Source organism: Anaerostipes faecis, assembly GCF_910574135.1.
GTDB lineage: Bacteria > Bacillota > Clostridia > Lachnospirales > Lachnospiraceae > Anaerostipes > Anaerostipes hominis.
In genome coordinates this window covers 1-57,671 of the sequence record NZ_CAJSYK010000016.1, presented here as the reverse complement: position 1 = coordinate 57,671, position 57,671 = coordinate 1, and the positions used below count along the sequence as shown (strand labels likewise).

Below are 57,671 nucleotides of genomic sequence, written 5' to 3'. Positions count from 1 at the left end.
GTATTCCTGCAGCCCCAAAATCCATGATTTTGCAGGAGAAAACGTATGCATCCATGTGATGACTCCGGCACAGTTCTCATCTGAGTTTGCTTCATTAAAAGTTCTTCTTATGGATGCATTATCAATCAGAGTAGGCTTCCACACAATTTCATAGGGAAGGATACCTGACTTATTCAGTGCTTCCACGATTATTTTTGAGTGTTGTGCTACATGAAAAAGACATTCTTCTCCATATAAATCCTGTGATCCTGTTGCAAACCAAAATTGATATTTTTTTGTGTTCATCTTTTTTCCTCCATCCTGCGTCTGTCTTTACACGAGTTCCTGACGATGAGTTCAGGCTCGATCACTCTTGTTACTTTTGATTTTTCATTTGGTATTCCCTGAATCTGTTCCAGCAGAAGCTGTCCGGCCATCTCCCCGAGCTTTTTCTGCGGATGGGCAATTGTGGTCAGTTTAATGACTCCCAGCCTTGCCAAAGCCGAATTATCATATCCAGTGACAGATATATCATCCGGTATGCTGATCCCCAAAGCCTCCAGCTCGTAAATAATCTCCAGCGCGATCTGGTCGTTATAACAGACTACCGCGTCCATCGGGAATCCCTCTTTTGTCATTCTGTGAATTTCTCCCCTGGGCTTTGATGCCCTGTCTTCTGTGTGGAACCATATGACCGCATCAGGATTATACGGGATACCCGCCTCATTCAGAGCCATGACATAGCCCCTGTGGCGTTCTTTTCCCTGATAATCGTCCGCCTTAAAAATTCCTGCGATAAATCTGTGCCCTGTTTCAATCAAATGTTTTGTCAGAAGATATCCTCCCTTACAGTCATCCATTACGATATAAGGTTTATCTGTCATCTCAGAGTAAACACCCTGAATAAAAACATAGGGAATCTCATATTGATCCAGCGTCTGATAAAGATTCGGATGTTTACAAAACAGTTCACTCTTACTCGGTTCTATGATTAGACCGTCAACATCTTTCGTCAGAATATCCTCCAGACATTTTGTCTCATTGACACGGCTGTTTCCTGTTGTCTTAAACATCAGACTGTAACCGTTTTCCGTGAGAACCTGGTTAATCCCGTTTAGCACCTGCGGAAAAATATAATCTGATATATAAGTTGTGATAACGGCAATATTTCTGGACTGCTTTTTATGGATTGCCCGCTCCGTACAAAAAGTGCCCTTTCCGTGATATGCAACGATATACCCTTCGTCTTCCAGAATTGAGAGTGCTTTTCTCACTGTATGCCGGCTGATAGACAGCTCCCGCGCCAGCTGATTTTCTGAAGGCATTTTGTCTCCGGGCTTGTAAATTCCGGATAAAATATCATTTTTCAGATCTTCTTTCAGCTTAAAATATTTCATTGAACCCGCTTTATTAGCCATATGTTTCCTCCCTGCAAAATTTATTTTAAAACTTGTACGGTGGTACGCACAAGTTGTTTATATTGCATGATATTTTGTTAATGCGTCATATATTTTAGCTAAATTTACAAATTATATTACATAAAATCCTTCTTTTTGTTTTCCATTTTTGTATAAGATTGCGCCAATGTTTATGCTATAATAGAATTCTAAGAAGGAGTAACATAAGAATGGAGGAGACATTTATGAAACTACTTTGTATCACAAAATGCCCGACCGGAATGGTCCAAACCTATGTTGCTGCTGAACAGCTTGAATCGGCTGCTGAAGCCCTTGGTTATGAAATCAGGACAGAGACACACGGCGCACAGGGAATCGGTGGAGAATTTACTCCGGAGCAGATTGATGAGGCTGATTATGTAATCATCGCATCCAACACAGAAGTTGAAAAGACGACAAGGTTTGGGAACAAAAAGCTTCTTGTTGTTCCCCTGGAGGATGCCACAAATAACGCTGAGTCTGTGCTCGGACGTGTACTCGAGGAATCTGAAACATATGAACAATCAAAGAAACAGTTTCCCAAAATCCTGAAATAATCAAAAGGGGATTTCCTCAGTTGCTCAATTATTGAACAAAGACAGTCTCAATGAGTCTATACTGATTGAGGCTGCCTTTTTCTATCATCGGAAATTCTGTGTTTTCTGATATACAGCTATTGTATCTCCTTTTAATCCGCAAAAGGCACCTTCCACGCCTGCTTCTCTATTTGCAAACAGTGTTCGGTCTTTTCTGTCTCCTGTCTGAATTTCCAAAGGTTCATTCGTGTGCCTAACATTCACTGAAATCACTTTGAATCCATAGCTGTTGATATTACACGGAGTACAATGAAGTACTTCCGGATTGATCTTTAACGCAGTTCCCTTAGGAATAAAGAAGCCTTCCATATATTTTGTGTTATACACCTGATTAAACTCCATATTTTTCTTTTCTCCAAAAAACATGACACAATCGGAAGCCGTTATAAACAGCTGACAGGTTTTATGGTACTCCACCATATTGATTTTATGGTTATGTCCCAGACACCATCCCACTTGTATTTCCTTTCCGTTAAATAACTTTTCCTGCACTCAAGTTCTCTTGCAGATTCTGTCTGTTTGATGCCTTTATCAACTTGTACGCCTTTCATTAACTCCACAACACCGGTGAAATCAAACTGGTTTACTACTTCACCATACCTGCTGAATTTTTCATCAAATACATAGTTCATTTTTTACAACTCCTAATTTATCCCTTGTGTTTCCTGTTACTTTGTATTCTACAAGGTTCATGAATTTTTTCGACCTAATATCCTATGAACTTGTTTAAAATTTTTACGAATTTCATGTATATGTTTTCCATAAGTTGTTTAATTTTAGATTATAGTTTGTTTGTTTTTGAAAAAACACAAGACAAACCTGCGACAAGTAGACAACCTGGATAGCTTCATCAACCTATCGCTTTAAAGACTTTATACAAATTACATAAAACTCTTACAATTATTATATGTATTTTTTACAAATTAAACGTTTAACATAAAATTATTATACCACGAAAGGATGTTAAAATGATACATAATAATACCTTCAAAGCAGATTTTTCAGACAAAGGGCAGCTCATCCGTCTGGAATTCAACAAAAATGCTTCATGCATGAACTGGGTAGTGGATCCCTCTTATCTATCTGAGGCAGGATATAAGGAAGCGGATAAACTTTTTGGTTCTTTTGATCTGTCCATAGGTGATCAGACTTACCAGACTCAGGATGTCTCCCCGTCTATTAATCTTTCTTCCCATAATAAAGCTGTGATCTCCTATGATTTTGACCGTTTCAAACTTAACTTTATCTATGACCTTAGTTCTGACCCTAACACTTTTGATTTCCATATCCCCCTTCTAAATAAAGAACAGGAACCTCTCGTAATCCGGGATTTCGGTGTTTGGACATCCTTTGCCTACATCATGTTCCGGGATAAGGATATCCTTAAAAACATCCGGCAGTCAGCCGCTTTCCGTCTGTCTCTCCCGACTATACGAAGATTGCCCTCCACAGGAGAAACAATCAGGGTCCCCATCTCGGAGTTTATCAGACGGCCGGAGAAACCTTTTCCGTAGGTACTTACTGTGCCTATGAAAATCTTTTCTTTGAAAATGTTTCCCCTTCTTTGGACGGGATTTTGTTTCACAAATTAATCCTGGCAGGAGGTTATGCCGAAGATGAGGGACCTTTAAAAGATTGGATTTACAAAAGAGAGCCGACTGAACTTCCAGCCGGTTCAGAAAAAACCTGGACATACCGCATGGCTCCTTATAATACAGAAAAACAATTTTATGAAAAGGGGTATTCTTTCGGACATCCTATTATTCATTACTCACCGATGACCTTATGCGGAGATTCTTTTATGATGAACGTAAAACTCCCTGAAAACCGCAGCATCAGCAGGGCCGACATGACTTTTGAAAAAGACCATGCGACCACGACCATGTGTCAGCTGAACAAGTGGGGAAGCTGCATCTACATACAGCGTAGCCGGGCCTCATATCAACCGCCCGGACCTTTCCAGAAACCGGTTCGGACAGTCCACTTTTGCCAAAGACGGAGGTATTTTTGCCCGACTCTTTACCGACAGCACCAGTACCCCTGACTGGGATATGGGAGAAGAAATAAATACGGAAAAAATTACGACACCGAACCTGACCGGCTCCGCAAAGATTGCCTGGGCAGTCATCACCTATATCACCGCAGGAGTGCTGTACTCCGGCATTTCAACGCCGATTACTTCTATCCTGCCCAACTTAAGCAGTGATGCAGACGAGAGAATCGTGCTGAACTCCTACCGTATGACAGGCGGAAATGTAGGATACTTTCTGGCCGTTACCTTCATTCTCCCAATGGTCGGTATTCTCGGAAGAGGAAACGACCGTGCGGGCTTCACCCGTGCCGTTGCCATCTTTGCCGTCATCGGAGTCATTTTGTTTTTGTTTGCATTTACCTGTCTGAGAGAGGAAAACGCCCAGGCGGAGAAATCTATTTCCATCAAAAAAAGTATCGGCGCAATCAAGGGAAACTGGCCGTGGGTCATCATCGTTGGAGCCAACCTTTTTTACTGGCTTGCCAACACGGTTCGTACATCCTCCCTTGTCTATTATTTTCAGTATAATCTGGACCGAAAAGATTTGGTTCCCGTGATCAACGGTCTTTCCCTGATCCAGGTATTGGGCGTGGTTTTGATTCCTTTTATTACGAAAAAATTCAACAAATGTACTACCATGATCTTTGGCCTGGCTCTGACCAGTACCGGACATGTGATCATGGGCATTGCAGGCCCTGCGATTCCTCTGCTGGTAGCCGGATGGCTCATCGCCTGTGTCGGCACCGGTATCGCGGCTTCCTCCCTGATGGCAATTAAGTTCAACTTCATCTGGCTTCCGATCCTTATGTTTTTGGGCGGAGCAGTCGTCATGTTTTTCTACCACAGACATGAGGCCAATGAAATGACCATCAAAATGGAACTTGCCCAAAGAAGATAATCCACGTATAATGGGACTGTACAAGCAGTCCCATTTTTTATTCCATAGGAAGTTCGTCCTATGGAATAAAAAAGCCCTGCGGGCAGGATGCACAGCTTCGCGCGCGGAACAAAAGCTGTGCATAGAAAAAACTGATTTGCGAGGTGTGTAAAGTACACTTTTGTTCTATCTTCCATGAAAAGGATCCTATGATATGACTACTATCCGTGAAATCGCAGCTGCCTGCAATGTCTCCACCGCAACCGTCTCAAACATTCTGAATGGAAAGGCCAAAGCCAGCAAAGAGACCATTGAACTTGTGAGAAAGACAGCCCAGCGGCTGAACTATACACCGAATTATATTGCAAAAAATTTAAAATTAAAGACCTCCAACACGATTGGGGTAATCGCAGAGGATATGACTGTATTTAACTCCCCTGATATCATTGACGGTATTACAGAATACTGTGAAGAGCACAAATATCAGATCCTTTTAACAAACTTACGGCTGTTCCAGAAATTCGGAGATTTTTATTACACAAAAAACAATCTTGGGCAGCTCATAAATTATGAAATTAACGAGCTGAGATCCAGACAGGCCAGAGCCATCATCTATGTAGCTCCCCATGTACGTGACATTAAAACCGTGTCTTCCGGCCTGAATCTGCCGATTGTCATGGCCTACTGTACCAGCCCCGACCCGGGGGTCCCTTCTGTGCTGGCAGACGATGAGGACGGTTTCTACCGTATCACTAAATCAGTCCTAAAAAAAGGGTTCCGACATCCCGGACTGATTGCCGGAAAACCGGGAAGCTACCACACTGCGGAACGCCTGAAAGGCTTCCGGCGTGCTCTTCTGGAATTTCATTTCCCCTTTTCCGAAAAGTTTGTTTATTACGGCGAATGGAACCGCCGGACAGGCTGTGAGGGAGCTGCTGCCTTGATGGGGAAATCTGTGGATTCTATCTTATGTATGAGTGATATCATCGCGGGAGGAGTTTATGACTGGTGCCATGATCAGAACATCACACCCGGTAAGGACATTCCTGTCACCGGATTCGACAACCGGGAACTCTCCGCTTATTTATATCCTCCTTTAACGACTGTAAATCTTCCTTTGAAGCAAATAGGAAGAAAATCCTGTGAAGTCGCCGACCACATGATAGCGGATGGAGAAAATCATCGTTTGGAAAAGCAGTACCTAAAGATAAAGTGTAAGGTCGTTAACAGAACATCATTATAATATAAAAAGAAGCCATGCAGATGATGTGCAGTGGCTTCTTTTTATGAAATAATTAATTTTTTTCCTCAACTAAAAAGTACTTAGAGAAAGAATTAAGTTGATTGTATTTAGTTTAACCTAGTCCGTATAAAACTTCAATTGAATATTTTACGGACTTGTTTGAAAAATTTACGAAATCTATTTTTTTCTAATATTTTACAATTCAGCAATGTTATTGTAAAATTATAGGTGATATTAAAATTTTTGTCCATTCATGATAAAATAAAGGAGAACACAAAAAATGATTATGCTTTTACACAAGTAATGAAAAACCCTAAGATACTAAAAGGATTTCCTGGCAGTATTCTTGGCTTTAATCAATTTCCAGATACTGACTATTTTTATTCCTCCTTTCATATGCGGGAGGATAACAGACAGTCTTTGTACAGTGACCAATGGGAGATCCATGTCATTGAATTAAACAAACTTGGGGCTTCCCATGTACAGCCAAAGCATACAAAACTTTATCAATGGGCGCGTTTTATATCTGCTGAAGGAGATGAGGAACGTAAAATGCTAGAAAAAGATTGTTATATTGAAGAAGCTATCAAAGAACTTAAGCAGCTGGAACGGGACCCTGAACGTATGGATGAATATCTGTTTCGTCAGAAAAATTTATCAGATTATGCAATGCAGATGAAAGTCAGCAGAGAAGAAGGAAAAGAGGAAGGAATGAAAGAAGGGAGAAAAGAGGGAACAAAGACCGGACAGTATCTCAAATTAATTGAACAGACAGAGAAAAAATTGAGAAAAGGAAAATCGGTCGAAGAAATAGCAGATGCCCTGGAAGAATCTCCTGAAATCATTTCCACTATATGTCGCCTGATCGAAGCTCATCCCGCTTTTCGAAAGGAAGATATCCTGAAGTCTCTTTTGGATGAATCATTATTCTTAAACCAGCCTTAATATACCTTTATAAATTTTTAAAAGCAAAAAATCCTGAAAATGATAAATCACTTTCAGGATTTTTTATTGTTTTTATTTCAGTTTTAATGTTTTAGAAGAAGAATAACTTCCGTAAATATTCTTATCTGCCTTCTTGTATGCCCGGATCTTGAATGTATACTTCCTGCCTTTCTTAAGTTTTGTCTTCGTATACTTGGCTGTGGAGCCTTTTGTGATTGTCTTGACTCTCTTATATTTTCCATTTCCGGTCTTCATGTAGATTGCATAGCCGGAAGCACCTTTTACTTTCTTCCAGCTTAATCTTATCTTTGTTTTAGATGCTTTTTTTGCTTTTAATCCGGAGACTTTGCCCGGTGCTGTAGCTGTTTTTAATTTAGTATAAACACCGTAATAGGAAATTCCTCCGTCAATCTTTTTCACACGGATCTGATAAGTATAGATGGTTCCTGACTTTAATTTTTTATCGGTATAAGATGATGCTGATGAACTCAGTGTCTTGATCTTATCATATTTTTTCTTACTGCTGTTATAGCGGTACAGTTCATAGGAAGATATACCTGAAGCCTTGTTCCAGTTTAATTTTAGTGACGAAGTCTTATTGGAAGAAGATTTAAGTCCAGTGACTCTAGATACCTGTACTGCCTTTAATCCATCCATCGCTTTTTGGATTGCCCCTATATGGACAGCAGCCTGACTTTTTGTAAGAGAAGGATTCTTAGCAGCTTCCCCTGCCGCTTTTAATGCCTTCTGAAGCTGGTCAAAGCTTGCCTTCGTATACCCCTGCTGTTTGATCTTTTCTGCTGCCTGGATGACAATCTTTAATCCGTTGGTATTGGAAGTATCACCTTTTACTTCAAGCCCGGCCAGCGCATCATAGAATGCTTCTTCCGCTGCTTTTTGTTCTGCTTCTGTCGGATAAGTCAACGATTCCAGTTTCTGGGCCGCCTTTTTCAAGGCCGCAAAGCTTTCTTCTGTATACTTCGTTCCATTCAGCTTTTTGACTCCATTTATCATCTCTTTTAATGTTGCAAGCTGTGACTCGTTCTCTACAGCTTTTTGACTGAAAGCTCTGTTGTAAACTTTGATATTATCAAAGGAACCGTTGAAATATTTATCTCCGCTATAAAAAGATTTTCCCAAATATGCGGATAAATTCTTTCCCAATTCGGAAATGGACATTTTCGTATTTTCATTTGTTCCTGTCAGTACATTATTTACATATACCTGCATCTTCGGTCCGTCAAAGACAACTTTTACATTCTGCCACTTTCCTTTTGTACTTTCTTCGAGATTCTGATCAACACCGTTCTCTCCATTCCAGGAATTACTTGTGATCACACTTTTCACTTGTTTTCCGGCAAGTTTTAAGAACATATACTTCTTATCTGATTTTCCTAAACCAAAAGTAAAATAAGCTCCGGAATCCATCTCCGGTTTTACGTCCATAGAAATGGTCATCTTATTTCTTCCTTCAAATAGACTGGATGGAAGCTGTGCAAAGGTGCCGTCTGTACCGTCAAGTTTCAGTACATTAGATTTAGAATCGGAATCTTTCTCTATTTTTGCATTTGCCTTTAACTCGATGTCTTTTTCCCCGTCCTCAAAATTATATTCTGCAATTGGGGCCTGTTTAGATTCTTCCACCTTTTCCTCGGCGACATCTCCCCATTTTTTCATGACGGCATTATATTCTTCATTGGTTACCTGGATTGGGGTGCCGTGCCGCGCTCTGGACGGCATTTTATATGCGCTTTCAGGCTTTGTAAATACTCCGCTTGAGAGATCTTCTGTCACAACAGGATAGTATCCGCCCCCACCGAAATTATCAAGAAGCAGACACCACTTATTCTGTCCGATAAATTTAAACATAGTAGGCCCTTCCACCCACTGGTTTGCATTTAAAGAGTCTGATGAAATATGCTCCCAATCTCCATTTAAAAGAGTTTTGCTTCTCTCTATAAATATTGTTTTAGTCTTAGCATTCAGTTCATTATTAGAACTTCCCTCATTTTTTGTATAACGATAATAATATCCATCAGCTTCATTGTATGATATTGTTGTATCTATACTTGACTGATTTTTTTCAATAAACACCTTTGGTTCTGTAAATGTATAAAAATCTCTTGTCTTAGAGTAGTATAGTTTTTGTTTTCCATAGTTATCATCAGAGGTTTTGGAAGCCCAATAAACAATATATTCCCCTGTCTTTTCATCATAAGTAGCTTCCGGTGCCCAGGTACATCCGGCTTTATCTGAATTTACTTTAACCATCCTCTGCTCAGACCAGTTCACAAGATCTTTGGACTCCCATACCATAAGACATTTGCTTCCTTTTGTTTGAGCATCACCCCATTTGTCTCCGCTTTTACCATTGATCTTCAGGTCCGTAGCGATCATATAAAATTTATCGCCTTCATGGGAACGGATAATATATGGATCACGCACTCCCTTATCACCAAGATTAGAAGTAAGTACCGGATTATTTTCATTCAGATCGTTCCAGTTTAGTCCGTCACGGCTTGACGCAAAATAGATCTGCTCGCCATCATCATAACCCTCTCCTGCAAAGTAAGTAAAGAAATATCCTTTCATATCAGCTTCCGTCAGTTTCTTTGCAGCTTTTTTTACAGTCAGTTCATATGTCTTATCTGTACTTTTTCCGTCTCTCGTAAACGTAGCTGTCAGAGTAACTTTTTTATCTGCGTCAGAAGGACGGTTTACAATTCCTGCCGGAACGGCATCATAATTTTCATTTGCTGTTTCCTTTGTAGAAATAACAGATTCATCAGAAGATTTCCATGAAATTTTTGTTCCGCTGGATGTTACTTTCTTTAGAGTTACATTGCCCCTGATATCATCTCTATCAGGAATCGCTGCCTCCTGAACATCACTCTGCTCAATTTTTTCAGAAACACGGTCAGCTGTCTCTTTTTTTGCATCCTTTTCACTTGTTGCAGTATCTTTAACAGCAATATGATCATAGACACCGTTTAAAAGAAAATTTGTATTATAGGATCGTGCAATCTTTCCTGTTATTCCGTCCATTTCACTTAACTTAAAACCTATTTCAGTCTGGTCTGATACTTTTTCTCCATTCATATAGACAGTGACCAGCCCGCTTGTCTCATTCTCGGTGTAAACCAAAGCTACAGAACACCATTTTCCTGTTTCTGCTTTGTTATTCAGATCCACCGTGTGTTCAGAAGTACCGCCTTCACATGCCCCGTATCCAAGCTTTCCTGACTGTGGCAGAATACGAATATTTCTACTGTCAGTTCCGATAACGAAAGCAGCTATTTTATCTTTTGTGTCATCACCAAATTCTGAAACTTTTATGTCAGACAGCAGAGTAAAATCAGTTTTTTTGAACAAAGTTTCCGGATTCTTAAATTCTGCGTGTCCCTTATTTTGATTATTATAGCCCGCTGTGATCTCCAGCATTTTTCCGGAATTATCATCATCAATCAATTTTGCACCCTCAGTAAGGGTTAACCCATCCTTATCTTCCAACGCATCACTTTGGGTTACTGTCTGACTTGCTTTTGCCACACTTTTCACTGCCGCCTGTCTGGCCGATTCGTTTGCAAACACCCCTTGTGCAGGTATGGAACCGGTAAAAACCATGGCGAACATCATAACTGCTAAAACTTGACTCTTTTTCATCAAACTATAATGCTCCTTTCCTCTTGACTGTCCTTTTTGTTTCTTTGTCCTATTATCCTACCTTGTCTTGTATTGCTGTTCAATTCTGTTTCTTACGAACTTTTATTGATAATTTACGAATTTATACACATAAAATACAAAACTTATTATTTATTTTGAATTTGTTCTATTTTTTTATGGGTACTAAAATAATTGCGACAGACAAATGATGAATGAGAATTTATGTAAAAAATTGACATTATAGTGATTATATTGTAAAATAATAGATATTATTGAAATAATTGTTCTTTCATGATAAACTATAGGAGATAAAACAAAAGATGAGAAAAAATATTTTTGTATCTTTAAAAAACGACTATGCTTTCACTCAAGTTATGAAACAACCTAAAGTCTTAAAAGGCTTTTTGAGCAGTATCCTTCACATTCAACCAGAAAAAATCGGAAATATTCATGTAAAAGACCGGCATTTGCCTAAGGATATTCCGGAAGACAAATTATCTATTCTGGATCTATACACAATTGTTGAAGACATAGGGAAGATTAATATCGAAATGCAGGTATTACCCTATGCATATTGGGACAGAAGGGTATTTTCCTATTTGTCAAAAGTTTATACACAAGATTTAAAATCAGGGCATACTTATGATTCATGTTCTAAATCAATACATATCAGTATTCTTGGATTCAATCAGTTTACGGATACCAATTATTTTTACTCTTCCTTTCATATGAGGGAAGATCAACGATATACTCTATATAGTGACCAATGGGAAATCCATGTAATTGAATTAAAAAAGCTGAACAAATCTGAAGTAAAAGATAATCATAAAACCCTATATAAGTGGGCATGCCTTATCAGTGCAGACAGAGAGGAGGAACGTATGATAATTGAGAAAGATCCCTATATCGAGGAAGCCGTCAAGGAACTGGAAAAACTAGAACGTGATCCGAATCGCATGGATGAATATCTCTTCTGTCAGAAAAATCTATCCGATTACGCTACACAGATGAAGTTCAGCAAAGAGCTGGGAAAAACTGAAGGAAGGGCTGAAGGTGAGTATATGTTTGCATCTCTGATGCAGAGATTATTTCTGGATGGAAGAATTGAAGATGCCCGGCTTGCTGCCGGAGATGAGAATATGAGAATAAAACTTTATAAGGAATATCATTTAATAAAATAATATGCATATAAAAAGGTAAGACAACTACAGAAATATTAGTGTCTTACCTTTTTATCTATTTTAAGCTTTCTTTTCTCTCCTGGCTTTCAAATCCTTCTGTACAGTCGGATAAATTTTATCAATTCCCAGGAACAGGTACCAGATGACGAGTACCGCCACAGTGATAATCAGAGGCATATACAGAAACAGCGACTTGATCGCAAAGATTGCGGAAGCACTCTGAACTGCTGCAGTCCCATCGTAGCTTCCTGCTGCCAGAATCCATCCCAATGCCGCATGTCCGATTCCCTGGAAAACCAGCCCTGCATAGAGAAACGGAAGTGAAGTCGGCATCAGAATTTCCAGTATTAATCCGGCTCCGTAAAAGGTAAATCCTGCAATCAAAGCCTTGATCTTACCAAACTTCTTTGTAAATACAGGGATTAAGAGTATCGTCAATATAGTAGGTATGTAGTTAAACAGAGTCATTGTACTGTTCAGATATTCATTTCCAAGGACATACTTTGCATAATAGATTCTTGATCCGGATGTCAGTCCCAGAGACACATAAATAACTGCAAATGCCAGAGTAATTAAAATAAAATATTTATTTCTGCATAATACTTTGATCGTCTTTAACGGATAAGATTTCTGTTTTGTGTCTTTTCTCCGTTTTCATCAAACAGTTCTTCCGGACGATAGCTTAATAACCATTCTTTCAGCTGATCCATATGTTCCGGCTATTCCATCGTCATCGGCATCGGATCGCTGCCCTCTACGAAGTATGGCTTCCATCCGCATCCCTCGAAGAATTTTTCCAGTTCTTCATGAGAAATTCTTGAGAAGACTGTCGGGTTGCTGATCTTATATCCGTTTAAGTGAAGGATCGGAAGTACGGCTCCGAAAGAATGTGCCAGTGAATAACCGAGTTCTCCTCCTTCATGGATAGATCCCGGTGTCTCTGGTGCAACGTGGCTTGAAATTCCTCCCGGGAAAGAAAACTGTTTGAACAGTTTTTTCATTCCTTCGATATCACGGCTGACATTTGGGTAAACTTCGCTGTAAGTTCCTTCTAAGTAAGCATTGGCAACCATAAAGTTTCCGCCGTGACCAGGTCCTGAGCTATAAATCATGTCCAGGTCATACTCTTTAATCAAACGGTTTAAGTGGGTATAGATAAAGTTCTGTCCCGGCACGGTTCCCCAGTGTCCTACGATTTTTTTCTTAATCTGTTCTTCCGTCAATGGTTCACGAAGCAGAGGATTATCCAATAAATACAGCTGTCCGGCAGACAAGTAGTTTGCAGCACGCCAATACGCATCCATCTTCTGAAGCAATTCATCGGATATATTCTGATTGTCTTGCATGATTTCTCCTTTCGATTTTAAGAGCTCTAAAAATAAACAACAAGTGTTAAAAAGGGAATTTGTTAATAATTTCAAAGAACGTCCGAGCATGACGTTTTTGTTTATTATTTAACGAAGAAAACAATAATACTTGTTGCTTGTGTGCGCAACTTGTTTCTCTTAAAATCCAGATAAATCGTCAAATTCTAAAAAAACATAAAAGAATCAAAAAAAACAGCACCAAATTAAATTTGATGCCGTTACTGGTCCTGACTTCTATTATACTGCTTCTGTATCACCCTTGAGCCCGTAAAACGCCCCTTCAATATCGGAATCTTTATGAGCAATCAGCCACTTGTTCCTTGCAAACAGAATCTTATCCTTTTCCGTCCTTACTTTCATACAAAATGGTTCACTTGTATGTTTTGGTGCAATACAGATAAGCTTAAACCCATATCCGTTTACATTGCATGGAGCACAGTGAAGTACGCCGCAGTTTAACTCCACGGCTGTGCCCTTCGGGACAAAAAACGCTTCCATTCTGGATGTATGATACTCGTGGGTTGGTTCGATATCCTGGCTCAGACCCAAGTACATAACACAGTCTGTCGCTGCAATATGTATGACTTTCGATTTGTGATACTCTACTCCATGGATTCTGTGATTATGTCCGCTCATATAACCAATCTGTACCGGAAGCTCATGAAACAGTTCGCACTGAATCTTATGACACACCGGCATTTTCTCCATCTCTTCGACGGACAGCTGTTCTTCCAGATATTTTGAAGCCGTTATACGGTCCATATACTGTTTCAGCTGGCTAAAATCAAAATCTTCTATTATTCTCCCATATTTTTTAAATTCGGGGTCAAAAATATACCTTAACATATTATCTGCTCCTTCTTGTCTTTCATTTTTTAAGTATTTGTGAAGTACAAGTATAGTGTTGACAATATTTTAAAGATTATTCCAAAAATTTTGCTTTATAATCTTCAACTGCCGTTTCATACAAATTATTCCCAAGGCTGTCGATCACAACGATTACCGGAAGATTCTCAACTTCAAGCTTCCGAATTGCCTCTGTTCCCAAGTCTTCATATGCAACAACTTCAGATTTTTTAATGCACTTTGACAAAAGTGCTCCTGCGCCCCCTACTGCTGCAAAATAGACTGCGCCATTTTCTTTCATGGACTCGATCACATCCATAGACCTCTTGCCTTTTCCTATCATACCCTTTAGTCCAAGAGAAAGCATACACGGGGTATATTTATCCATGCGGCTGCTGGTCGTAGGTCCTGCCGAACCGATCACCTGGCCTTCCCTTGCCGGTGTGGGTCCGAGATAATAGACAATCTGATTTTTTAAGTCTACCGGCATCTCCTTTTTCTCCTCTGCCGTTTCATACAGTCTTTTATGAGCCGCATCTCTTGCAGTATAAATCATCCCAGTCAAATAAACATAATCTCCTGCCCGCAGATTTTTCAGTTCACCGGCTCCGGCAGGCACTGTTACATATTTATTCATCTCTCTAACTCCTTATAAAACCCGATGTACATGGCGGTTGACATGACAGCATATATTTACGGCAAGAGGCATTCCTGCTATATGTGTCGGATAAGTCTCAATATTTACTCCGAGGGCAGTGGTGCTGCCTCCGAGTCCGCCCGGCCCGATTCCGAGCTGATTGATCTCCTGTAAGAGTTCTTCTTCCAAGGTACGAATATGTTCTTTTTCAGATCTCTGATCAAGGTTTCTGGTCAGAGCTTTTTTTGCCAGAAAAGCTGCTTTTTCAAAGCTTCCCCCAAGACCGACTCCGACGACCATCGGCGGACACGCATTTGGTCCTGCATCCTTCACGGCTTCCAAAACAGATTTCCTGACACCTTCCGCTCCGTCTGCCGGTTTCAGCATAAATACCCGGCTCATATTTTCGCTTCCAAATCCCTTGGGAGCCACTAAAATTTCAAGTTTATCCCCGGAAACGATGTCGATATGCACAATCGCCGGTGTATTATCTTTCGTATTTTCCCTGATCAGAGGATCTTTTACGACAGATTTTCTCAGATATCCGTCTTTATATCCCTGTCTGACACCCTCATTGACCGCATCGTGGAGATCCATACCTTCAATGTGCAGATCCTGGCCGATATTCAAAAATACAACAGCCATCCCCGTATCCTGACAGATCGGGATCTGTTCTTCTTCGGCAATTTTCATATTTTCATTGAGCTGGCAGAGGATCTGCTTTCCCAGCGGAGTCTTTTCTGCCTCTTTTGCACTTTTCAGCCTGCACTTCATGTCTTTCGACAAGGTCAGGTTGGCTTCAATACACATGTCCCTGATACTACGGATAATCTTATCTGTATGGATCGTTCTCATATTTCCTCCAAAAAATTATTCTCATCCACTCTTTATCTGTGATACGCGAAGTCAGAACACAGACTCCTGACGCCATGTTCTGACTTTTGATCTTTATTCTGTTTTTTCTTCTGAAATTTCGCTTTCTTCTTCCACTTCTTCATCCCGTACTTTTGCCAGGCTTGCTACAATCACATTGTCGTCTACATTCATGAGTTTGACTCCCGATGTATTCCGTCCAAGCATAGAGATTCCCTCTACTCCCATCCGGATCACGACACCTTCCGTAGTGATCATCATAACTTCATTTTCTTCATCCACAGCCTTCACTCCGACCACATCTCCTGTTTTCTCTGTGATCTTGTAGCAGCGGATACCCTTTCCGCCTCTATGCTGAGAAGTAAATTCGGTCATGGCAGTCCGTTTGCCCATTCCATTTTCAGATACAAACAGCAATGCCTCTCCCTGGGAATTCAGCTGCATGCCGATGACTTCATCGTCTCCGTCTAAGTTGATTCCCCTGACACCCATCGCCGTACGTCCGATAGATCTGACATCTGTCTCATGGAACCTGATACACTGTCCGTTCTTTGTCACAAGAAATACATCCTGGTCATTGTCCGTAAACTTCACTTCGATCAATTCATCATTTTCTTTCAGCGTAATCGCCAAAAGTCCTGTCTTTCTTATATTTGCATACTCCATGATCGGTGATTTTTTCACGATTCCGCTCTTAGTAGCCATAAACAGATAATGATCCTCTTTATACTCATTGATCGGAATCACCGCTGTTATCTTCTCCTCCGGCTGCAGCTGAATCAGATTCACAATCGCCGTTCCTCTGGCCGTCCGGCTGCTCTCCGGTATCTCATAGGCTTTCAGCCGGTACACCCTTCCCATATTTGTAAAGAACATAATATAGTGATGGGACGTTGTCATAAACAATTCCTCGATATAGTCCTCATCGATGGTCTGCATTCCCTTAATACCTTTTCCGCCTCTGTTCTGGCTCTTGAAGGTGTCTACTGTCATACGCTTGATATATCCAAGTTTTGTCATAGTAATGATCGTATTTTCCCTTGGAATCAGATCCTCCATGGAAATATCATCTACATCAAATCCAATAGAGGTTCTTCTCTCATCCCCATATTTATCACGGATCAAAACCAGCTCATCTTTGATCACTCCCAAAAGTAGTTTCTCATCTGCCAGAATTGCCTTTAATTCTGTGATTTTTGCCATGAGCTCATTATATTCTTTTTCAAGCTTGGCGCGCTCCAAACCGTTCAAAGCCCGCAGTCTCATATCCACGATTGCCTGTGCCTGTGCGTCGGTCAGGGCAAAACGCTCCATGAGCTGTGTCTTCGCCTCTGTGATATTGGCAGCTGCCCGAATGATCTTGATGACTTCGTCAATATTGTCCTGAGCAATGAGCAGACCTTCTAAAATATGTGCCCGTTCTTCCGCCTTATTCAGCTCATATTTTGTCCTTCTGGTCACAACGTCCTTCTGATGTTCCAGATAATAATTTAGCATATCAAACAGATTCAGGATCTTAGGTTCATTGTTTACCAACGAAAGCATGATAACTCCAAAAGTATCCTGCATCTGGGTATGTTTAAACAGACGGTTAAGGACGACATTCGCATTGGCATCCCTGCGCAGCTCAATACAGATTCTCATACCGGTACGGTCAGATTCATCCCGTATTTCTGTAATACCGTCTACTTTTTTATCTTTTACAAGCTCTGCAATCTTCTGAATGAGTCTCGCTTTATTGACCATGTACGGAAGCTCGGTAACCACAATTCTTTGTTTTCCGTTGGCCATCGGCTCGATATCCGTAACGGCACGGACTTTAATCTTTCCGCGTCCCGTCCGGTATGCCTGGCTGATGCCCGCTTTTCCTAAAATCGTCGCTCCAGTCGGAAAATCCGGTCCTTTTACGATATTTAATAACTCTTCTATATCTGTAACCTGGTTTCTCTCCACCTGATCATCGATGATTTTTACAACCGCATTGATCACCTCTGTGAGATTATGAGGCGGAATGTTTGTTGCCATTCCGACCGCAATTCCCTGTGTACCGTTGACTAAAAGATTCGGAAACCTTGACGGCAGCACCTGGGGCTCTTTTTCCGTCTCATCGAAGTTCGGAATAAAGTTGACCGTATCTTTTCCGATATCGGCCAGAAGTTCCATGGAAATCTTGCTGAGCCTTGCCTCCGTATAACGCATGGCAGCGGCGCCGTCTCCGTCTACAGAACCAAAGTTTCCGTGGCCGTCTACCAGAGGATACCGGGTAGACCACTCCTGAGCCATATTGACCAATGCCCCGTAGATAGAACTGTCACCGTGAGGATGATATTTACCCATGGCATCCCCGACGATACGTGCACACTTACGGTGCGGTTTATCCGGTCCGTTGTTCAGTTCGATCATCGCATAAAGGATTCTCCTCTGAACCGGCTTCAGCCCGTCCCTTACATCAGGAAGGGCCCTTGCAGCAATAACGCTCATGGCATAATCAATGTAGGAATTCTCCATTGTCTGCTTCAGATCAACGTCATGAACTTTATCAAAAATTGTATTCTGGTCCATATATTATATTCCTTCCTATACGTCCAGATTCTGGACATATTTTGCATTGGCTTCAATAAACTCACGCCTTGGTTCCACCTGATCACCCATCAGTGTCGTAAAGGTCAGGTCGATCTCAGATGCGGAATCCTCGTCGATGGTTACCCGAAGCAGTACTCTCTTATCCGGGTCCATGGTAGTATCCCAGAGCTGTTCCGCATCCATCTCGCCCAGACCTTTATAGCGCTGGATCTTGTTGTTATTGTCTCTGCCTATCTCATTGACAATATTGTTCAGTTCCTGATCAGAGTAAGCATACCAGAACTTTTTATTTCTCTCCACCCGGTAAAGTGGCGGCTGAGCCATGTATACATATCCCTCCTTGATCAGATCCGGCATGAACCGGTAAAGGAACGTAAGGAGAAGCGTTGCAATATGGGCTCCGTCCACATCGGCATCCGTCATGATGATGATCTTATGATACCGTAATTTCTCAATATCAAAATCGTCGTGTATGCCTGTGCCGAAGGCTGTGATCATTGCCTGGATTTCTTTATTCATCAGAATTTTATCGAGTCTGGATTTCTCTACGTTAAGGATTTTTCCCCTCAGAGGAAGGATAGCCTGGGTTGCACGGGATCTGGCCGTCTTTGCAGAACCTCCCGCAGAATCACCCTCGACGATATAAATCTCACAGTTTTCTGGGTTTTTGTCGGAACAGTCCGCTAATTTTCCAGGCAGGCTGAATCCGTCCAAAGCCGTCTTTCTTCTGGTAAGATCTCTGGCTTTTCTGGCAGCATCTCTGGCCCTCTGTGCCAAAACCGCTTTCTCACATATAATCTTTGCAACTGCAGGATTTTGTTCCAGAAAATAAGTGAGCTGCTCATTGACAATGCTGTTGACTGCGCCTCTGGCTTCGCTGTTTCCAAGCTTTTGTTTTGTCTGTCCCTCAAACTGAGGCTCGCCAAGCTTAATGCTGATGACGGATGTAAGCCCCTCACGGATATCTTCTCCGGAAAGATTACTCTCGTTTTCCTTTAGCAGTTTATTCTTTCTTGCATAATCATTAAATGTTGTTGTCAGCGCATTTTTAAAACCGGACAGATGGGTTCCCCCTTCCGGCGTAATAATATTATTTACAAAGCTTAAAGAGTTTTCATTATAGGAATCATTATGCTGCATGGCAACTTCTACATAAACACCGTCTTTTTCTCCTTCGCAATAAATAACCTGGTCATACAGTGCTTCTTTTCCTCTGTTTAAATAAGTGACAAACTCTTTGATCCCGCCCTCATAGTGGAAAATCTCCTGTACAGGTTCTTCCTGACGGTCATCTGTGAGAATAATCTTCAGATTTTTTGTCAGGAATGCTGTCTCACGCAGACGCTGTCTCAAAACTTTATATTCAAACAATGTTTCTTCAAAAATTGTATCATCGGGCAGAAAGCTTACCTCGGTTCCGTTTAATTCAGTCTCTCCCACAACCTTCAAAGGATAGCACACTTTTCCCTTTTCGTAGCGCTGATTATATATTTTTCCATCCGTATGGACATTGACTTCCAGCCAGTTAGACAGCGCATTTACTACGGATGATCCTACGCCGTGAAGTCCTCCGGAAACCTTATATCCTCCGCCTCCGAATTTTCCTCCCGCGTGAAGAATCGTAAATACGACTTCCACACTGGATACGCCCTTTTTCTTATTGATCCCTACCGGAATACCCCTTCCGTTATCACGCACTGTAACAGAATTATCTTTGTTCAGTGTCACATAAATCGTATCACAGTAACCTGCCAGTGATTCATCGACCGCATTGTCCACAATTTCATATACCAAATGATGAAGCCCTTTGGCGGATGTACTTCCAATGTACATTCCGGGCCTTTTCCGTACAGCTTCCAGTCCCTCCAGGATCTGAATCTGATCCGCACCATATTCTCCTTTTTTCTCAGTGCCCATACGTTCCTCCTAATTTTCTCTGACAATTTTACCTGATTTGACCTGAAACATTTTGTCAATCTGCAGATGACTGTTAATAAATTCTTCCAGTCCCGTGCATGTGATCAAAGTCTGAATGTCTTTAATACTGTCCAAAAGATAATTCTTCCGGCTGCTGTCCAGTTCTGACAGCACATCATCCAAGAGCAGAATCGGTGTCTCTCCGGTCTGCCTTTTTACTAACTCAATCTGAGCAAGTTTCAATGAAAGGGCCGCTGTCCTCTGCTGCCCCTGTGACCCAAATCTGCGGATATCAATTCCGTTTACCAGAAATTCAATATCATCGCGGTGAGGTCCTGCCCCTGTGGAAGCATATTTTAAATCAATCTCTCTCTTTCTCTGTAAAACGGTCAGAAATTCATCATAGTTTACACTATAATCATATTTCAAAACAATTTTTTCTTTTTTTCCCGTCAGATTCTTGTGGATCTCCCTGATGATCTCGTTGAGATCCTCTATAAATTTCCGGCGGTATCGGATAACCTCCGATCCATATTTGACAAGCTGGAGATCCCAACTGTCTAATGTATCCAAAAGTTCACGCTGGTAAACCAGCTGCTTTAACAGGTTATTCCTTTGTGCCATCACCTTGTTATAGCTGGAAAGCTGATGAAGATACATTTTTTCAAGCTGTGAAAGCTCGATATCTAAAAACTTTCTCCGCTCAGAAGGCCCGTTTTTTATAATACTCAGATCTTCCGGCGAAAAAAATATGACAGGGACAAAGCCAAGAAGATCACTGGATCTCTTGATGGGTATCTGGTCAATAGCCGCACCCTTTGTCCTGCTCTTTTTCAGATGCATGTCAATCTGGTGTCCGATGTCCTGTTTCATCAGATGAATCCTTATATGGGATTCATTTTCTCCGAAACGGATAATCTCCTTATCCTTACTTCCGCGGTGGGACTTGGTCGTTGCCCCCAGATAAACTGCCTCAAGGATATTCGTCTTTCCCTGTGCATTATCACCGTACAAAATATTGGTGCCGCTGGAGAACTCAATGATCAGACGGTCATAATTCCGATAGTTTTTTAACTCTAAAGACTGAATATACATAAGTCACCCGACTATTTCACGATTTTTACAGCCTGTCCGTCAAATTCGATGACTTCTCCGCCGTACAGTTTTTTTCCCCTTCTCGTGTCAATCTCTCCGTTGACACTGACCAGTCCGTCTTGAATGACGATCTTTGCCTCCACCCCGGAACTTACAAGACCGGCAGCCTTTAATGCCTGGCCGAGTTTTATATACTCTTCATTCAATTTAATCTGCTCCATCAAGATTTCCTTTCTAGTGATTGAAATTTACCGGAAGTATTAAGTAAATATAGGATTCGGAATCATCCTTGATAAAGCAAGGCGCTTTCGGATTAACAAGGTAAATGTTGATTTCCTCGTCGTCAATGACACGCAGTACATCCATCAAAAATTTCGGATTAAATCCGATCAGAATATCCCTTCCCTCTTTCTGAATCAGTATATTTTCCTCCATAGATCCAAAGAAAGATGAAATACTCAGTTCCAGGGAATTATCTGTAATATTGATAACAATAGGTTTCTTGTCAGATTCTCTGATCAAAAGACTGGCACGGTCAATACAGTCCAAAAATTCCTTTTTGTTAATCGTGATTTTAGTCTCATAATCACTGGACAGCATCTGACTTATCTTATAGTATTCCCCTTCCAAAAGTCTTGAGACAACTCTGGTCTGATCAAATTCAAATAAGATATGCTTATTCGTTACATAAATTATAACATCTTTTTCTGCATCACCTGAAATAATTTTTGTAATTTCCTGAAGTGTCTTTCCTGGAACGACAACTTTAAAGGAATCATAACTCTCTTTTAATTCAATATTTCGGATGGAAATCCTGTGTCCATCTAATGATACAACATTTAATTTTTTGTCTTCAACCTCAAACAGCTCTCCTGTCATAAGTTTATTATTTTCATTATCAGATATGGAAAATATTGTTTGTCTGATTACTTCTTTTAGAGTAAACTGTGACAAAGTGATGCTTCTTTCTTTTTCAATCTCCGGAAGATAAGGAAATTCTGATCCTTCCTGTCCCACAATATGAAAACATGCTTTTTCACAAGTGATAGTTGCTTTGTAATCAGAATCGGTTTCGATTGTAACATCATTATCCGGCAGTTTTCTGACGATCTCAAAAAATAACTTGGCATCCAGAGCGATTTTTCCCTGTTCTAAAATGTTTCCTTTGATGTTTGTCTCAATGCCCAGTTCCATGTCATTAGCAGTCAAAGTAATCGTACCGGCACTTGCCTCCATGAGAATGCATTCAAGAATAGGAAGTGTTGTCTTATTGGAAACGGCTTTGGATACGATGCTGACACCGGAAACCAGGTCGCTTTTATTACAAACGATTTTCATATTGTGTATAACTCCTTTCAGGTTCAAAAATACTTAAATATATATTAAAAATCCGCAGTATAAGCCGTAGGGGCTGTGGATTTGTGAATAACCCTGAAAAACGGCTTAATTTAAGGCTGAATCAGGGTTAATAACTTGTTAAAAAGCCACGGATAAAGCTTTCATAACTTGAAGGTTATCAACAAGCCTGAAATTAAGGTTTTCATTATCAACACAAAAGGCACAGGTTATCCACAAGATTCTGTGTATAAGCCTTATGATGGGTTCATTTTTTTTATAATAACGTCAAGGGTCGTGGATAAAGAAGAATCTCTCTGTAAATCCTTCTCAATCTTCTCTGAACCATGAATGACCGTAGAGTGGTCTCTTTTTCCGAGGTATTCACCGATCTTTACAAAAGATGTATCCGTAAGCTTCTTGCACAGGTACATACAGATCTGCCTTGGATATGCGATGTCATGGCTTCGTTTTTTTGATATAATATCAGCCGGCTGGATGTTAAAATGTTCAGCCACCGTAGTGATGATCAGATCTGGTGTAATTTTTACAACAGTATCGTTGTCCACAAGGTCTTTCAGGGCAATTTTAGCCAAATCAAGATCAATCGGCCTCTTTTCGAGTTTGGAATATACCCTGATCTTGTTCAGTGCTCCTTCCAGTTCTCGGATATTTGATTTAATGTTTGAAGCTATGTAGTCAAAAATAGCATCGTCGATATAAATGTGGTCCAGCTCGGCTCGTTTTCTTAAGATCGCAATTCTTGTCTCATAATCAGGGGGCTGGATATCTGCCGTAAGACCGCATCCAAAACGGGTTCTCAAACGTTCTTCCAAAGTCTCGATTTCTTTCGGAGGCTTATCGGAAGATATGATAATCTGGCTTTTGGAGTTGTAAAGGGCATTAAATGTATGGAAAAATTCCTGCTGAGTGCTGTCCTTACCTATTATAAACTGAATATCATCAATCAGCAGAACGTCGATGGTCCTGTATTTGTTTCTGAGTTCTTCCTGTTTGTTATGATGAATCGCATTGATGACTTCGTTGGTGAAATCTTCACTGGTCACGTAAAGGACCTTGAGCTTGCTGTTATTTTCCATAATGTAATGGGCGATAGAGTGCATCAGATGGGTTTTTCCCAATCCGGCGCCGCCGTATAAAAAAAGCGGATTATAAGCTTCCGCCGGAGCTTCTGCCACGGCAATGCAGGCGGCATGAGCCATTTGATTGTTTGTTCCGACGACGAAACTGTCGAACGTATATCTTGGATTTAAATTATTAGAATCCTGAAGCTGGGTATCCGTGCGGGATGCAGGAGCCTTTTTCTTCTTAGCTTCTTCCAGAACAAAAGAAATTTCGTATTTTTTACCTGTTATATCCTGAATGGCCAGAGAAATATAAAAGTCATACATCTTACTCTCAATAAAATGTATGCCTCTGGCATCAAAATTACTGTTCAATGACAAAACAATCTGATCGTCGTTCACTTCTTTAATATTGAGGGGTTTAATCCAGGCGTTGATGGCAGCACTTGAAATATCGTGTTCCTGTTCAAGTTTTAACAAAACGTCATCCCAGATCGCTTCGATTTTTTTCTTCATTGATTTTTACGGACCTCTTTCTAAATAAGTTTAAAAAAATATACTATTACTAGTGTATAACAAAAGAATTTTTTTTTCAATGTTTCTTTCATATAATAAGTACAATCATAATACAATATATGTTGCCTGTGAAAAACTGTGGATAAATTTATTCACAAAATAAACACTAGGAAATATCAGGGGTTTCGACACATATAAACATATGATAAACAAATATTTCACATAGTTTTCCACAAGTTATCCACAAATTGTGTATAACTTTTTAGAGTCCTACAATATCTATGGATGGAATAACTTTATCGCAAAAAAACATAGAATTCTCTTGACTTATGCAGGTGACTTTGACTATAATAGGAGTGATGTTTTTTAGACAATATATGGTTTCATATATAAAATTACTATTTTTTGATTAAGGAGGTGTTTCTAGACATGAAAATGACATTTCAGCCAAAGAAAAGACAGAGATCTAAAGTTCATGGTTTCAGAAAGAGAATGAGCACTGCTAACGGAAGAAAAGTTATTAAGAGCAGAAGAGCAAAAGGAAGAAATAGATTGTCAGCATAGGTCGCAGTGATGTGACCTTTTCTTTTCTCTAAATAATAGGGAAGGAAAAGATATGAAGCATTATCATTCGTTAAGAACAACTAAGGAATTTCAGCAGGTATATAAAACCGGTAAATCAAAAGCAAACAAATATTTAGTTTTATACTGCAGGGAAAATCAGCTTAATTATAATCGTTTTGGAATCTCTGTCAGCAAGAAGGTTGGAAACAGTGTAGTGAGACACCGGGTGACCAGGCTCCTGAGAGAGAGTTACCGGCTTCGTCAGTCAGAGTTTAAGCAGGGATTTGATCTTGTGGTCATTGCCAGAAATACGGTTAAGGATGAAGGATTTCACACGGTGGAAAGTGCTTTGCTCCATCTGATGAGTCTTCATCGTTTAAAAAGAGATGAAAAACATTGAAGAAGATTTTGATTTATTTGATACAGTTTTATAGAGCACATTTGTCTAAATTAAAAGGAAAAGGAACTTGCATTTATACTCCGACCTGTTCAGAGTATGCAGTTCAAGCACTGGAAAAACACGGCGCACTGAAGGGAAGCCTTCTGGCTGTGTTTAGAATCTTGAGATGTAACCCTTTTGCAAAGGGAGGATATGATCCTGTTCCGGAAGTGAGAAAGGTGAAAGGTAAAAAGAAATGATGTATTTGGCTCAAGCAGCCCAGGCAGGCAGCGGAGGATTATTGTCTCCGATCGTCTGGGTTTTCGGCGAGATCATGAAGTGGATTTACAATGGATTATCAGCTGTTGGTATTGAGAATCTTGGATTGTGTATTATTTTGTTTACATTGATTTCGAAATTGATTATTTTTCCGCTGACAATTAAGCAGCAGAGAAGTATGAAGATCAACCAGGTGGCACAGCCCGAAATGATGAAGATCCAGAAGAAATACCGGGGTAAGAGAGATCAGGCATCTATGATGAAACAGCAGGAAGAGATGCAGAAAGTCTATGATAAATATGGGACAAGCCCTACTGGCGGATGTGCGACTACGCTGATACAGTTTCCGATCATCATGGCTCTGTATTATGTAGTACGAAATCTGGAAAGTTATATTCCTGATATTCCTAAGAGTGCATATGAATTTATTCTTGGAATCAATATCCAGAATACACCGGGATTTAAATTGAGCATTTATCTTATTATCCCGATTTTGTCCGCTTTATTCCAATATTTAAGTGCGCGTACATCTATGGCAGACATGGATTCAGATAATCCGGCGGCAGGTATGTCAAAGAATATGATGCTGATGATGCCTATTATGTCTTTATTCATGTGTATCACTCTTCCGGTGGGAATCGGTATTTACTGGACTGCCAGTGCAGTGTTCCAGTGGGTACAGCAGATTCTGATCAACAATTACTATAATCATACAAATATGCAGAAGATCATTGAGAAGAGCAGAGAGAAAGCAGCCAAGAAGAAAGCCAAGAAAAAAGGTCCTTCTATGTATGAAAAAATGATGGGAGCTGCAAGCGGCAGCACTCCGTCAGAATCATCCCAGGATAATACGATCAGCAGTATTGCCAAAAAGAAAGTCACAAAAAACGTAGAGTATAACACAGAATCCCAGGGAGGAATTGCATCTAAGGCAAACATCGTGAAGAACCGGATGGATAAAGGGGGAAAATAAAATGGCAGTAAAGCGTTTTACTGGCAAAACGGAATCTGATGCGGTTATGAATGCGGCCATGGAGCTGGGAATTCCGAGCACAGAAATTCAGTATGCAGTGATTGATAAAGGAAGCAACGGATTTTTAGGACTCTTTAAAAAACCGGTGATCATTGAATTGACGGAAAAAGAAAAACCGGCTGAGCCTGTAAAGGAAGATAAATCTGAGAAAACAGCGGAAGCGCCGGCTGCTCCAGAAAAGAAACAGAAACAGGAAAAAACCCAGGAACAGAAGAAGACTGCCTGTGAAAACCCTAAAGAAAAGGTATATAAACGTCCGGATAATATTGATCAGATCATAAACGACACAGAAGCATATCTGGATGAAGTGTTAAAGGCGATGGGACTTGTTCCTAAACTGAATCTTTATTATAATACCACCGGAAATGTGCTGAAGATTAATGTTACCGGAGAAAAGATGGGTGCTCTGATCGGAAAGCACGGACAGACTCTGGATGCACTCCAATATCTCACAAGCCTGTTTGTGAATAAAGAAAGCGAGGCTTTTATTAAAGTAAAGCTTGATACGGAGAATTACAGGGAGCGCAGACAGGAAACTTTAGAAAAGCTTGCACTCAGCATTGCAAATAAAGTTAAGAAGACAAAAAAACCGGTTCATCTGGAGCCTATGAATCCGAATGAACGCCGTATTATCCATTCTGCACTTCAGAGAGATCCTAAGATCGTGACAAAAAGTCAGGGTAAAGATCCTTACCGCAGAGTGGTTGTCATGCTGAAAAAATAATGAATTTGGGTTGCCTTTTGCGGCAGCCCTTTTTTGCCTTGCGGAGGACATTGAAATGGGAACAGATACAATTGCAGCGATCGCTACACCGCTGTCCAACAGCGGAATCGGGATTATAAGGATCAGCGGGCCGGAAGCCATAGATATTGCTTCTAAAGTATTCCGCCCAAAAAGAGAAAAAGATATAAAACAGGCAGCCACTTATACGGCTCATTACGGACATGCAGTGAAGGACGAAAAGGATATCGATGAATGTATTCTTTTGATTATGAAAGGCCCTCATTCCTATACTGCCGAAGATGTGGCGGAGATTAACTGTCACGGTGGAGTTGTTATAATGAAAAAAATACTGTCCTGTATTATTGAGGCCGGGGCGAGGCCGGCAGAACCGGGTGAATTTACGAAACGGGCATTTTTAAACGGACGAATCGATCTTTCCAGAGCAGAGGCTGTGATGGATCTGATTCACTCTAAAAATGAGTTTGCCATGGAAACATCTTTAAAGCAGTTAAAGGGAAGCCTTTCTGATAAAATCCGTTCTCTGAGAAAAGAGATTGTTCACAGTGTGGCGTTCATTGAATCCGCTTTAGATGACCCTGAGCATTACTCTGTGGATGGATTCTCTGAACAGCTGAAAATACAGGTAGAACATGCGAGAGATGATATTCAGAAGTATATTGATTCTTCCGACAACGGACGTATATTGAAAGAAGGCATTCACACGGCAATTGTCGGAAAACCCAATGCCGGGAAGTCTTCAATATTAAATGTTTTGCTGGGTGAAGAAAGAGCCATTGTTACAGATATCGCAGGGACTACAAGGGATACTCTGGAAGAGTCTATCCAGATTAACGGAATTCCGCTGAATGTCATCGATACGGCGGGAATACGGTATACAGAAGACGTTGTTGAGAAGATCGGTGTGGATAAAGCGAGAGATTCGGTGATAAAAGCGGATCTCGTCCTCTATGTTGTGGATACTTCGGTTCCCCTGACAAAAGAAGACGAAGACATTATGAAGCTTCTTACGGGAAAGCAGGTCATTGTGCTGTTAAATAAATCAGATCTGGAAACAAAAGTTTCTGAAAGTGAATTTCTTCAGAGAGGATTTCAAAATATCGTTCCGGTATCGGCAAAAAGTCTTTATGGTCTTGAAGATCTTTATGAGAGGATCAATGATCTTTTCTTTGACGGAAGGGTATCGTTTAATGACGAAGTATATATTACAAATATGAGACATAAGAAAGCGTTGTCAAATGCAAAGGACAGCCTTGACCTGGTTCTTAAAAGCATAGAGGACCGGATGCCGGAGGATTTCTTTTCGATTGATCTTATGAATGCTTATGAGGAGCTTGGATATATTATTGGGGAGTCTGTAGGTGAGGATCTGGTAAATGAAATATTTGCAGAATTTTGTATGGGTAAATAGAGATGAAAAATTTAGAAGAATTTTATGATATTGTAGTAGTGGGTGCAGGTCATGCAGGCTGTGAGGCGGCATTGGCCTCTGCACGCCTCGGATTTAAAACAATCTGTTTTACGGTGAGCATGGACAGCATAGCTATGATGCCGTGTAATCCAAACATAGGAGGAAGTTCTAAGGGACATTTGGTAAAAGAAATAGATGCTCTTGGCGGCGAAATGGGCATTAATATAGATAAGACTTATATTCAGTCCAAAATGCTGAACCGCTCTAAGGGTCCTGCCGTTCATTCCCTCAGGGCACAGGCGGACAAAAAGATGTATTCGATGGCTATGGCACAGACTATGGGAAATACAAAAAATCTGACTGTCAGACAGGGAGAAGTGACACAAGTTCTCACACAGGACGGTAAAGTTACGGGCGTGAAGACTTACTCGGGTGCTGTTTATCATGCGAAAGCAGTGATCCTCACAACAGGTACTTATCTAAAAGCAAGGTGTATTTATGGAGATGTGAGCAATGAGACGGGACCTAACGGTCTTCAGGCCGCCAATTATCTGACGAAGTCTCTGAAGAAACTTGGAATCGAAATGCGCCGGTTTAAGACTGGAACTCCGGCCAGAATCGATAAAAACAGTATTAATTTTGATAAGATGGAAGAACAGTTCGGAGATGAAAAAATTATTCCGTTCAGTTTTACAAATACAAGAGAAGATATAGAGAGAGATCAGATCTCCTGCTGGCTTACTTATACAAACGAGGAGACACATGAGATCATCCGTGAAAATATCGGACGTTCCCCATTATTTTCAGGCGCCATTGAGGGTACGGGTCCCCGGTATTGTCCTTCTATTGAAGATAAGATTGTAAAATTCCCGGATAAGAACAGGCATCAGGTATTTATCGAACCTGAGGGTGAATATACGAATGAGATGTATGTGGGAGGAATGTCCAGTTCTCTGCCTGAAGACGTCCAGTATGCCATGTATCGCAGTGTAACGGGGCTTGAGAATGTTAAAATCATCAGAAATGCATATGCTATCGAGTATGACTGTATTAATGCCACGCAGCTGAAGCCGTCGCTGGAATTTAAGGAAATCGGGGGGCTGTTTTCGGCAGGACAGTTCAACGGAAGCTCTGGATATGAAGAGGCAGCAGCCCAGGGACTGATCGCAGGGATTAATGCTGTAAGAATGCTAAAGGAAAAGGAACCGCTGGTCCTTGACCGTTCTCAGGCTTATATCGGCGTTCTGATTGATGACCTTGTGACAAAAGAGACGAGCGAACCGTACCGGATGATGACTTCCAGGGCAGAATACAGGCTTTTACTGAGACAGGATAATGCGGATCTCCGCCTTTCAAAGATAGGATATGAAGTGGGACTTATCGGTGAGGAGAGATATCAAAAGCTGATGGAGAAAGAAGCGCTGATAGAAAAAGAAATCAAACGGCTTAACCGTGTAAATGTCGGGGCTTCAAGAGAAGTTCAGAATCTGCTTACGGGATGTCAGAGTACGGAATTAAAGTCTTCTGCCACTATGGCGGAACTGATCAGGAGACCGGAGCTCACTTATGACATGCTGGCACCCATTGATCCGAACAGGCCGGAATATCCTGAGGATGTGAGAGAACAGGTCAATATTAATATTAAATATGAAGGTTATATTAAACGCCAGCTTTCTCAGGTGAAACAGTTTAAGCGTTTAGAGAAAAAGAAAATTCCCGAGGGAATCAGGTATGAAGAAATAGGAAACTTAAGGATTGAAGCGGTACAGAAGCTGTCTAAGATTCGTCCTGCATCTATTGGACAGGCATCCAGGATTTCCGGGGTATCCCCTGCAGATATTTCGGTACTTCTTATCTTTTTGGAACAGCTCGGTCAAAGGGCTTAGGAGTGTATATGATTAGTTTAAGAGAAAAAGCAGAAGAGTTAGGCATTACATTGACAGACAGGCAGCTGGCTCAATTTGAAACATATTATGAACTGCTGACAGAGAAAAATAAGGTTATGAATCTCACCGCGATTACAGACAGAGAGGATGTTATACTGAAGCATTTTGTGGACAGTGTGGCATTGGTGAAGGCTGAGTGTGGATTCTCTTCACAAAAAGTTCTGGATGTGGGGACGGGAGCAGGGTTTCCAGGAATCCCTTTAAAGATTGCATTTCCCGAATTAAAGATTGTACTTTTGGATTCCTTGAACAAGAGAGTTAAATTTCTGGAGGGAGTGATCGATGCGCTGGAACTTCGTGATATCAGGGCAATTCATGGAAGAGCAGAGGATTTCGCCAGGAAAAAGGAATACCGTGAGCAGTTTGACCTGGTTGTATCCAGGGCAGTTGCTAATTTGAGCACGCTTTCGGAGTATTGTCTTCCATATGTGAAGGTATCCGGAATGTTCCTTCCTTATAAATCCGGCAGGATCGAAGAAGAGATGAGAGAAGGAAAGAATGCAGTACATCTCTTGGGAGGAAAAATCGAGGATGTTGTGTCATTTGTACTTCCGGGTACAGATATGGAGAGGACTATTCTTAAAATAAAAAAACAAAAGGCAGCCCCAAAGCGCTATCCGCGCAAAGCAGGGCTGCCGTCAAAAGAGCCTATCCGTTAAAAAAAGATCTTGCAGGCTTTCAGGACTTCATCCGTATTTTCCAGATGGGGCAAGAGTTTTGAGCCTTTTATAAAATGATATTCTATAGAAGGGTTCAACACCTGGTACTGTTCAATGGTGTTCTCGGCTTCCGGGGCATGGTCTCCCATGAGAAAGTAGATACTGTGGTTTAAGTTTTTTATGGATGGGATTAGATTACAGTTCAGGTAGTCCGAAATGAGGCTTGCATATAAATATTTTGTATCTGATCCACATTTGTGAGCGGATTCATGACAGATATCCACATATTTCTGCTTAATGTCCTTGGGTCTGTGGAAATATTCCCGGGCAAGTTTTTTCTGGATCATGGGCCTGCTGTGAAGGATATTGTAAGTGAGTGTGCCGATGATCGGCAGTTCAATAAAATACTTGAGTACTTTCTTGCGATTCCCGGGATAACGCCCCGCCTTCGTCATATTTTCAGGATTGATCATCATGAGGCGTCTGAAGTTCCTCGGTTCTGTGTAGCATGCCAGGAAACTCAGGGATGATGAATTGCCGCTGGCGATAATATCGGTCTTCGTGCCAATTATATTTTTGATAAAATCGTTGATGAGCTGAACATAAAGGTAGCTTGTATAAGTGATCCGGGGCTTGTCGGAACGGCCGCATCCAAGGAGGTCCAAGGTATAGACGGTATGTGATTTGGAGAGTTCTTCCTTTATTTTATGAAATTCCAGTTCAGAACTGCAGTTGTTCAGGTCATGAATGAGGAGAATCGGAGAACCGGTTCCATGTTTTGTATAGTATATATTGCCAAATCTCCAGGAGTAAGTATTGCCGTATTTGGAGAACAAAGCGTCTCTCATGGAGGATAATGAGAAGACAAGTTTATTTATCAGATATACACATATTGTTGATACAGTTGTAATGGTGGCCAGATTTCGCAGTTTTTTGTAGAAACGCATACAGAGTCTCCTTTCTAATTTATTACTATTATTATATGACAAACAATGATTTGATACAATAATACTTTGCATTCCTTAAAAATTCGTTTATCATAGAGAGAAGAGGTGGTGAGATATTTGGATGAGAAGAAGATTGATAAGGATCAGCTGATGTCAGATCTGGCTGCCTATTTATCCGAAGAATATATGGAGTGTGTGGCTGAGAAAGAAAAATTTATAGAAGAAAAATATAAGCTGGAAGAAGAAAAAGAGCGGCTGATCCGGTGTGTGATGCTGGAAAAAGAAAAGAGACAGATCCGGTCTGTATTTTCTCCTTTGTCCTTAGATGAAAACCGCATGGAAGAAGTGAAGGAGCCGGATACAAGAGAAGTGGAACATGCATTAGATACACTATCCAGAAATATACGAAAAATCCAAAAAAAGTGTGACAGGCTGAAATCTTATTTAAAAGGACTGGAAGAAACTTATTTTGTGGTTTCCGGCCTGGAGGAGTTGGATAAGAGTCAGGAGGAAATTCTGTTTCTTCCTGCATTTTATGAACTTATGAACCATTTCAGAGAGGTTCATCCCGAGATTATAGTCAGCTGTGAAAGAATAGAAAAAGATTCACCGGTTATTTTTACATTTTCATTTTTGACAGGATTTCATCAGATGATGAAATTTTCTGTTCAAAAAATAGGAATCCGGTCTTTAAACATAGATACCTTTATCGAACAGGACAGAATTATGCTGCAGTTTGTCATGAAACCCAAGAAACAGGTGTCTATACAAAAATTTAAAAAAAACAGAAATATATTGGAAGACATGTTGACAAGAGAATTTGCAATTACCAGATGGCAGGAGAATTCAGTGGTATTGCAGGCAATTATAGAAGTATAAGTGAGGAGAAAAATGAAAGATAAGATAATTGATTTAATCACAGATTCTATTGAAGAATTGGACAGAGAGACAGTAAGCAGAATTTTAGAAATACCTCCCCAGGAGGATATGGGCGATTTTGCATTCCCATGCTTTCAGCTGGCTAAGATTTTCCGCAAAGCTCCGAATATGATAGCAGAAGAGGTCGCAGAAAAAATAAAGAAAACAGATTTTGTCTCTAAAGTTATGGCTATGGGTCCTTATGTAAATTTCTTTATTGACAGAACGATGTTTGTAAGTGAGATGTTGAATCAGGTTTCTGTGGATAATTACGGCAGTTCTGAGATGGGATGCGGAAAAACTATCTGTATTGACTATTCTTCTCCAAATGTGGCAAAGAATTTTCATGTCGGTCATTTGAGGACCACTTTGATAGGCAATTCTATTTACCGTATTTATAAAAAGCTTGGTTATCGGGTCGAGAGAATCAATCATTTGGGTGACTGGGGAACCCAGTTTGGAAAACTGATTGTGGCTTATAAAAAGTGGGGAAGCAAAGAGGCTGTAGAACAGAACGGTATCTCTGAACTGATGAAGATTTATGTAAAATTTCATGAAGAAGCAGAAAAAGACAATACTTTAAATGATGAGGCCCGGGCATGGTTTGTCAAAATGGAACAAGGTGATCAAGAAGCTCTTTCCATTTGGGAGTGGTTTAAAGATATTAGTTTAATCGAATACAAAAGGATCTATGAACTTTTGGATGTGGATTTTGACTCTTATGCTGGTGAAAGTTTTTATAGGGACAAGACTTCTGCCGTGGTAGATGAGTTAAAGGAAAAAGGAATGCTGAAAGAAAGCGAAGGCGCTTTTATTGTTGATTTGGAAGAGTATGATATGACTCCTTGTCTGATAATGAAAAAAGACGGAAGTTCTATTTATGCTACGAGGGATCTGGCTGCAATTTTTTACCGTAAAAAAACTTATGATTTTGAAAAATGTATTTATGTCACAGGTATGGAACAAAAACTTCACTTCGCACAGGTATTTAAAGTGGTGGAACTCATGGGGTATGAGTGGGCCAAAACAGATTTAATTCATGTTCCTTATGGGTTGGTAAGTCTGGAAGGCGGAAAGCTTTCTACAAGAAGCGGAAATATTATTTACGCAGAAGATATTCTCCGTGAATCTGTATCAAAGATCAAAGAGGTCATCGATGATAAAAATCCGGATCTTCAGGACAAAGACGAAGTTGCAAAGATGGTTGGTATTGGTGCTATCATTTTTAATGATCTTTATAACCAGAGAATAAAGGATGTCACATTCAGCTGGGATAAGATTCATAGTTTTGACGGTGAGACAGGCCCTTATGTTCAATACACTTATGCACGTGCTGCCAGTGTTTTGAGAAAGACAGGGATAACGGATGTGCCTGAAGATATAGATCCTTCTTTATTGACAGACGTAGCATCAGTTTCTTTATTAAAAGAATTGATTCGTTTTCCAGAAGTCGTGAAGACAGCAGCTGAACGTCTGGAACCATCGGTTGTCGCAAGGTTCGTTATGTCGGTTGCCCAGGCATTCAATCATTTTTATCATGAAAATCAGTGCAATGTGGAAGATGAGAAACTCAAACGAGCAAGAGTTAAGTTAGTGATAATTGCAAAGAAAGCAATCAAAGATGGCCTTGATCTTCTTGGAATGAAATGTCCGGAACAGATGTAGTAAGAGTATAAAGTTGTTTGAAGCAGATATGAAATTTCATATCTGCTTTTTTGTTTCACGTGAAACATTATTGTATTTATTTTTATGTTTTACGTGAAACATATGGAAATGAAAAGTTGTAAGTGATATAATATTTTTTAAAAGGAGAATATATAATATGGGAAGAATTATCGCAATTGCTAACCAAAAGGGCGGCGTCGGAAAAACAACGACGGCGGTGAATCTTTCTGCTGCCCTGGCTGCTGCAGGAAAAAAGACACTCATCATAGATATGGACCCTCAGGGAAATACAACAACCGGTCTGGGCTTGGACAAAAACAAATTAGAACATACAGTTTATGAAGTGATTTCAGATGAAATTACATTTGATGAATGTATTTGTCCTGAAGTTTTTGAAAATTTGTCGCTGGCTCCGGCTAACCGTAATCTGGCAGGGGCAGAAATTGAACTGATGACTGTGGATCGGATGCAGTACATACTAAAAGAGAAACTTCAGCCGACTGTGGAAAACTATGAGTTTATTATCATAGACTGTCCGCCTGCCCTGGGAATGCTCACAGTTAATGCTATGACGGCTGCGGATACCGTAATTGTACCGATTCAATGTGAATTTTATGCTTTGGACGGATTGACCCAGTTAATGTATACCATTGAATTGATACAAAAGAGTCTCAATCCTGATTTGGAAATTGAGGGAGCGGTATTTACCATGTATGATGCCAGAACGAATTTATCGCTGCAAGTTGTGGAAAATGTAAAATCATATTTGAACCAAAATATTTATAAGACAATTATTCCGAGAAATGTGCGTTTGGCAGAGGCACCTAGCCATGGACTTCCAATTAATCTGTATGATCCTAAATCAGTCGGTGCAGAGAGCTATCAGATGTTGGCAGAAGAGGTAATTGCAAACGGAGGAAAAGAGGAATGACGACGAAAAAGAAAACAGGATTGGGACGGGGATTGAATACACTGATACCAAGTGCTCCCGCCAAAGATGCCGAATCAGAGAAGATTTTAAAAAAAGAGGAGCAGATAAAATCGGAGATTATGGTACCGATACTGAAAGTAGAACCAAATCCAGATCAGCCCAGGAGACAGTTCGATGAAGACTCTCTTCAGGAGCTGGCAGATTCGATCAAGCAGTATGGAATTCTTCAGCCGCTAATCGTAAAAAAACACGAAAAATTTTATGAGATTATTGCGGGAGAGAGAAGATGGAGAGCGGCCAAACTGGCGGGCTTAAAGGAAGTGCCGGTACTAATCAGAGATTATGCAGAAAATGAAATAGTAGAAATTGCACTGATCGAAAATATTCAAAGAGAAGATTTAAATCCTATCGAAGAAGCGTTGGCCTACAAAAGGCTTATGGAAGAATTCTCGCTGAAGCAGGACCAGGTGGCAGCCAAAGTTTCAAAAAGCCGTGTTGCCATCACGAATTCACTGAGACTTTTAAAGCTGGATCAGAGAGTCCAAAATTTGCTGTCGGAAGAAATGATCACTACGGGGCATGCCCGTGCGCTTCTGGCAATCGATGATCCCGATCAGCAGTATGAGACTGCGATGAAAGTTTTCGATGAAAAACTCAGTGTCAGAGAGATTGAAAAGCTTGTAAAACAAATGTCAAAGAAAAAGAAGGAAACTCCTAAAGAGGAGGATAAAATTCAGGAATATCTGTTTGCCAATATAGAAGAATCCTTGAAACAGGCACTCGGCAGTAAAGTGAATATAAAGAATCGAAATAACAAAGGAAAGATTGAGATAGAGTATTACTCAAAAGAAGAACTGGACCGTTTAGTAGATATGCTGAGAACGTTATAGGAGGAATAAAATGATAACAGGTATTACAATTTTTGGAATTGACTTATTTTATATTTTATGTGGTTTGGCCGGCGTATGTGCCCTGGCATTACTGCTGATTGTTGTTTTGTTGGTGAAGACCAGCAGCTTAAAAAAGAAGTACCGCATGTTTATGAAGGGGGAAAATGGAAAGTCCCTTGAAAAGACTTTTGTAAAACATTTTGATGAATTGGAAAGAATTGAAGAGAATCATAAAATACTTGATGAAGAAATGGGAAGACTGAAAGATAAGCTTCAATTATCATATTCCAAAATGCAGGTTTTAAAATATAATGCATTTAAAGAGATGGGCGGAGAGACGAGTTTCGCGATTGCACTTTTGGATCACAGGAACAATGGAATCGTATTGAATGCCATGAGCAACCGCTACGGAAGTTATATGTATGTAAAAGAAATTAAAGAGGGCCGTTCAGAGGTGGCGCTTTCAAAGGAAGAGCAGATTGTGTTGGAAGATTGTATGAATAAATAAATATATCAGGAGGAAGTCATGTTAGATATTAAATTTGTGAGAGAAAACCCGGAAGCAGTAAAACAGAACATTAAAAATAAGTTCCAGGACCGTAAACTGCCTCTGGTAGATGAAGTTTTAGAATTAGATGAAAAAAACAGGGAGATCAAACAGGAAGTACAGTCTCTGAGAGCCAACAGGAATAAGATTTCCAAACAGATTGGCGGATTGATGGCACAGGGAAAAAAGGAAGAAGCGGAACAGCTGAAACAGGAAGTATCAAATCAGGCCGGCAGGATTGAGAAACTGACAGAGGAAGAAAAAGAAGTAGAAGAAAAAATCTTAAAAATCATGATGACAATTCCGAATATCATTGATCCTTCAGTGCCGATTGGGAAAGATGACAGTGAAAATGTAGAGATCGAGAAATTCGGAGAGCCGGTTGTTCCTGACTTTGAGATTCCTTATCACACGGAAATTATGGAAAAATTCAGCGGTATTGATCTCGACAGCGCAAGAAAAGTGGCAGGCCAGGGATTTTATTATTTGATGGGAGATATTGCGAGGCTTCATTCCGCAGTCATATCTTATGCCCGTGATTTTATGATCAATAGAGGGTTTACTTATTGTGTGCCGCCGTTTATGATCAGAAGCAATGTAGTGACCGGTGTCATGAGTTTTGACGAGATGGATGCCATGATGTATAAGATCGAAGGAGAAGACCTGTATCTGATTGGAACGAGCGAACACTCCATGATTGGTAAATTTATTGATACAATGATCCGGGAAGAAGAACTTCCAAAGACTCTGACAAGTTATTCTCCATGTTTCCGAAAGGAAAAAGGAGCTCATGGACTGGAAGAGAGGGGAGTTTACAGAATCCATCAGTTTGAAAAACAGGAAATGATCGTTGTATGTAAACCGGAAGAAAGTATGGACTGGTACGAAAAATTGTGGAAAAACACTGTAGATTTGTTCCGATCTCTGGATATCCCGGTCCGGACATTAGAGTGCTGTTCCGGAGATCTGGCTGATCTCAAAGTAAAATCAGTAGATGTAGAGGCATGGTCTCCGCGCCAGAAAAAATACTTTGAGGTGGGAAGCTGTTCTAATCTCGGAGATGCACAGGCACGGAGATTAAAGATCCGTGTTAATGGAGAAGACGGCAAGTACTTCGCGCATACATTGAACAACACGGTCGTTGCGCCGCCTCGGATGCTGATTGCATTTTTGGAGAATAATCTTCAGGCAGACGGCAGTGTGAAGATACCGGAGGCACTTCAGCCTTATATGGGCGGAATGAAAGTCATTCAGTAAAGGATTTTATATGGAAAAAGCAAAGATTATTTTAGTGGAAGATAATCAGAAGATCCAAAAAGAACTCTGTGAGTTTCTGGGAAGATATGATTATGAGACAAAAGCACTCAATAACTTTGAAAATATAGTGGAAGATATCTTGAAGGAAGGGGCTGACCTGGTCCTTCTGGATATCAATCTTCCTGTGTACGACGGATATTATATATGCCGTGCGGTCAGAGAAAAATCGGATGTCCCGATCATCGTCGTCACAAGCAGAGACAGCGAGATGGACGAGCTCATGAGCATGAATCTGGGAGCCGATGATTTTATTTCTAAGCCATATAATACGCAGATTCTTGTGGCCCGGATATCTTCTCTGCTCAAGCGCACAAAGCATGTGAAAGAAGACTGGCAGATCACCCATAAAGGACTTTTGATTAATTTGTCAAACAGTACGGCATGCCACGGAGAAGAGCAGATAGAACTGAGCAAAAATGAATTGAAGATACTGTCTGTACTTATGAAGCATAAAGAGGAGATCGTATCCAGAGATAATCTGATGGAAGAACTGTGGCAGTCCAATGAATTTGTGGATGACAACACACTGACGGTAAATATCAACAGGCTCAGAAAGAAACTGGATTCCATCGGGCTTGCCGATTATATTGTCACAAAGAGAGGGCAGGGGTATCTTGTATGAGCTTCAGGGCATATTTAAGAGATAAGTCATTATTTTTCGGACTTCAAATATTTTATTTGGCTTTTCTTGTATGGATGCTGAATCTGTTCCACGCCACAACCTTTGCTATTATTTACCTGCTTTGCCTGTACTTTATTCTTATGGTTCTTGCACTGGGAAATGAATATTTTAAGAAAAAACGTTTTTATGAGACGGCACTGGAAAGTATGGATTCCTTAGATAAAAAATTCATGCTGCCAGAGCTTCTTGACAGGCCCGATTTTACAGAGGGGAAAATATTTTATGACTGTCTGTCGCAGACCAATAAATCTATGAGCGATGAGGTGGCAGAGTATAAGATCTCTGCCCAGGATTACAGAGAGTATGTAGAAATGTGGATTCATGAAGTGAAGACTCCCATCGCCGCTTCCAGGCTGATGATAGAAAATAATCCGTCTGAGGTAACAAAAAATATCAGCGAAGAACTGGAGGAAGTGGAATACTATCTTGAACAGGCACTGTATTATTCCAGAAGCAACGGAGTAGAGAAGGACTATATTGTAAAACGTATGAATCTTAATTCTATGGTTCAGGAACTGATCCGCAGTAACTCAAAGATTCTGATCCAGTCAAAGGTAAAGGTAAGCCTTGAAAATCTGTATTATGATGTTTATACAGATGAAAAATGGATGTCATTTATTTTAAAGCAGGTGCTGATCAATGCAGTAAAGTACCGCAAAGATCATCCTGAAATTCAGTTTACGGCAGTGGACGAAAAGGAACAGGTACAGCTTTTTATAAAGGATAACGGTATCGGAATATCAGGGAAAGATCTTCCGAGAGTCATGGAAAAGGGTTATACAGGGACCACAGGAAGGAAGTATGCCAAATCCACGGGAATGGGATTGTATCTTTGCAAAAAGCTCTCAGATAAGCTTGGGATTGGATTTGCTGTCCGGTCAAAAGAAGGAGAAGGAACACAGATAAAAATAACATTTCCAAAAAATTCATTTGTTTATATGTAAGATACCAGGGTCAAAATACCCAACCTCTATGTAAAACAAAACCGCTGCACACGTGGATGTCAGCGGTTTTATTTTATTCAGGATCATGTTCGTCTGTATTTGGACAGTCTTCGATATTCATTACCGGCGGACGGAATGGATACAGCTGTTCATAGGATTCCATCTCCGCATCGGATACTGGTTTTGCAGGAATCAGTCCGGTGCAGTCGGTAGTAGAACAGGTAGAACACATGTCAAAAATATTTTCGTCGATCTCTTCATTGGTCAGCTCTTTTTTCTTTTTCATGACATCAACCTCCTTATTGAGATACAATTAGTATGGTTGGTCTATGAAAAAAATATCATTCAAGAAGATTTTTCTAAATTTTTTACTTGTCTAACAATATTAAGGCAATGATTTCTAAGTCTGTGTCACCGATATTTTCAATGCCGTGACCGCATCCGCTCATAGTGTATGTAGTATCCCCTTCATTAACTTCATATTCGGTACCGTTGTCATTGTACATGCCTTTTCCGGCTAAAATATGATAGGCTTCTCCTTCATTCTCGTGGACATGGTATCCGAAGGAACATCCCGGAGGGATGATGATCTTGCCGAACAGACGACTGCTGTCTTTCATCTCTTCATTTGTAAGAAAAGCAGTCTTCCGGATCGTTCCTTTGCCTCCCCGTGCATTTTCTACGCTCTCATACTTTACATCTTCATTTTTTAAATACATAGATTTACCTCCGTTTTTCTTGGTTATAGTATCAGTATAGAGGATAGCTTTTTAAATTACAATCAAAATAGAAAGTGACAAAAGTGTAAGCTTGCTGTAAGGAAGTTCGATGGATAGAGTGCACAGACAGTGATATAGTAAGGATAACATAAAGAAAGCAAAGGAGAATTGGGATATGAAAACAGTATTGCAAGTTCAAAATATGGAAAAATATTATGGAAACAAAGGAAATGTGACAAAGGCCGTGGACGGTATCAGCTTTGACGTGGAAAAGGGTGAATATATCGGTATTATGGGAGCTTCCGGAAGCGGAAAAACCACACTTCTAAACTGTATTTCCACAATCGACCGTGTAACATCAGGACACATTTATATCGACGGAATGGATGTTACAAAACTTAAAGGAAAACATCTTTCCAAGTTCCGGAGGGAACAGCTGGGATTTATTTTTCAGGATTTCAACTTGCTGGATACACTGACTGCTTATGAAAATATAGCGCTGGCTCTGACAATTATGAAAACTCCGGCCAAAGAAATTGATGACAGGGTAAAATCAATCGCAGAAAAATTAATGATAACAAAAGAACTGTCCAAGTATCCGTATCAGCTTTCCGGAGGACAGAAGCAGAGAGTGGCAAGTGCAAGGGCTATGGTGACCGACCCGACCCTGATCCTGGCCGATGAGCCCACCGGAGCACTGGACAGCAAGTCTGCAAGAATGCTTTTAGACAGTATGGAAACTATGAACGCGGAACTTCATGCCACGATTCTCATGGTAACTCACGATGCGTTTACGGCAAGCTACTGTAAGCGGATTCTGTTTATCAAGGACGGTAAGATTTTTAATGAACTTGTGAGAGGCAGGGATTCCAGAAAAGAGTTTTTTGACCGCATCATTGAAGTGGTGACATTGCTTGGAGGTGACAGTACCAATGTATTCTAAATTAGCATTTGGAAATGTAAAAAAGAGCATGAAAGATTTTACGGTATATTTTTTGACACTGACATTCGGTGTCTGCCTGTTTTATGTATTTAACTCTATTGGCAGTCAGGAAGCGATGCTTAAAATTAATGAGTCACAGAAAAGTATCATTGAAATGCTTCAGATGGCAATCAGTTCTTTATCTGTGTTTATTGCAGTGATTCTTGGATTTCTTGTGATCTATGCCAACAGGTTTTTGATCAAAAGGCGGAAGAAAGAGCTTGGACTTTACCTGTGTCTGGGAATGGATAAATGCCAGGTTTCTAAAGTACTGATCATTGAAACGTTGTTCATTGGAGTGTTTGCACTGGCAGCAGGACTTTTGGCCGGAGTATTTTTATCTCAGGGACTGGCTGCGGTAACTGCAAAAATGTTTATGGTAGAGATGAAGGAATTTACTTTTGTATTTTCAGGAGAAGCATTTATAAAGACGATCATTTATTTTGCAGTTATTTTTCTGATTGTTATGATCTTTAATACGTTCAGTATATCCAAGGTAAAGGTCATTGAACTTTTAACAGCGAACAAAAAAAATGAAGCTTTAAAAGTTAAGAAACTGGGAGTTTCTGTTGTATTGTTTTTGATTTCTGTGGTCTGCATCGGATTTGCATATCACTGTATCCGGGAAAACGGCATGATGCAGACAGACGATCAGTTCTGGATGAGTATTATATTTGGTACGATTGGGACATTTTTGTTTTTCCTGTCTCTTTCCGGATTCTTTTTAAGAATTTTGAAAACAAACAAGAAGTTTTATTACCGGAAGCTTAATATGTTTATTTTAAGACAGATCAATTCAAAGATTACTACAACCTTCGTGTCTATGACACTGCTCTGTCTGATGCTCTTAGTGGCAATCGGTGTATTTTCTACCGGGGCCGGACTGGCAACGACAATGGGCAGAGATATGAAGAAGGCAACACCATATGATGTATCTTATGTTAAATACTTCCCGGAAGATGAAAAGAACTCTGAAGTAAAGACAGACATGAGAAAAGAGTTTGAGTCAAAAGGAATCGATATGAACAAATTTGTTGATAAATCATGTATGATTTCCACAAGGCTCTACGAAAAACTTAAATTTAAGATATTTTTAAACGGCCGTGATAAACTTGTAGATTATCCTAAAGGTGTAAAAGCATCGATGGAAAAGTCATCACCTGAAATTATAGGTTTATCAGACTACAATGAAGCAATGAGAAAGCAGGGGAAACAGACGATCAGTCTGAAGTCGGATGAATACGCAGTAAACTGTAATTTTGAAAATATGAGGAAGCTGTGGGAAGACGTATGTAAAGATAGGGTAGAGATCAAAATGGGCGGCAAAGCTCTAACTGCAAAAAGTTCTATGATCGACAGCACCTATTATTCTGCATCTGCTCTGCCAATGGACATGGGAACTTTGATCGTTCCTGACGATGTTGCAAAAAAGATCCCTGTGCATACAGTTGTGTACAACTGTCAGTTAAAAGGCGATGCAGAAGAAAATACCCATAAACTAAGTAAACTTATGGAAAGTGTGTATCCGAATAAAACAATGGAGGAAAGAAATAAAGCGCCGTATCACACAGCAATCTATAAGGTAGAGATGATCGAACAGAGCGCGGGACTGAGCACCGTGATTACCTACATTGCTATTTATATAGGAGCCGTCTTCCTGATTACATGTGCTGCCGTTCTGGCACTGCAGCAGCTCAGTGAAAATTCAGATAACGTGGAAAGGTATAATCTGCTGAGAAAGATAGGAGCGGATGAACGAATGATCAATCATGCAATGCTGGCACAGATTGTTATTTACTTCATGGTTCCGCTGAGCCTCGCTCTCGTACACTCCTATATCGGTGTGAAGGTTGCCAGCAATGTTATCTCAACATTGGGAAATGTAAATGCTTTCAACGGCATACTGGCTTCGGGAGGCGCTATCCTTGTAATTTACGGAGGATATATGCTGGCAACATATCTTGGAAGCAAGGCTGTCATCAAGGATAAAAACAGATAAATACTTTATAATCATAAAAAACAGCAGATTTTTATATATCTGCTGTTTTTTATTTCTTAAAAGGAGCTTATCATGCTGGCCTTTGAAAAATTTGAATGACTGAAAATGCATGATATTGATTGACTTTGAATGAAATGGTGCTATAATAAAAGAAAAAGAGGTGATTTCATGCTGCCAGATGAACGGTTTCGGAGGATTTTAGAGATAATACGGAAAAACCAGTCAGTCACAGTGCAGGAACTGGTAAAACAGATCGGGATATCTGAGTCAACGGTCCGAAGAGACCTGGCGGCTCTGGATAAAAAAGGTCTGCTTCATAAGGTTCACGGAGGAGCCACTTCTATTGATGCAGGATTTGGCGTAGAAGAAACAGTTGCGAAGAAATCTTTGAAAAATGTGGATGAAAAACGCCGGATCGCACAATACTGTGCAGAGATCATCAGGCCGGACGACTTTATTTATCTGGATGCCGGAACAACCACAGAGATGATGATTGATTTTCTTACAGAGAAAAAAGCCTCTTATGTCACCAATGGAATTATGCATGCAAAAAAACTCATGGACAATGGTTTTAGGGTATATTTGATCGGAGGAGAACTTCGTGCGGTAACTGAAGCGGTAGTCGGAGAAGAAGCTTTGGAAAGTCTTAGAAAGTATAACTTTACGAAAGGATTTTTTGGAATCAACGGGATTTCGAAAAAAACCGGTTTTACAACACCGGATGTAACCGAAGCATTGGTAAAAAAAACAGCTCTTAGTCATTGTCTGGATGCCTATATCTTAGCGGATGAATCTAAATTTGGCAGGATTTCGGCAGTCTGCGTGGCCGAGCTGGATCAGGCAGTCATAGTCACAGGGAAACTTAAGGAACCAAGCTTTTTAAAATATGCAGCTATCAAGGAGGTATTAGAATGATTTACACAGTAACATTTAATCCGGCAATCGATTATGTCATCAAGGTGGATGATCTCACTCTTGGGAAGGTAAATCGGACCAAAAAGGAAGATATGTACTGCGGCGGTAAAGGGATCAATGTATCAAATGTACTTGCCAATTTAGGAATCGACAGTGTGGGATTCGGATTTATTGCAGGTTTTACGGGAGATGCCATTGAGACAGGGGCAAAACAGCTGGGATTTAAGCCGGACTTTATCCGCCTCAGAGAAGGCATGACAAGGATCAACGTCAAGATCAAGTCAAATGAGGAGAGCGAAATCAATGGGCAGGGACCGGATATCCATGAAGATGAGCTGGAAATGATGTATCAGAAGCTGGATACATTAAAAGACGGAGATATTCTGGTCTTGGCCGGAAGTATTCCGAACACTCTTCCTGAAGATGTATATGAAAAGATTATGGAAAGGCTTCAGGGCAGAAAGATCCAAATTGTCGTGGATGCTACAAAAGATCTGTTATTAAACGTACTGAAATACCATCCGTTCCTGATCAAACCAAATAATCATGAACTGGGAGAAATGTTCGGGGTAGAACTGAAGAATAACGAAGAGATCATTGAGTATGGAAAGAAGCTTCAGGAGAAGGGTGCGAGAAATGTACTGATCTCCATGGCGGGAGACGGAGCGATCCTGATCACGGAAAAGGGTGATGTGCACATCTCACCTTGTCCAAAAGGAGAAGTGAAGAACTCAGTGGGAGCAGGGGATTCCATGGTTGCAGGCTTCCTGACCGGTTATCTGAAAAACGGAGATTATGAAGAGGCCTTAAAGATGGGGATCGCAACAGGAAGCGCCAGCGCATTTTCTGAGGATCTTGCAACAAAAGAAAAGATCATGGAATTATATGAGCAATTATAATTGACTTTCTGCTGACTGATATATGACTTAATGTGTGAGGGATATTGATGAAAAGGAGTGATTACATGCGTATTACAGAATTATTGAAGACAGAAGGGATCGAACTTGGGGTTTCGGTCGACTCAAAAGAGGATGCCATAGACCGTCTGACCGGACTTATGGATAAGACAGGCAATCTATCTGACAGGGAAGAGTATAAAAAAGGGATCCTTGCAAGAGAGGAAATGAGCACCACCGGGATCGGAGGAGGAATCGCCATTCCCCATTCAAAGAACGCAGCAGTAAAAAAAGCAGGTCTTGCGGCTATGACAGTGCCGGACGGAGTTGACTATGACTCTATGGACGGGGAACCTACCAAGGTATTTTTTATGATCGCCGCCCCGGCAGAGGGAAGTGATGTACACTTGGAGGCTCTTGCAAGACTTTCAACGATTTTAATGGATCCGGCATTTCTGGACAAATTGATTAATGCCAGCACAAAGGAAGAGTTTTTAAAGTATATCGACGAGAAGGAGACGGCAAAGTTTCCTGAAGAGGCAAAAGAAGATAAGGCGGAGCCTGATGTCCGGGAAGAGAAAAAGGACGGGTTCAGGGTATTGGCGGTCACTGCCTGCCCGACAGGTATCGCACATACATTTATGGCCGCAGAAGCATTGGAAAACAAGGCCAAGGAAATGGGCATTGCCTTAAAGGCCGAGACAAACGGCTCCGGCGGGGCAAAGAATGTTCTCACAAAGGAAGAGATCGAGCACTGCGACGGTATCATCGTTGCGGCGGATAAAAATGTAGAGATGGCACGTTTTGACGGAAAACAGGTGCTTCAGACAAAGGTCGCTGACGGCATCCATAAGCCGGAAGAACTGATCCAGACCATCCTCGATGAAAAAGCCCCTGTCTACCACCACAGCGGAGCCGCTGAGGGTGATACAGCCAACGAAGAGGGAGAAGGCATCGGAAGAACCATTTATAAGCATCTGATGAACGGTGTGTCCCATATGCTTCCCTTTGTTATCGGCGGAGGTATCCTGATCGCACTGGCATTCCTATTTGATAACCAGGCCATTGATCCAAACAACTTCGGAAAGAACACGGAGCTCGCGGCGGTCTTAAAGACCATCGGTGAGCAGGCATTCGGATTCATGCTGCCTGTACTGGCCGGCTTCATCGCCATGAGCATTGCGGACCGCCCGGGATTAGCGGTAGGTTTTGTGGGCGGCGCACTGGCCAATGCCGGCTATACCTTTGGAAATGTAATGAATTTTGCAGAGGCAAAACCGGTAAGCTCAGGTTTCCTCGGTGCACTGCTGGCAGGTTTCCTGGCCGGATATATTGTTGTCCTGTTAAAGAAGATCTTTAATAAGCTTCCAAACGCTCTGGAGGGGCTTAAGCCGATCCTCCTCTATCCTGTGTGCGGGATTTTAGTGATGGGTGTTGTGATGATCGCTATCAACCCGATCATGGGAGCCATCAATACGGGCCTTAACAACTTCTTATCCTCCATGAGCGGCACAAGTTCTATTTTATTAGGGGCAGTGCTGGGCGGAATGATGTCTGTGGATATGGGCGGACCGTTTAACAAAGCGGCCTATGTGTTCGGAACAGCACAGCTTACGGTTGCAAATGCGGGACCGGAACAGTATGCGATCATGGCAGCAGTCATGGCCGGAGGTATGGTTCCTCCATTGGCCATCGCACTGTGCACCACATTCTTTAAAAACCGCTTTACAGAGAGTGAGCGCAAATCAGGTATTGTCAACTACGTCATGGGGTTGTCCTTCATCACAGAGGGAGCGATTCCATTTGCGGCTGGGGATCCGATCCATATCCTGCCTCCGTGTATCATAGGATCTGCGGCAGCAGGAGCATTGTCTATGGCATTTAAGTGTGGGCTTCCGGCACCTCACGGCGGACTGTTTGTTTTAGGCGTTGTAACAAATCGCTGGATGTATCTGGCCGCAGTAGCCATCGGGGCCGTGATCGGTATGCTGATTATGTCCGTCACAAGAAAACCACTCAACAAATAAAAGGTCCTGTATTGCGGCAATACCGCTAAAGCAGGTTTATAATTTAGAGACTGCGAAAAGAGCAAGGTATGTATAAAACCATATACCCTGCTCTTTTTGTTTCATTTTTTGTGAAAGAAAATGTACGGGTGACATTTCTTTTCACAAAAGATGAAATACCTCAAACTGTTTTTAAAAGGGTTGGAATGATATACTCAAAACATAGATGAGGTGATGAATATGAACAAGAGATCTCGGGTAATCTTATCTACTCTGATTCAGAAAAAAGAATATGGGCAGGCGGCATATATGAAAGAGCTTGCGGAGCAGTTCAAAGTATCCACAAGGACCATCAGGAATGATTTGGAGCAGATTAATGAATTTCTAAATAAGAACAAACTATCCGGCGTAAGTCTTGGAAAACAGGGAGTCATTGAGACAGGAAAAGACATGGAAAGAGCCAGGCAGTACCTTTTCCAAGATGACTTTTACTCCTATAAGCTGGAGAAACATGAAAGAAAGATGTTTATGGCAACTTTATTAATCTGTGAAAGGGACTATCGGACCCTTTCGAATCTGGCGGACTGCATGTATGTGAGCCGGTCCACAGTGGTCCAGGACCTGGACGGACTGAAGGCATTTTTTAAGAAACATAAGCTGTATGTCGTTTCCCATTCCAACAAAGGATTGATACTGGAAGGTGAGGAAAAAAATAAAAGGCTGCTGTTGTTATCCATGATAAAGAGCAACGAATCTGTCTACCGGGAGGCACCGGTCTTTGAGAGGCTCATCCGTTCTCTGAAAGAAGAGTGCCGGGTGGACATGGAAGATCTGAAGACTATGGAAAAGGTGATTAATCTGGCGGAACATTTCTCAGGAAGGTTTCTCACAGATACCTCTTTTACAAACCTGAAATACTTCCTGGTGTTAAGCCTGTACCGCATGAGACTAAAAAAGTATGCGGAGCAGGACAGCAAGAAGAACAGCAAATACGAGATGGCTGGTTACATCTTAAAACAGCTCAGTGATTTTGCAGGGATTGAGGTTATGGAGGAGGAGATTAAGTTTCTCGGCAGAATATTAAATGAGATGCGTTATATCAAAAAAACGACCAGCAACCAGGAAATCGTAAAGATGCAGGTGATCACAAGAACCTTCATTGAACATGTGTCCATTGACATCGACCTGAATTTACAGGGGGATTATATTTTCTATGAAAATCTGATCAACCATCTGGAATCCATGTTTTCATCGGCTATCCAGGATAACACGGTAAATTCAGTTGTGACAGAGGTATTGGAGCGTTATCCGAAGATTCAGGAAGCAGTGCAGAATAACGTATCTGTTTTGGAAGAATATATCGGACGGAAGCTGAATGAGGTGGAAATCTCGTACATTGTAGTGCATATCTGTGCTGCCATGGAACGGAACAAAAACTCTACGGAGCGTTATTCCGTAATACTTGTGTGCAACGGCGGCATCGGAACATCCCAGCTTCTGCTGGCCAGGCTGAAGAAGTATTTTAATTTCGACGTGGCGGACATCATACCGGCACATGACCTGAAAAACGCAGACATAAACGAGGCGGATGTGATCCTTTCCACAGTAGCGCTGGATACCGATATGGAATACATCCAAGTGGACCCGTTGTTAAATGATGAGGACTGTATCAATGTGGGAAAAAAGCTTTCACGGCTGAAGGGAAGCCATAAAGCCATCAGCAGGCCAAAGATAAAAGAGAAGCCGGAGGCTGTGCACATGAAGCGGATCAAGGAGATCCTTGCCGCGGATACGCCCCCGGAACAGATGGTATTTCAAATTGAAGAGGTTGTAAATGAGTTTTGCCACAAGGAAGTGAGCATGCCGCTTTTAGCTATGCTTCCCAGCGAGGCAGTCAGGTTAAATGTAAGCTGTGAAAGCTGGCAGGAAGCTGTCAGGCAGTCTGCGCAGTATCTTCTTAGAAACGGCTGCATCGAGGAGCGGTATATAAGCTCTATGATTGAGAACGTGGAAAAGAACGGCCCTTATATTCTGGTGGCGCCGGGCTTCGCCCTTCCCCATGAAGCCTTAAATGCGGGGGCTAAGAAGGTGGGTATGAGCCTGATCAGACTGGCAGAGCCGGTAGTGTTCGGCAAGCCTGAATTTGACCCGGTTGAATGGGTCTGCTGTTTAAGTGCTATCAACAAGGAAACCCACTTAAAGGCTATGTTCCATCTGGTGAACCTGTTCCATAACCAGAAGTTCAGAGATGAGATACGGGATGCAGGGAGCGGGGAAGAAGTCTATAACGCGATCAAACGATATGAATATGAAATGAGGTAATTCAACATGATTTGGGAAGATTTAAAAGAAGAACTGGTGCTCACAGGCCTGGATGCCGAAAGCTCCGGGGAAGTCTTTGAACGTCTGGGTAAGACATTGATAAAAGAAGGCTATTGTAAGGATTCCTATATTGACGCTCTGAAGGCAAGAGAAAAGGATTTTCCTACAGGAGTTAATATGGCAGGAATCGGGATCGCCATACCGCATACGGACAAAAGCCATGTGCATAAGGGCGCTGTGGCTATCGGAGTGTTAAAAAAGCCTGTGAAGTTTTATCAGATGGGCACCACAGATGAAGTTGTCATGGCAAGGCTCATCTTTATGCTCGCCGTGGACGATCCAGAGGAACATCTCGTATTTTTACAAAAAATACTGCAGGTACTGCAGGATCCAGAGACATTGAGAGGGTTGACTGAATGCAAGGCGAAACAGGACGTGATCCAAATAATTAAAGACAAAGAATAGTCACTTTCCTAAACAGGGAAAACCGAAAGGAGATATATTATGTCAGTTGTAAATATTTTATCCGTTTGCGGATCAGGAACCGTAACTTCATCCATGGTAGCAGCAAAGCTGAAAGAAAAATTAGGAGAGAGAGGATACTCTGTATCCACCACGGAGGCAAGACCTACCGAGGCTTTAAATTTAGCACAGTCAGGTAGATTTCATATCCTTGCCCATACCAGTCCGCTTCCGGACGGGGATTACGGCATCCCGACAGTCAATGCTTTCGCATGCATTACCGGTATGGGAGAGGAGGAATTTTTTGATCAGATTGTGGAGGCACTGAAGTCTGTCGGAAAGTAAAAAGAGAGTAAAACGGAGGAAATACATATGGAAGCAATTCTTACAACATTGAAAGCAATCATTGACAACTTCGGGTCGGCTATCATCGTACCATTTATTATTTTTATCATTGCATTAATATTTAAAGTAAAAGTTCAAAAAGCATTTTTATCGGCGCTCTATGCAGGAGTATCCCTGATGGGATTTACGCTGATTCTCGGAGCATTTACACCAATCATCACACCGATGGTTAAAAATATGTCCCAGGTTATGGCAGGTATCACGGGAGTCAACTTAAATACATTCGATGTGGGCTGGCAGGCAACATCAGTAGTTGCCTTTGCCACCAGTGCGGGAATGATTTATTTAGGCCTGGGTATTTTGCTGCAGACGATCCTGTTCCTTGTGAAGTGGACAAATATTTTTCAGCCGTCTGACCTTTGGAATAACTATTCCTATATTGTCTGGGGTGCCATGGTTATTTTCAAGACCCATAATTTTTTCCTCGGAATCGCATGTATGATTCTCTTGAATCTGTACAGCCTGCTCATATCCGAGCTGGTGGCAAAGCGGTGGTCCAAGTATTATAACTATCCGAATTGTACGATCATCGCCATGCACAACGTGGAACCGGCTATTTTTGCCATCTTGTTTGACCCGATCTTAAATAAACTCGGATTCAATAAATTAAAGCTGAACCCGAAATCCATAGAAAAGAAAATTGGTTTCCTCGGTGAGCCGATGACACTTGGATTTTTCCTTGGAATGTTTATCGGAATACTTGGAAGCGTAAATAAGCTCGGAACGATTGCTGGATGGGGTGATATCTTAGAAGCTGCCATTGCAACGAGTGCAGTCATGGCCATTTTCCCTAAGATCGCCAGTATGTTTGCCCAGGCGTTTGCGCCGATCACAGAGGCCGCACGAAGATTTATGGGAAAAGCGGGAGACAGAGAATGGTACATTGCAGTCAATGACGCGGTAGGATACGGAGAACCTGCGACTCTTACAAGCGGACTTCTCCTGATCCCGATCATGATCGTGGTTTCCACCATTCTTCCGGGCAACCAGGTGCTGCCGGTCGTGGATCTGCTGGCAATTCCATACATGGTACAGGGTCTGGTAGCCGTGTATAAAGGAAATATGTCAAAGATTCTTGTGGCAGGAACCATCTGGTTCAGTTTAGGGCTTTTGATGTGTACCTACACAGCGCCGCTGTTCACACAGGTAGCCATGGCTGCAGGCTTTGCCATTCCGGCAGGAGCAGCTATGATCACCAGCTTTAACATTCTTGGAAAACCGATGCTTGGTTTCGTATTCCTCGCGTTCCTTTCCGGAAATCCGGTATTCATCGCCATCGCGGTGGCAGTTTATGCGGCAATGTTTGCAGTATTTAAATTAAAAAACAAGGAAATCGTAGCTTACTTAGACCGTCAGGCAGATAAAAATGAATCAGCAGAAGAGGCAGGGGTGTAGAGTATGAAAGTGGATGTAAAAGAATTCTTGAAGCCGTGCAGCTGCGGCAGAAAACATGAGATCGTCGTGGACGATATGATCATAGAAAGCGGAGCAGTCTCAAAACTCCCGGAAATCCTTTCAAGGGACGCATATAAGAAGTTCCAGAATATTGTCATGATCTGTGATGAAAATACTTATGAGGCAGCGGGAAAGACGGTGGAACGCCTTGTGCCGGGTCTGAAAAAGGCAGTTCTTGACCCAGCCAACCTTCACGCCAATGAACACGGCGTGGAGGCAGCCAAAAACCAGCTTGACCAGATCGGAGACGTGGATCTGATGATCGCCGTCGGATCAGGAACGATCCACGATATCACAAGATATCATGCCTATGAGAGAAAGATCCCGTTCTTCTCTGTACCTACAGCGGCCAGTGTGGACGGCTATGTGTCCACGGTGGCAGCTATGACATGGCATGGATTTAAAAAAAGCTTTACTGCCGTGTCACCGGTTGTGGTGATCGCGGACACTGATATCTTCAGCAAGGCGCCGATGCGTCTGACAGCTTCCGGGGTTGCAGATCTGCTTGGAAAATATACGGCTCTGGCAGACTGGAAGATCACACATATCCTGACCGGGGAATACATTTGTGAAGAAATATGTGAGATGGAGTACAAGGCGCTGGATGCGCTGACAAACAGTCTTTCCGGGCTGGCCAGGGGAGATGCCGGAGCCTATGAGGAGCTTATGTATGGGCTTCTGCTCTCAGGACTGGCTATGCAGATGACAGGAAACTCCCGGCCGGCCTCAGGGGCGGAGCATCATATGTCCCATCTGTGGGAGATGGAAGTGCTGAATGATTACATTGATTTTTACCACGGAGAAAAAGTGGGCGTGGGTCTGATCCTCGCTTCTAAGATCTATCACAAGGCAGCCCAGAAAATGCGCAGCGGGGCATTTACGGTAAAAGAATCCATGCCGGTGGAAGAAGAACTGATCAGAGTGAATTTTACAAAGCTCGGTATGTACGAGTCCATTATGGAGGAAAATACACCGAATCTTCTGGAAAAGGTTGATTCCCAAAAGCTTTTGGATAAAAAGAATGAGATCGCAGCTGTCATTGACGAGATTCCTTCTGCCGAGGCTCTTACGGAGATGCTCGCAAAGGTGGACGGGGTCAGATCCCTTGAGGATCTTGGTTTTGACGAGAGTTTTCAGGAAAAGACCGCAAGGCTGTCTCCTTATGTGAGAGCCAGGATTACCTTTATGAGGCTTCTCAAGTTCTATAGTTTTTATGAAGAAGTGATCAAGAATTAGGGAGGGTGAAAGGATATGCTGGAAAAATTAAAACAGCAGGTTTATGAGGCAAATATGGAGCTTCCCGCAAAGGGACTGGTTACCTATACTTGGGGAAACGTAAGTGGCATCGACCGTGAAAAAGGGCTGTTTGCCATCAAGCCAAGCGGCATTGCCTATGAAGACCTGGAACCATCTGATATGGTTCTTATGAATTTAAACGGAGAGTGTGTGGAGGGAGATTATAAGCCTTCCTCCGACACACCGACCCATCTGGAACTCTATAAAGCATTTCCGCAGGTGGGAGGCATTGTCCACACCCACTCTGCTTGGGCAGCCTCCTGGGCGCAGGCAGGAAGGCCAATCCCATGTTACGGAACCACACATGCAGATTATTTTTATGGGGAGATCCCGTGTGCCAGAAGTCTGAGACCGGAAGAGATTGAAACGGAATATGAGAAAAATACAGGGCTAGTCATTGTCGAGACATTTCAGGGAATGAATCCAGCCTATGTTCCAGGAGTTCTCTGCACAAACCACGGACCGTTTGCCTGGGGAAAGGATGCAGAGGAGGCAGTACACAATGCTGTCGTGATGGAAGAGGTGGCAAAAATGGCTGCCAGGACAGAGCAGCTGAAGATAGAAGTGGGTGAGGCGCCCAAGACCATCCAGGATAAGCATTTTTTCCGGAAACACGGCCCCAATGCCTACTACGGAAACTCCGGAAAGTGAGGAGCTATGTTAGAAAATATCAAAGCTTTTGTCCTGGATATGGACGGAACGATTTATCTTGGAAATGAACTGTTTCCATTTACGAAGGACTTTCTTTCCAGAGTGGAGGAGACAGGCAGAAAATTTTACTTCTTCACAAATAACTCTTCCAAGAGCCAGCAGGCCTATATTGAAAAGCTTTCCAATATGGGCATTGCTATCTCCAAAGAGCAGATGATGATTTCCAGTCATGTGATGATACGGTTTCTTTTGGAGAAGCATCCTGGAAAAAGTGTTTATGTTGTGGGAACATCGTCTCTGCTGAACGAATTCAGAAGCTTTGGGATACCTCTTGTGGAAGAAGATCCGGATATTGTTGTTCTGGGATTTGACACGACTCTGACCTATGAAAAGCTGTCCAGGGCCTGCCATTCTATCCGGAACGGCTGCATCTATTACGGAATCAATCCCGATTTAAACTGTCCCATGGAGGGAGGTACGTTTATCCCGGACTGCGGTTCCATGGCAAGGCTTGTGGAGGCTTCCACCGGACGGTACCCGGAGTTTTTCGGAAAACCTTCAAAACATACATTAAATTATATGATTCAGGAGACGGGATACCGCCCGGATGAAATCGCCATTGTAGGTGATCGGCTGTATACAGACATTGCCGTGGCCGATCAAAGCGAAGTGACATCCATTCTTGTGTTAAGCGGTGAGAGTACCCTGAAAGATGTGGAGAATGGAGATATAAAACCAGATCTCATTGTGAAAGATTTAAGTGAGATAACGAGAGAACTGTAAAAAAGAAAAACACATTGGATGTTGTGTACGGAGATCCAATGTGTTTTTTTATTAAATTTTTATAAATTAAATTGATTAAAATCTATGACCAAATCCTCACATATTCCGGCGGGTACGGAATCATTAAACGTATATTCATGGATATCTTCATGGGAAAGATCATGAACCATGATTCTGTTTTTCTCAACATCAATAATCCAGTATTCCCGTACACCGGCAGTGCGGTATTTGAAAAGCTTAATACTGTAATCCATCCGTCTGCTGCTTAAGGAGACAACTTCGATGATCCAATCCGGAGCCCCATGGCAGCCTTTATCATCCAGTTTGTCTTTATCACAGATAACGGATAAATCAGGCTCCACATAATTTATATGATCATTTTCTAAAAAAACGGCAAATGGAGCAGGATATACTTCACAGGAACCATCGTGGCTGTCTATATAATTTGCAATTTTCTGATGATTTCTTGAAGGCGGAGACATATAGTAAATATGCCCGTTGATTAGTTCTGCCCTCATACCGTCAGGAAGACCATAAATATCTTCTATTGTATAAAGTTTTTCTTTTACTAAGGGCATGGAAACACATCCTTTCATAAAGATTATGGGCAAAGCCAAAGCAAGTATTCAATTTTATTATAATATGAGGATACTCCTAAAACAAGAGTATTGCGAACAACCTACTCAAGTTCAAAGGCACCGCTATACAACTGATAATATACTCCCTTTTGTGCAATGAGTTCATCATGGTCTCCGCGTTCAATGATACGGCCATGATCCAGAACCATGATAGCATCACTGTTTTTTACGGTGGACAGGCGGTGTGCAATGACGAATACGGTCCGGTCCTTCATCAGATTATCCATTCCTTTCTGTACCAAAGCCTCTGTTCTTGTATCAATGGAGGAAGTAGCTTCATCCAGGATCATTACCGGAGGATCAGCCACAGCGGCTCTTGCAATAGAGATCAGCTGCCGCTGTCCCTGTGACAGGCTTGAGCCATTTCCCGTGAGAACCGTATCATACCCGTCAGGAAGCCTTGTGATAAAATCATCTGCATTGGCCAGTTTTGAAGCAGCAATACACTCTTCATCTGTGGCGTCCAGTTTTCCATAACGAATATTCTCCATCACCGTTCCGGTGAAAAGGTTTACATCCTGAAGCACTACACCAAGGGACCTTCTCAGATCCGGTTTGCAGATTTTATTAATGTTGATTCCGTCATAACGGATCTTTCCGTCAGGAATATCATAGAAGCGGTTGATGAGGTTTGTGATCGTAGTCTTACCCGCCCCGGTGGCTCCGACAAAAGCGATTTTCTGTCCTGGCTTTGCATACAATGAGATATCATGAAGGACCAGCTTCTCCGGTACATAGGAAAAATCCACTTCTTCCATTTGGATATCTCCTGTTAATTCTGTGTAGGTCAGGGTGCCCTGTTCTCTGTGAGGATGCTTCCATGCCCACATTCCTGTAGGGACAGAAGATTCCTTAAGATCTCCGTTTTCATTTTTTGTCACATTCACAAGAGTGACATATCCATGATCTTCTTCAATTTCTTCATTTAAAAGCTGAAAGATTCTTCCGGCTCCGGCAACTCCCATAGCGATCATAGAAATCTGCATAGAGGCCTGCCCGATGGTCTGCGACAGCTGCCTTGCCATACTTAAAAATGAAACAATAATACCGACGGTGACAGGGCTTACACCTGTCAGGCAGAAATTAGAGGCATGGAAGTAAACCAGCAGTCCGCCAACTACAGCCAACAACACATACATGATATTTCCAATATTATTTAGGATCGGCATTAAGATATTGCCGTACTGGTTTGCCTTTTCCCCATTGATAAATAACTGCTCATTCAGCGCAGTAAAAGCTTCCTTGCTTTCTTCCTCGTGACAAAAGACTTTTACTACTTTTTGCCCGTTCATCATCTCTTCTACAAAGCCTTCCTCTTTGGCCAGGGATTTCTGCTGAAGCATCATGTATCTGGAGCTGGCGCCTCCCAGCCGTTTGGTTAAAGCAATCATGATTCCCAGAATGACCAGAACAGTAATCGTCAGCCAAAGACTGTAGTAAAGCATCATGACAAACATAACGGCTACGGTCAGCATAGACTGTATCAGGGCCGGAAGGCTTTGTCCGATCAGCTGGCGGATCGCATCCGTATCATTGGTATAGGTACTCATAATATCCCCATGGGCATTGGTATCAAAGTACTGGATAGGCAGCTTCTGCATATGCTTAAACATATCATCGCGCAGATTCCGCAGTGTACCCTGTGTCACAACGGCCATGATTCTGGTATACAGAAATGCACAGACAATGCCCGTCACATAAAATGCAGCCATAATACAGAGGATAGAGGTGAAGGTAACCCACACGCTGGACAAACCTCCAGTGATTCCCGGGGTGATACAATCATCAATCAGTCTCTGAAGAAAAAATGTAGTTACCACTGAAGCGCAGGAACTGATTACGATACAAATCATTACAACGGTTAACTGAACCGGATAATGATGAAAAATATAGGCTATCAGCCTTCTAAAACTATGAATCTTCTTTTTTTCGTCCATCTATTGTTCCTCCTTTCCGCTGTTATAACTTCTCGGAATCTTCAGCCCTGATTTTATAAGGCTTTCAGACCCTATCTCAAAAAAATCACCCACTTTTTTTAAAAACACTTGACAAATCGCTCAAAATTTGCGGCGAAGCCGATTG

At 41.5% G+C, this 57,671-nt stretch carries 57 protein-coding genes (1 of these 57 running past the window's edge); 35 read left to right on the top strand and 22 right to left on the bottom strand.

Translation table 11 applies throughout. The annotated features are described in order from the left end of the window. Together araA and QGT46_RS11590 are read right to left on the bottom strand one after the other, a co-directional pair. A protein-coding gene (gene araA / locus QGT46_RS11595) for an L-arabinose isomerase (protein ID WP_024729034.1) crosses the window boundary here: on the bottom strand, positions 1–285 show its 5' portion. Its footprint begins 1,209 nt before the window's first position; only the first 285 of its 1,494 coding nucleotides appear in the window; its start codon is at positions 283–285; its stop codon lies beyond the left edge, outside the window. Then, complete coding sequence (locus QGT46_RS11590) at positions 282–1,397, bottom strand: GntR family transcriptional regulator (RefSeq protein WP_024729035.1); 1,116 nt, start codon at positions 1,395–1,397, stop codon at positions 282–284. The genes araA and QGT46_RS11590 overlap by 4 nt, the downstream gene beginning before the upstream one ends. Positions 1,398–1,621: 224 nt before the next feature. Here QGT46_RS11590 and QGT46_RS11585 point away from each other — a divergent pair, with 224 nt between their 5' ends. Beyond that, entirely contained in the window at positions 1,622–1,972 is a 351-nt protein-coding gene (locus QGT46_RS11585) for a PTS fructose transporter subunit IIB (RefSeq protein WP_024729036.1), read from the top strand. 84 nt (positions 1,973–2,056) lie between these two features. On the opposite strand, the gene QGT46_RS11580 is transcribed toward QGT46_RS11585, so the two are convergent. Further along, complete coding sequence (locus tag QGT46_RS11580) at positions 2,057–2,467, bottom strand: DUF4867 family protein (protein ID WP_158221724.1); 411 nt, start codon at positions 2,465–2,467, stop codon at positions 2,057–2,059. Continuing rightward, entirely contained in the window at positions 2,395–2,643 is a 249-nt protein-coding gene (locus QGT46_RS11575; RefSeq protein ID WP_024729038.1) for a hypothetical protein, read from the bottom strand. The genes QGT46_RS11580 and QGT46_RS11575 overlap by 73 nt, the downstream gene beginning before the upstream one ends. A 336-nt stretch (positions 2,644–2,979) precedes the next feature. On the opposite strand from QGT46_RS11575, the gene QGT46_RS11570 reads away from it, so the two are divergent. The 5 genes from QGT46_RS11570 to QGT46_RS11550 all read left to right on the top strand — a co-directional run bounded on the left by QGT46_RS11570 (position 2,980) and on the right by QGT46_RS11550 (position 7,108). Next, positions 2,980–3,525, top strand: a complete 546-nt coding sequence (locus QGT46_RS11570; RefSeq protein ID WP_024729039.1) for a hypothetical protein — start codon at positions 2,980–2,982, stop codon at positions 3,523–3,525. A 62-nt stretch (positions 3,526–3,587) separates the two neighbouring features. Continuing rightward, entirely contained in the window at positions 3,588–4,055 is a 468-nt protein-coding gene (locus tag QGT46_RS11565; protein ID WP_024729040.1) for a hypothetical protein, read from the top strand. 7 nt (positions 4,056–4,062) lie between these two features. Beyond that, positions 4,063–4,941, top strand: a complete 879-nt coding sequence (locus QGT46_RS11560; protein WP_024729041.1) for an MFS transporter — start codon at positions 4,063–4,065, stop codon at positions 4,939–4,941. Positions 4,942–5,134: 193 nt separating this feature from the next. Beyond that, entirely contained in the window at positions 5,135–6,163 is a 1,029-nt protein-coding gene (locus tag QGT46_RS11555) for a LacI family DNA-binding transcriptional regulator (RefSeq protein WP_024729042.1), read from the top strand. A gap of 303 nt (positions 6,164–6,466) precedes the next feature. Continuing rightward, complete coding sequence (locus QGT46_RS11550; RefSeq protein WP_148459831.1) at positions 6,467–7,108, top strand: PD-(D/E)XK nuclease family transposase; 642 nt, start codon at positions 6,467–6,469, stop codon at positions 7,106–7,108. Positions 7,109–7,180: 72 nt separating this feature from the next. On the opposite strand, the gene QGT46_RS11545 is transcribed toward QGT46_RS11550, so the two are convergent. Further along, positions 7,181–10,771, bottom strand: coding sequence for a LamG-like jellyroll fold domain-containing protein (locus QGT46_RS11545; RefSeq protein ID WP_148459814.1), 3,591 nt, complete (start codon positions 10,769–10,771; stop codon positions 7,181–7,183). 320 nt (positions 10,772–11,091) lie between these two features. Here QGT46_RS11545 and QGT46_RS11540 point away from each other — a divergent pair, with 320 nt between their 5' ends. After that, complete coding sequence (locus tag QGT46_RS11540) at positions 11,092–11,952, top strand: Rpn family recombination-promoting nuclease/putative transposase (protein ID WP_148459815.1); 861 nt, start codon at positions 11,092–11,094, stop codon at positions 11,950–11,952. Between the two features lie 60 nt (positions 11,953–12,012). Here QGT46_RS11540 and QGT46_RS11535 read toward each other — a convergent pair whose 3' ends face one another. From QGT46_RS11535 to dnaA, 12 genes are all read right to left on the bottom strand, one after another. Continuing rightward, a complete protein-coding gene (locus QGT46_RS11535; protein ID WP_235824656.1) occupies positions 12,013–12,531 on the bottom strand; it encodes an MFS transporter in 519 nt (172 codons plus the stop codon). A 35-nt stretch (positions 12,532–12,566) separates the two neighbouring features. Then, positions 12,567–12,662, bottom strand: a complete 96-nt coding sequence (locus tag QGT46_RS17005; protein WP_330655835.1) for a hypothetical protein — start codon at positions 12,660–12,662, stop codon at positions 12,567–12,569. A gap of 9 nt (positions 12,663–12,671) precedes the next feature. Beyond that, entirely contained in the window at positions 12,672–13,298 is a 627-nt protein-coding gene (locus QGT46_RS11530; protein WP_330655834.1) for a hypothetical protein, read from the bottom strand. A gap of 258 nt (positions 13,299–13,556) precedes the next feature. After that, entirely contained in the window at positions 13,557–14,165 is a 609-nt protein-coding gene (locus QGT46_RS11525) for a DUF4867 family protein (RefSeq protein WP_024729046.1), read from the bottom strand. Positions 14,166–14,241: 76 nt separating this feature from the next. Beyond that, complete coding sequence (locus tag QGT46_RS11520; RefSeq protein WP_148459816.1) at positions 14,242–14,802, bottom strand: Fe-S-containing hydro-lyase; 561 nt, start codon at positions 14,800–14,802, stop codon at positions 14,242–14,244. 12 nt (positions 14,803–14,814) lie between these two features. Continuing rightward, a complete protein-coding gene (locus QGT46_RS11515) occupies positions 14,815–15,657 on the bottom strand; it encodes a fumarate hydratase (RefSeq protein WP_024729048.1) in 843 nt (280 codons plus the stop codon). Between the two features lie 93 nt (positions 15,658–15,750). Beyond that, positions 15,751–18,237 (bottom strand): DNA gyrase subunit A, encoded by a 2,487-nt coding sequence (gene gyrA / locus QGT46_RS11510; protein WP_024729049.1) that lies wholly within the window; start codon positions 18,235–18,237, stop codon positions 15,751–15,753. A 15-nt stretch (positions 18,238–18,252) separates the two neighbouring features. Beyond that, positions 18,253–20,175: a DNA topoisomerase (ATP-hydrolyzing) subunit B gene (gyrB, locus tag QGT46_RS11505; RefSeq protein ID WP_024729050.1), complete on the bottom strand. Its 1,923-nt coding sequence runs from the start codon at positions 20,173–20,175 to the stop codon at positions 18,253–18,255. 9 nt (positions 20,176–20,184) lie between these two features. Further along, positions 20,185–21,270 carry a DNA replication/repair protein RecF gene (gene recF, locus QGT46_RS11500; RefSeq protein ID WP_024729051.1) on the bottom strand — a complete coding sequence of 362 codons (1,086 nt, stop codon included), beginning with the start codon at positions 21,268–21,270 and terminating at the stop codon, positions 20,185–20,187. Positions 21,271–21,281: 11 nt separating this feature from the next. After that, entirely contained in the window at positions 21,282–21,491 is a 210-nt protein-coding gene (locus tag QGT46_RS11495) for an RNA-binding S4 domain-containing protein (RefSeq protein ID WP_148459817.1), read from the bottom strand. 13 nt (positions 21,492–21,504) lie between these two features. Beyond that, positions 21,505–22,608, bottom strand: coding sequence for a DNA polymerase III subunit beta (dnaN, locus tag QGT46_RS11490; protein WP_024729053.1), 1,104 nt, complete (start codon positions 22,606–22,608; stop codon positions 21,505–21,507). A 254-nt stretch (positions 22,609–22,862) separates the two neighbouring features. After that, a complete protein-coding gene (dnaA, locus tag QGT46_RS11485; protein WP_024729054.1) occupies positions 22,863–24,206 on the bottom strand; it encodes a chromosomal replication initiator protein DnaA in 1,344 nt (447 codons plus the stop codon). Between the two features lie 429 nt (positions 24,207–24,635). On the opposite strand from dnaA, the gene rpmH reads away from it, so the two are divergent. From rpmH to rsmG, 8 genes are read left to right on the top strand one after another with little or no spacing between them, the layout of a single operon-like run. Then, positions 24,636–24,770 (top strand): 50S ribosomal protein L34, encoded by a 135-nt coding sequence (gene rpmH, locus QGT46_RS11480; RefSeq protein ID WP_006568113.1) that lies wholly within the window; start codon positions 24,636–24,638, stop codon positions 24,768–24,770. Positions 24,771–24,822: 52 nt separating this feature from the next. Beyond that, entirely contained in the window at positions 24,823–25,170 is a 348-nt protein-coding gene (rnpA, locus tag QGT46_RS11475; protein WP_024729055.1) for a ribonuclease P protein component, read from the top strand. Beyond that, positions 25,167–25,409, top strand: a complete 243-nt coding sequence (gene yidD / locus QGT46_RS11470; RefSeq protein ID WP_024729056.1) for a membrane protein insertion efficiency factor YidD — start codon at positions 25,167–25,169, stop codon at positions 25,407–25,409. Before rnpA ends, yidD begins: the two co-directional genes overlap by 4 nt. Beyond that, positions 25,406–26,401 carry a YidC/Oxa1 family membrane protein insertase gene (locus QGT46_RS11465; protein WP_024729057.1) on the top strand — a complete coding sequence of 332 codons (996 nt, stop codon included), beginning with the start codon at positions 25,406–25,408 and terminating at the stop codon, positions 26,399–26,401. The genes yidD and QGT46_RS11465 overlap by 4 nt, the downstream gene beginning before the upstream one ends. Before the next feature lies 1 nt (position 26,402). Then, on the top strand, positions 26,403–27,185 hold the full coding sequence (gene jag / locus QGT46_RS11460) for an RNA-binding cell elongation regulator Jag/EloR (protein WP_024729058.1): 783 nt from the start codon (positions 26,403–26,405) through the stop codon (positions 27,183–27,185). A 55-nt stretch (positions 27,186–27,240) separates the two neighbouring features. Continuing rightward, entirely contained in the window at positions 27,241–28,614 is a 1,374-nt protein-coding gene (mnmE, locus tag QGT46_RS11455) for a tRNA uridine-5-carboxymethylaminomethyl(34) synthesis GTPase MnmE (RefSeq protein ID WP_148459818.1), read from the top strand. A 2-nt stretch (positions 28,615–28,616) separates the two neighbouring features. Further along, entirely contained in the window at positions 28,617–30,500 is a 1,884-nt protein-coding gene (gene mnmG / locus QGT46_RS11450) for a tRNA uridine-5-carboxymethylaminomethyl(34) synthesis enzyme MnmG (RefSeq protein WP_024729060.1), read from the top strand. A gap of 8 nt (positions 30,501–30,508) precedes the next feature. Next, on the top strand, positions 30,509–31,219 hold the full coding sequence (gene rsmG, locus QGT46_RS11445; RefSeq protein WP_024729061.1) for a 16S rRNA (guanine(527)-N(7))-methyltransferase RsmG: 711 nt from the start codon (positions 30,509–30,511) through the stop codon (positions 31,217–31,219). Here rsmG and QGT46_RS11440 read toward each other — a convergent pair. Continuing rightward, positions 31,216–32,166 carry an alpha/beta fold hydrolase gene (locus QGT46_RS11440; RefSeq protein ID WP_148459819.1) on the bottom strand — a complete coding sequence of 317 codons (951 nt, stop codon included), beginning with the start codon at positions 32,164–32,166 and terminating at the stop codon, positions 31,216–31,218. The two genes, rsmG and QGT46_RS11440, sit on opposite strands and share 4 nt — an antisense overlap. Before the next feature lie 108 nt (positions 32,167–32,274). On the opposite strand from QGT46_RS11440, the gene QGT46_RS11435 reads away from it, so the two are divergent. The 8 genes from QGT46_RS11435 (at position 32,275) to QGT46_RS11400 (ending at position 40,060) form a co-directional block, all read left to right on the top strand. Then, a complete protein-coding gene (locus QGT46_RS11435) occupies positions 32,275–33,045 on the top strand; it encodes a hypothetical protein (protein ID WP_235824654.1) in 771 nt (256 codons plus the stop codon). A 12-nt stretch (positions 33,046–33,057) separates the two neighbouring features. Continuing rightward, the gene (gene argS, locus QGT46_RS11430; protein WP_148459820.1) at positions 33,058–34,749 is read left to right on the top strand and encodes an arginine--tRNA ligase; all 1,692 of its coding nucleotides are present in this window, start codon (positions 33,058–33,060) and stop codon (positions 34,747–34,749) included. Between the two features lie 157 nt (positions 34,750–34,906). Then, a complete protein-coding gene (locus tag QGT46_RS11425; protein WP_024729065.1) occupies positions 34,907–35,680 on the top strand; it encodes a ParA family protein in 774 nt (257 codons plus the stop codon). Beyond that, positions 35,677–36,570 carry a ParB/RepB/Spo0J family partition protein gene (locus QGT46_RS11420; RefSeq protein WP_024729066.1) on the top strand — a complete coding sequence of 298 codons (894 nt, stop codon included), beginning with the start codon at positions 35,677–35,679 and terminating at the stop codon, positions 36,568–36,570. The genes QGT46_RS11425 and QGT46_RS11420 overlap by 4 nt, the downstream gene beginning before the upstream one ends. 10 nt (positions 36,571–36,580) lie before the next feature. Then, positions 36,581–37,078 (top strand): DUF4446 family protein, encoded by a 498-nt coding sequence (locus tag QGT46_RS11415; RefSeq protein ID WP_148459821.1) that lies wholly within the window; start codon positions 36,581–36,583, stop codon positions 37,076–37,078. An 18-nt stretch (positions 37,079–37,096) separates the two neighbouring features. Further along, positions 37,097–38,374, top strand: a complete 1,278-nt coding sequence (gene serS / locus QGT46_RS11410; RefSeq protein ID WP_148459822.1) for a serine--tRNA ligase — start codon at positions 37,097–37,099, stop codon at positions 38,372–38,374. Positions 38,375–38,384: 10 nt separating this feature from the next. Then, a complete protein-coding gene (locus tag QGT46_RS11405; protein WP_024729069.1) occupies positions 38,385–39,056 on the top strand; it encodes a response regulator transcription factor in 672 nt (223 codons plus the stop codon). Further along, positions 39,053–40,060 (top strand): sensor histidine kinase, encoded by a 1,008-nt coding sequence (locus QGT46_RS11400; RefSeq protein WP_024729070.1) that lies wholly within the window; start codon positions 39,053–39,055, stop codon positions 40,058–40,060. Before QGT46_RS11405 ends, QGT46_RS11400 begins: the two co-directional genes overlap by 4 nt. 73 nt (positions 40,061–40,133) lie before the next feature. On the opposite strand, the gene QGT46_RS11395 is transcribed toward QGT46_RS11400, so the two are convergent. Next, a complete protein-coding gene (locus tag QGT46_RS11395; RefSeq protein ID WP_024729071.1) occupies positions 40,134–40,346 on the bottom strand; it encodes a hypothetical protein in 213 nt (70 codons plus the stop codon). A gap of 82 nt (positions 40,347–40,428) precedes the next feature. Continuing rightward, positions 40,429–40,779 (bottom strand): cupin domain-containing protein, encoded by a 351-nt coding sequence (locus QGT46_RS11390; RefSeq protein WP_024729072.1) that lies wholly within the window; start codon positions 40,777–40,779, stop codon positions 40,429–40,431. A gap of 175 nt (positions 40,780–40,954) precedes the next feature. Between QGT46_RS11390 and QGT46_RS11385 the strand changes: the two genes are divergently transcribed. The 12 genes from QGT46_RS11385 to QGT46_RS11330 all read left to right on the top strand — a co-directional run bounded on the left by QGT46_RS11385 (position 40,955) and on the right by QGT46_RS11330 (position 54,951). Beyond that, the gene (locus QGT46_RS11385; RefSeq protein ID WP_148459823.1) at positions 40,955–41,722 is read left to right on the top strand and encodes an ABC transporter ATP-binding protein; all 768 of its coding nucleotides are present in this window, start codon (positions 40,955–40,957) and stop codon (positions 41,720–41,722) included. Continuing rightward, a complete protein-coding gene (locus QGT46_RS11380; RefSeq protein WP_148459824.1) occupies positions 41,712–43,760 on the top strand; it encodes an ABC transporter permease in 2,049 nt (682 codons plus the stop codon). Before QGT46_RS11385 ends, QGT46_RS11380 begins: the two co-directional genes overlap by 11 nt. Before the next feature lie 168 nt (positions 43,761–43,928). After that, the gene (locus tag QGT46_RS11375) at positions 43,929–44,675 is read left to right on the top strand and encodes a DeoR/GlpR family DNA-binding transcription regulator (protein ID WP_024729075.1); all 747 of its coding nucleotides are present in this window, start codon (positions 43,929–43,931) and stop codon (positions 44,673–44,675) included. Further along, positions 44,672–45,574, top strand: a complete 903-nt coding sequence (pfkB, locus tag QGT46_RS11370) for a 1-phosphofructokinase (RefSeq protein WP_024729076.1) — start codon at positions 44,672–44,674, stop codon at positions 45,572–45,574. Before QGT46_RS11375 ends, pfkB begins: the two co-directional genes overlap by 4 nt. 65 nt (positions 45,575–45,639) lie before the next feature. Continuing rightward, complete coding sequence (locus QGT46_RS11365; RefSeq protein WP_024729077.1) at positions 45,640–47,598, top strand: PTS fructose transporter subunit IIABC; 1,959 nt, start codon at positions 45,640–45,642, stop codon at positions 47,596–47,598. Positions 47,599–47,817: 219 nt separating this feature from the next. Then, positions 47,818–49,899, top strand: coding sequence for a BglG family transcription antiterminator (locus tag QGT46_RS11360; protein WP_148459825.1), 2,082 nt, complete (start codon positions 47,818–47,820; stop codon positions 49,897–49,899). Between the two features lie 6 nt (positions 49,900–49,905). Next, the gene (locus tag QGT46_RS11355) at positions 49,906–50,364 is read left to right on the top strand and encodes a PTS sugar transporter subunit IIA (RefSeq protein WP_148459826.1); all 459 of its coding nucleotides are present in this window, start codon (positions 49,906–49,908) and stop codon (positions 50,362–50,364) included. A gap of 39 nt (positions 50,365–50,403) precedes the next feature. Next, entirely contained in the window at positions 50,404–50,706 is a 303-nt protein-coding gene (locus tag QGT46_RS11350; RefSeq protein ID WP_024729080.1) for a PTS sugar transporter subunit IIB, read from the top strand. 27 nt (positions 50,707–50,733) lie between these two features. Continuing rightward, positions 50,734–52,161, top strand: a complete 1,428-nt coding sequence (locus QGT46_RS11345) for a PTS galactitol transporter subunit IIC (RefSeq protein WP_034550561.1) — start codon at positions 50,734–50,736, stop codon at positions 52,159–52,161. A gap of 3 nt (positions 52,162–52,164) precedes the next feature. Beyond that, positions 52,165–53,457, top strand: coding sequence for a sn-glycerol-1-phosphate dehydrogenase (locus QGT46_RS11340; protein WP_148459827.1), 1,293 nt, complete (start codon positions 52,165–52,167; stop codon positions 53,455–53,457). 15 nt (positions 53,458–53,472) lie between these two features. Continuing rightward, positions 53,473–54,168 (top strand): L-ribulose-5-phosphate 4-epimerase, encoded by a 696-nt coding sequence (locus tag QGT46_RS11335; protein ID WP_148459828.1) that lies wholly within the window; start codon positions 53,473–53,475, stop codon positions 54,166–54,168. Between the two features lie 6 nt (positions 54,169–54,174). Beyond that, complete coding sequence (locus QGT46_RS11330) at positions 54,175–54,951, top strand: HAD-IIA family hydrolase (RefSeq protein WP_148459829.1); 777 nt, start codon at positions 54,175–54,177, stop codon at positions 54,949–54,951. Positions 54,952–55,010: 59 nt separating this feature from the next. Here QGT46_RS11330 and QGT46_RS11325 read toward each other — a convergent pair whose 3' ends face one another. Further along, on the bottom strand, positions 55,011–55,529 hold the full coding sequence (locus tag QGT46_RS11325; protein WP_148459830.1) for a Uma2 family endonuclease: 519 nt from the start codon (positions 55,527–55,529) through the stop codon (positions 55,011–55,013). A 101-nt stretch (positions 55,530–55,630) separates the two neighbouring features. Beyond that, on the bottom strand, positions 55,631–57,526 hold the full coding sequence (locus QGT46_RS11320; RefSeq protein WP_024729086.1) for an ABC transporter ATP-binding protein: 1,896 nt from the start codon (positions 57,524–57,526) through the stop codon (positions 55,631–55,633). Positions 57,527–57,671: the final 145 nt, after the last annotated feature.

Excerpts from the sequence above, each read along its gene's own strand:
- QGT46_RS11590 (WP_024729035.1), bottom strand. The coding sequence starts at position 1,397 with ATGGCTAATAAAGCGGGTTCAATGAAATATTTTAAGCTGAAAGAAGAT.
- QGT46_RS11585 (WP_024729036.1), top strand. The coding sequence starts at position 1,622 with ATGAAACTACTTTGTATCACAAAATGCCCGACCGGAATGGTCCAAACC.
- QGT46_RS11575 (WP_024729038.1), bottom strand. The coding sequence starts at position 2,643 with ATGAACTATGTATTTGATGAAAAATTCAGCAGGTATGGTGAAGTAGTA.
- QGT46_RS11570 (WP_024729039.1), top strand. The coding sequence starts at position 2,980 with ATGATACATAATAATACCTTCAAAGCAGATTTTTCAGACAAAGGGCAG.
- QGT46_RS11560 (WP_024729041.1), top strand. The coding sequence starts at position 4,063 with ATGGGAGAAGAAATAAATACGGAAAAAATTACGACACCGAACCTGACC.
- QGT46_RS11555 (WP_024729042.1), top strand. The coding sequence starts at position 5,135 with ATGACTACTATCCGTGAAATCGCAGCTGCCTGCAATGTCTCCACCGCA.
- QGT46_RS11550 (WP_148459831.1), top strand. The coding sequence starts at position 6,467 with ATGAAAAACCCTAAGATACTAAAAGGATTTCCTGGCAGTATTCTTGGC.
- QGT46_RS11545 (WP_148459814.1), bottom strand. The coding sequence starts at position 10,771 with ATGAAAAAGAGTCAAGTTTTAGCAGTTATGATGTTCGCCATGGTTTTT.
- QGT46_RS11540 (WP_148459815.1), top strand. The coding sequence starts at position 11,092 with ATGAGAAAAAATATTTTTGTATCTTTAAAAAACGACTATGCTTTCACT.
- QGT46_RS17005 (WP_330655835.1), bottom strand. The coding sequence starts at position 12,662 with ATGGATCAGCTGAAAGAATGGTTATTAAGCTATCGTCCGGAAGAACTG.
- QGT46_RS11530 (WP_330655834.1), bottom strand. The coding sequence starts at position 13,298 with ATGCAAGACAATCAGAATATATCCGATGAATTGCTTCAGAAGATGGAT.
- QGT46_RS11525 (WP_024729046.1), bottom strand. The coding sequence starts at position 14,165 with ATGTTAAGGTATATTTTTGACCCCGAATTTAAAAAATATGGGAGAATA.
- QGT46_RS11520 (WP_148459816.1), bottom strand. The coding sequence starts at position 14,802 with ATGAATAAATATGTAACAGTGCCTGCCGGAGCCGGTGAACTGAAAAAT.
- QGT46_RS11515 (WP_024729048.1), bottom strand. The coding sequence starts at position 15,657 with ATGAGAACGATCCATACAGATAAGATTATCCGTAGTATCAGGGACATG.
- gyrA (WP_024729049.1), bottom strand. The coding sequence starts at position 18,237 with ATGGACCAGAATACAATTTTTGATAAAGTTCATGACGTTGATCTGAAG.
- gyrB (WP_024729050.1), bottom strand. The coding sequence starts at position 20,175 with ATGGGCACTGAGAAAAAAGGAGAATATGGTGCGGATCAGATTCAGATC.
- recF (WP_024729051.1), bottom strand. The coding sequence starts at position 21,270 with ATGTATATTCAGTCTTTAGAGTTAAAAAACTATCGGAATTATGACCGT.
- QGT46_RS11495 (WP_148459817.1), bottom strand. The coding sequence starts at position 21,491 with ATGGAGCAGATTAAATTGAATGAAGAGTATATAAAACTCGGCCAGGCA.
- dnaN (WP_024729053.1), bottom strand. The coding sequence starts at position 22,608 with ATGAAAATCGTTTGTAATAAAAGCGACCTGGTTTCCGGTGTCAGCATC.
- dnaA (WP_024729054.1), bottom strand. The coding sequence starts at position 24,206 with ATGAAGAAAAAAATCGAAGCGATCTGGGATGACGTTTTGTTAAAACTT.
- rpmH (WP_006568113.1), top strand. The coding sequence starts at position 24,636 with ATGAAAATGACATTTCAGCCAAAGAAAAGACAGAGATCTAAAGTTCAT.
- rnpA (WP_024729055.1), top strand. The coding sequence starts at position 24,823 with ATGAAGCATTATCATTCGTTAAGAACAACTAAGGAATTTCAGCAGGTA.
- QGT46_RS11465 (WP_024729057.1), top strand. The coding sequence starts at position 25,406 with ATGATGTATTTGGCTCAAGCAGCCCAGGCAGGCAGCGGAGGATTATTG.
- jag (WP_024729058.1), top strand. The coding sequence starts at position 26,403 with ATGGCAGTAAAGCGTTTTACTGGCAAAACGGAATCTGATGCGGTTATG.
- mnmE (WP_148459818.1), top strand. The coding sequence starts at position 27,241 with ATGGGAACAGATACAATTGCAGCGATCGCTACACCGCTGTCCAACAGC.
- mnmG (WP_024729060.1), top strand. The coding sequence starts at position 28,617 with ATGAAAAATTTAGAAGAATTTTATGATATTGTAGTAGTGGGTGCAGGT.
- rsmG (WP_024729061.1), top strand. The coding sequence starts at position 30,509 with ATGATTAGTTTAAGAGAAAAAGCAGAAGAGTTAGGCATTACATTGACA.
- QGT46_RS11440 (WP_148459819.1), bottom strand. The coding sequence starts at position 32,166 with ATGCGTTTCTACAAAAAACTGCGAAATCTGGCCACCATTACAACTGTA.
- argS (WP_148459820.1), top strand. The coding sequence starts at position 33,058 with ATGAAAGATAAGATAATTGATTTAATCACAGATTCTATTGAAGAATTG.
- QGT46_RS11425 (WP_024729065.1), top strand. The coding sequence starts at position 34,907 with ATGGGAAGAATTATCGCAATTGCTAACCAAAAGGGCGGCGTCGGAAAA.
- QGT46_RS11420 (WP_024729066.1), top strand. The coding sequence starts at position 35,677 with ATGACGACGAAAAAGAAAACAGGATTGGGACGGGGATTGAATACACTG.
- QGT46_RS11415 (WP_148459821.1), top strand. The coding sequence starts at position 36,581 with ATGATAACAGGTATTACAATTTTTGGAATTGACTTATTTTATATTTTA.
- serS (WP_148459822.1), top strand. The coding sequence starts at position 37,097 with ATGTTAGATATTAAATTTGTGAGAGAAAACCCGGAAGCAGTAAAACAG.
- QGT46_RS11405 (WP_024729069.1), top strand. The coding sequence starts at position 38,385 with ATGGAAAAAGCAAAGATTATTTTAGTGGAAGATAATCAGAAGATCCAA.
- QGT46_RS11400 (WP_024729070.1), top strand. The coding sequence starts at position 39,053 with ATGAGCTTCAGGGCATATTTAAGAGATAAGTCATTATTTTTCGGACTT.
- QGT46_RS11395 (WP_024729071.1), bottom strand. The coding sequence starts at position 40,346 with ATGAAAAAGAAAAAAGAGCTGACCAATGAAGAGATCGACGAAAATATT.
- QGT46_RS11390 (WP_024729072.1), bottom strand. The coding sequence starts at position 40,779 with ATGTATTTAAAAAATGAAGATGTAAAGTATGAGAGCGTAGAAAATGCA.
- QGT46_RS11385 (WP_148459823.1), top strand. The coding sequence starts at position 40,955 with ATGAAAACAGTATTGCAAGTTCAAAATATGGAAAAATATTATGGAAAC.
- QGT46_RS11380 (WP_148459824.1), top strand. The coding sequence starts at position 41,712 with ATGTATTCTAAATTAGCATTTGGAAATGTAAAAAAGAGCATGAAAGAT.
- QGT46_RS11375 (WP_024729075.1), top strand. The coding sequence starts at position 43,929 with ATGCTGCCAGATGAACGGTTTCGGAGGATTTTAGAGATAATACGGAAA.
- pfkB (WP_024729076.1), top strand. The coding sequence starts at position 44,672 with ATGATTTACACAGTAACATTTAATCCGGCAATCGATTATGTCATCAAG.
- QGT46_RS11365 (WP_024729077.1), top strand. The coding sequence starts at position 45,640 with ATGCGTATTACAGAATTATTGAAGACAGAAGGGATCGAACTTGGGGTT.
- QGT46_RS11360 (WP_148459825.1), top strand. The coding sequence starts at position 47,818 with ATGAACAAGAGATCTCGGGTAATCTTATCTACTCTGATTCAGAAAAAA.
- QGT46_RS11355 (WP_148459826.1), top strand. The coding sequence starts at position 49,906 with ATGATTTGGGAAGATTTAAAAGAAGAACTGGTGCTCACAGGCCTGGAT.
- QGT46_RS11350 (WP_024729080.1), top strand. The coding sequence starts at position 50,404 with ATGTCAGTTGTAAATATTTTATCCGTTTGCGGATCAGGAACCGTAACT.
- QGT46_RS11345 (WP_034550561.1), top strand. The coding sequence starts at position 50,734 with ATGGAAGCAATTCTTACAACATTGAAAGCAATCATTGACAACTTCGGG.
- QGT46_RS11340 (WP_148459827.1), top strand. The coding sequence starts at position 52,165 with ATGAAAGTGGATGTAAAAGAATTCTTGAAGCCGTGCAGCTGCGGCAGA.
- QGT46_RS11335 (WP_148459828.1), top strand. The coding sequence starts at position 53,473 with ATGCTGGAAAAATTAAAACAGCAGGTTTATGAGGCAAATATGGAGCTT.
- QGT46_RS11330 (WP_148459829.1), top strand. The coding sequence starts at position 54,175 with ATGTTAGAAAATATCAAAGCTTTTGTCCTGGATATGGACGGAACGATT.
- QGT46_RS11325 (WP_148459830.1), bottom strand. The coding sequence starts at position 55,529 with ATGCCCTTAGTAAAAGAAAAACTTTATACAATAGAAGATATTTATGGT.
- QGT46_RS11320 (WP_024729086.1), bottom strand. The coding sequence starts at position 57,526 with ATGGACGAAAAAAAGAAGATTCATAGTTTTAGAAGGCTGATAGCCTAT.